The organism is Pseudomonas graminis (assembly GCF_900111735.1).
Taxonomy (GTDB): domain Bacteria; phylum Pseudomonadota; class Gammaproteobacteria; order Pseudomonadales; family Pseudomonadaceae; genus Aquipseudomonas; species Aquipseudomonas graminis.
Genome location: NZ_FOHW01000013.1, coordinates 57120 through 114790 on the forward strand (window position 1 = coordinate 57120; position 57671 = coordinate 114790).

Genomic DNA, 57671 nt, shown 5'->3' on the forward strand with positions numbered 1-57671 from the left:
AGGCCGCAAAGGCCCTCGACTGGTTCAGTACCTCAACAATGAAACCCTGGCGGACTACGAAAGCGGATGCGTCGAGGTGCGCTACGAAGTGGTGCGGCGCGCCAGGCTCGTCGGCATCTCGGAAACGCTGACCGTCAACTTGCCCCGCCTGAGGAAGCGACGCGGCAAGGGCTCGCCACCGGGACGTCCACCGCGACGGCGCCGGATGCAGCCGAAACCGTAAACGCACGTAAAAAGCCCCGACTGCATCGCTGCAGCCGGGGCCTTGGAACCGCCTTCAATCACCTGACGAGAATGTCAGAAAGCAAGGCGTAAACCCACGTTCGCACCCCAAGGCTGCTCAACATGCTCACCCTTCATGTAATCGAAATCAGCGTGTACCTGGAGTCGCTCGGACAGCGACACCGAAACACCTGCGCCCAATTCTGCACGGGACCCGAACAGGTCGTTGTCAAAACGCTGACCGTTCACGCTGACGTCATTACTGCGGGACAACTCATGGGCCAACGCCACCCGTGCGTACGGCTTAACCACGCCGCCGTCCTTCAGGGCGAAGCTGCGTCCCAGCGTACTGCCGACCTTGCCCAGCATCGACTGAGTCTGGTTGGTCCTGGCCTGCATGCCGTTGTCCAGCGTGTAGCTGCTGCCATCGATCCAGACGCTGGACACCTGCGCAAACGGCTCGACGAAATACTCATCGCCCAGCTTTATATGCTTGCCGACTTCCAGCGACCCCCCCAGTGCCTTGCTGCTGTAGTTTCCTTTGGCCTTGGTACCATCGCTCATCGCTACCTTGGACTCGTTATGGAACTGGTTGAGTTTCACCACGCCGTCCAGGTAATAGCCACCCTCGGACAACCACGTGCCATACGCGCCGACGTAGTAGCTGTCGACCTGGCCCGATGTGCCTCGGCCGATATCCAGATCCGACTTGCTGTAACCGCCCATCAATCCGAGCAACAACTGACCGCTGCCCACCGGCACAGGCGCGTCCGCACCGAACGACAGGCCCTGCTGCTTCTGGCTGTAATCAACGCCGGACTCCAGCGCCGCATTGAAACGACTGCCATACGTACGCATCCAGCCGCCGCCCTGCTCCTGGCCGCGCACTTCACCCATGCGACTGCGCAACGTCGTCAACTCGCTGTTCCACACCGTCGGTGCCGTGTTGAACAACGCCAGCGCACTTTTCGTGGAAGGACTGATCTCCTTGCCGGACCCGACGATAAACCAGTCATTGCCCTGGCGTTCGAGCTCGTAGGAATACACCCCAAGATCCGCACGACCGCCCACCAGCCCGAACTCCGCGTCCCCGCCTTCGGTGTGAACCACCCGAAGCGGGTCAAACTCGGCGGGGACGGCTTCGGTGCCGGTGTTCTGGATACGCAGACGATGCCTGCCCGACGCCTCACCGTTCACACTGAGCAAATCGCCGGTGCCGTTGTCGAGGTTGATGCGCATGTCGAAACGACCCGAGCCGGACAGCGTGCCCAGCGAAAGCGAATGGAAGCCGTCTCCGGTGAAGCCAACGGTGCCGGCATCCAAAGACATAAAACCGATTTCGGTGGGACTGCTCATGAACCATTTCGAATCGGAACCAATGGTCATTGAATTTATGCCAAATACGTTGCCTGTAAGGCTCGCCCCATTGGTGAGCCCGACGTCCAACACGCTACCCGGATCAGAATGTAAGTCACCCAGCAGTTCACTCTCGTCGACTGTGAAAGACACGTGGCCGCCCTTGACGACCTCTAAAATGTTACCGTTACCTGCGGTTATGCTGGCACCATTTTTTACATGTATGTCTGTGAAGGCATCATTACCCAAAACATTCTCAACTTTGATGGCTGCTCCCTCAATTGATGTTAATGCTGAATGGTCAATGACTAGGCTGCCGGTATTAAAGGTTGCAGTTTGTCCAGCGACTCTTCCAGACGAAAGATATGCGCCGTTCTGGAGCCCCACGACATTGCTTCCTCCTCCGATATTGAGCTTGCCTCCGAATACGCCTACCCCCCATCCGTATCCAGAAGCGTCGGATTGCAATGCGGTGACTGATGAATTCGATATATTTACAGTGCTGAGAGCCACTGAACTAACGGCAAGGCCGCCACCCTTTATCCAGCTGTCGAGGATATTACCAGCCCCCCCCTCCTGGACCACGACCGCGACGTTTGAACCACCTTGAACAACTGAACCTACAATATCCAGCCATTTGCCGGCAACTATACCCTGCCTTACCAAGCCGCCATCATGGATGATAATAGTTCCCCCGTATGCCATGACTCTGTCAACCGTTCCACCAGATACATCCAGCTTTCCGAATGCACCAAGTGTATAAGAGTCTGGCTGATCATCAGGTCCGAGATAAATGGAGTTGTTGCCGATATCAATCCGCTCAAACTCTGACGCTCCTGCCTGCAGACAAACGAGAACACCTGCAATACTTAAACCGAAAGACGTCACCACGCGACGTTTAAAAAACTGTTTCAATGCAACTGCTCCTCTAATGAGCGGCGATCATAGGAGCCCTAGGAATTATCAGGAAAAATTGGTGATACACATGAGATAGTCCTCTTCCTATCGCAACGAGTTTTTTTCTTACAGACCAATCCCCGTTCGCTTGTAGGAATATTCGCAAAAAATTAGATTGGTTGATTTAAATAACAATACCCCTTGACAACGCACCATAAAATCTATTGCTTCAATAGGACTGAAGGGAAGTTAATATCTTTCAGACACGAGAGCCTGACCCTGAAAAAATTTGGACAAGGTTCCATTTGCAATCCGAGAAACGAATAACGGTGACTAAAATGTGCAAGACCGGAACACACTCTACAGCAAAAAGCCCTTATAAAATGCGAAAAGCTGAACTGGAATTACCGATCCCTCGGGTTCCTTTGGCTGATCCCATCGATGGACTTATTAAAACTGACGACCTTCTTGACGATGTGATTGTTGAGATCACTATTTGGAAAGGAGCCAAGACGAATGATTCTCTGCACCTGACCCTCAACGGCTTTACAGTCGGACAGGAATACACTCTTGATAACCCAATTGAGGGCGCAATTATCGAGCTCGCTATACCTGTGGATGCCGAATTGACAACAGATGGCGTCTACAGACTCAGGTATGTGACCAGCTCATTTCCTGGTGGTAACACGGCGGAATCGCCTGTGGTAGACATTAAAGTCGACAGAACCGCACCTGGGGCACACCAGCTCGGGTATATGGATTTTCCAGAAGAGGCGAAGGACGGTCTCACCGCGGCAGAACTCGCGGCAATGGGCGACACGCTGACAGGTCGCATCTACGGATACACCGGCTTGAGCGGGGGCGACACCATTTTCACTTACTGGGGAAGTATCCCGGGCCCCGAAATCGTTCTGACCGGCAACGAAAATGGCGATACCCCTATCGAGGTACCTTTTGACAAGGATTTTTTGTTGTCACTGGGAAACAATCCCGGAGCAACGTATTACAGGATCAAAGACCGAGCTGGTAACCTCTCGGCCTCGTCTAAAGAAGTAACTATCACGTTGTTTCTGACAGAGGTCATCACTGATCTTTCGCCTCCAGTCGTTGAGAATTACGACGGTTTGATTGACTACGGCGACGCACTTTCCAATGTGAAGGTGGATATTCCATCCACCGCTATTCTGCAAGACGGGGATGAGGTACTTTTGCGATGGGGCCCGATTCCAATTGGCCCATACCCGGTAGACTTAGACGATTTGAGCCAAGAATTTGTTTTAATATTTGATATTGCGTACGCGACCATTGCGCAGGCCGGTGATGGCGTACGTCAATTGCGTTACGACGTGCTGCGCGACGGACACCTGATAGGAGTTTCGAAAACAATTGATGTAAATGTCAAAATTGAATTGCCTGTACCAGGCACTCTAGAAAAACCTACCATCAAGGGTGGCAGTAGTACTCCGAGCGCTGAGGACAACGTCATTGATGAAAATGACTTCGAACTTGATGCTACCGTCATCCTCAGCTGGAACGACAACTTCAACGCCGGCGAGAGCATTCAAATCTACTGGAGTGGACAAGAGGTTTTAATCCCTCCATACACCATTACCAACTCCGACACTGCTGCAGGACGACCGCTGCTACTAGTCATCCCAAACTCTGCATTTAAACCTATTGGGACCGGAACTGACATTCGCGTCTACTACTCGGTTTCGCAACCGGGCAATCCTAACCAGTCATTCTCTGAAGAGCGGGGAGTCATTGTGCGATCCAAGGATGAGCTCCCGGGTGGATCAGATGGTTTGGATGCTCCTCAATTTGAGCAACTCAATTCTAACGGAGCGATCAACAGAGAAAATTCCGTGAATGGTGCCCCGATATATATCAAGCCATTCCTGAACATTAGCGTAGGGCAAACAATCGTTTTCACATATGAAGCGTACAGCGATCTGGTATCCGATGAGCTCAGTTTCGTATGGACACATACGTCCGCACCGCTTACTTCTGAGCAGGTCATCGACGGGTACAGATTCTCCGTCCCTCGTAGTGAATTAATGCGCCACTGCTACGGCCATGCGGAGACAACGTACCAAGTGATCAGTGATAACGGCACTGGCAATTCGAAAAGAGCGAGCGCTTACGTCGACCTTCGTGTTGCGGGTGTTTGCACCGTTTAATACATCGGCGGGCCACTGGCCCGCCATCTTTTAGAAGGAATATCGTACATGCAAACCAATAAGAGCTTCACATTACCAAACCCGACAATTTTGAGCTTCGACGATGCCGGAATCGGTGACGTCGATGTAGCCGACCCCGCGAAACCCTTGGAGGTACTGGTAGGCCCTTTAAAGCTTAACCCCAAGGACAAGATCGAGTTGTACTGGGGAGCAAACGAAGAACCCGTATCTTCTTATACCCATACATCAGATTCAGCCATTAGTGACGGGATTTTTACGCTGGTCGTAGACACCCACTGGATAAAGCCGGGACTGACTAACGTCAAGTACATCTACACGCCGTTCCCTTCGGCGATCCCTGAGCAGTCCAGTGTCATTCAAGTATTGGTCAAGCTTGATATTCCGGGAGGAAAGGATCCAAACCCGGCTACGCCCTACGAAAACGAAACTTTGGGCACGCCTACGATTTCCCCACCCGGCATCATCACCTCCCCTGAAGGCGTCTCCGTAGAAATCGCTCCATACGTAAACATGGCCGTAGGTGATGACGTCAAGTTGTCATGGCATGGACAATTCGTTCGGATGGTGATCATGAGTGAGGCTGAAGTCGGAAAGCCAATCATCATTCAGGTGCCTAAAGGCGCCATCGAATTCGCGGGCAGTTCGGACATGATCGAAGTCCGGTATGAAATTCGCGACGTCGTGAATAACTGGTCGCGCTGGTCACTGCCGACCTATGCGCAGGTTGAAATTGGACGGGATACCTTACCTGCACCGGTCGCACCGCAGGCGCCTGACATGGAGCTCGATCTTGAAAAATTGGCGGGCTCGCCCGTCCAGACTCTGGTGCTGTCTAACCCGCAGATCGCTAAAAATGATGAGGTCATGTTGTCTGTAGAACGTGAGACCGGCTCGGGTATGCCTCTGCCTACGTATCGAACGACAAAAGTAGTTCAGAATCCCTTCGGATTTTTGGACTTTTCGCTCCCAAATGATCTTTTCCAACCGATCAGCCAAGGTCGCGTTCGCATCAGGTATCGGGTAATGAAAACGACCGGCCAGGCATTGGTATCAAAAAATCTACCTTTGAAAATCATCGGGAAGATGATGGAACTGGATCCGCCGAGAATTCCGTTGGCAGAGCAGAACGAAGGTGTACTGGATCCCACTGCTCATAACGTATTGGTTGAGGTGCCTCCTTACTACTTCATGCTTCCTGGCCAAGATGTCAATCTTGTGTGGATGGGCAAAACGGCCGGCGGCGCAAACGTCATGCACGAAGAGCGTAAGAATCTTAGTCATGGTGACATAGGCAATACCTTGCAGTACGCGATTCCCGACATGAAGGTCAACGCACTGGCTGGCGGCTCTTTGGAGGTTTACTACACCGTTACTTCATTCGAGCGGGAGTTTTTCAAGTCGCCCGTACTTAACGTGCTGGTTGGCGATGACACTGGAGCTTACTTTCCAGCGCCCTCAATCGATGAACTGGACAGCAGTGGCGTACTGGACCCCGCGAACATTTCCCTGGAAGCTACGGTACGCATCGCACGGTATCCGGGCATTGCAGTGAATGATCAGGTCACACTGTATTGGGACGGCCAAGGATCCAGCGGTAGTTACACTGATTTCACCGTGATTAACAGCGGTACCGTCAGTAGAGAAGTGATTTTCAGGGTCAACAAGCGTGTCGTAGAGGCCAATACGAACAGCGACGTGACCGCTTGGTACGAAGTCGACCGGGGCACTCAAAAGTTCGTCTCCACACAACTGCGATTCCGTGTCGGTAGCATGGTCTACGCGCCGTTGCCCAATCCCACTGTCAAAGAAGCCAAAGGCGACACGCTCGATCCTGCTGATGCACCCAGCGGCGCGACCGTCTTGATTGCTTCCGATGCGAATCTGGGGGCTGGCGATATCGTTGAAACTCGCTGGAGCGGTCCAAAAGGCAGCGGGACAAAGACCAACGTCATCAAGGTCGAGGAGGCATCTCGCGAGCTAGCGGTCGTGTTTGCTAGCCAATTGGTGACTGCAAATGATGGTCAAACAGTCAACGTCTCCTACACCGTGGAACGCGCTGGTGCCTTGCAACAGTCCGAGGTCGTGAGGCTGCAAATCATGAGCTCAGTGCTCGAGCTGCCAGCACCTGCCGTCGACTCAGTCGGCGCTGACGGAATTTTGCGTCCCACATTGATCCCAGAATCAGGCGCAACTGTTCGCGTCAGTTACCGCAACATGGCGTCTGAGGATCGTGTCACCGCTCGCTGGTCTAGCGTCTCGACATTTGATACAGCCACGCAAACAGTTGGAGACCAGCACGCTCTCGTCTTCAATGTGCCTAAAGCACAGATATCTGCAGCTGAAGGCAGTACGGCAACAGTGAGCTATGAAGTCATTCGAAACGGAGTACCTCGCCGCTCTGAAGGACTGTCACTCAATGTTCTCAAAGGTCTGGAATTCGACACATCTCCAGCCACCTTGGGCGGAAAGATTTATCTGCTTCCGGGACATCCCGAACTGCTTCCGGTCTTCCCGACCGGAACTACGATCAAGCGGGTAGCAGCCGGCGGTAAACCACCTTATACCTACTCATCGAGCATGCCGAATGTGGCTCATGTTGACTCAACAGGCCTGGTTTCGGTACGCAGCAGAGGCGGTTCAATCATTACGGCGACCGACGCTGCGGGCGAGAGCAAAAGCTTCACCGTCTCCGTCACCGGCGTCATCGAATGCCACGGCGTGGGCTCCGGCAATTACACCCAGATGTCCAACGCGGCGAGCCGCATCGGCGGGCGTATCCCGAGCATCCACGAGTTGATCGAGATCCATAACGCCTACGGCAATCGCTGGCCGATGGGCAATGCCAACTACTGGGCCTCCACCGTCGCCAAGAACGTATTCGGGGCGAAGTGGTACTACGTGAAGAACCTCAACACCGGCAAGGACTACAAGCTGCTCCACATCAATTCCAGCCTGGGCGTCGCGATTCGTTGATCCGCCACTCTCGTTAGCGATGCAAGCCTCTTACGTGTAAGCAGCACCCCCTTTCAAAGACGTCGTCTCCACCAGACGGCGTCTTATATAGGTGCAGAGCGCCCACACCGCCCCGAAAACCCATTCAGGGAACCTCAGAACAATGCCCGCACAACCTCCGCTCCAACGCCCACAAGCGCCGGCGGCCCTTGGCACGTTCAGCGCCAACGTCAATGGCCACCCGTTCATCACCCACAGCCTGAGCGCCATGGCGTGCCTGCGCCCGGGCCGGTCGGATCCGCTCACGTGCCGGATCTGGAAGATCCTCGCCACCGGCACGGTTCGCCGGCACCGCACCATGATCGGCCTGTTCATCGACGAAACCGTGCCACCTGGCAGCTACAACCTGCTGCGCAACGACCGGATCACCGTCATCTATCACCTCACGCCCACGCGAATGGCGAAGATCTATCACTCACGCGATCTGCAGCAAGGCAACCTGACGCTGCTGGGCTGCGATGCAGCCGCCGGAGCGCTGCACGGCAACTTCGAGTTTGCGGTCCCGACCAAGGACTTCCACGTGACCGACGGCCTGTTCGACCTGGTCTGTGACCTGAACGCCGAGGAACATCCGGCTATCCGATCAGCCGACGTGCCATAAGCCCGGCGATTTCCTGCATGCACGCCTCGACACTGAGGCCCGACGATTTCAACGGTTTCAGGTCGTGGTTGGCCGTCGGCACCCAATGCACATCAATGGCCTTCGACAACTCGTACCCTTCAACCGCCTGCCGATTGCCCAGCGCATCCCGCTCGCCCTGAACGATCAGCGTCGGCGTCCGCAGTTCTGCCAAGTGAGCGACCCGCGGCTTTTCGGGTTTCCCCGCCGCATAGAACGGATAGCCCAGACAGAACAACCCATCGACTTTGACTTCGTCAGCAATGACGCTGGCCATGCGTCCGCCCATGGATTTGCCACCGATCGCCACGCGCCCGCTCACACCCCCACGCACTGCGGCGTACACCTCATGCCAGCACTCCAGCAACTTTGGCTGGGGATTGGGCGGTCGTCTGCGCCCGTCGATTCGGCGCTGGGCCATGTAGGGGAATTCAAAACGCAGCACGCCAATACCCAAGGCCGCCAGACGCGCGGCGATGTCGTTCATGAAGTCGCTGTCCATCGGGGCGCCCGCGCCGTGGGCGAGAATCAGTGTCGATGGCGCGTCCGCCGCCGGGCCGGTGGGTGCATTCCAGATCCAGCCATGTTCTTGCGCCAGCAGGGCGCAGTGATCGGCCGTTCGCTTCGCCGCGTGTTGTTTGCTCATGCAGGTCTCTTTTACCAAAACATCGACTACCCGCCGACTAAGGCGGGCACCACGGCCAGCATTATGCAGCAACGTCGAGACCCATGACCCTGCCTGCCGATTGCCTGGTCCCGACAGCAAGGGTTCAGCTCCCAAGCGTTAGTCTGGCGCGGCACTTCGGCAACGAGCACCGAATCCTGAGCGCCCCAACCTGCACACAACCGGGCGGTTTCATCGACGGAATATGCTTTTTGTCCGCTCCGGCCGATCACCCGTGACGATCGCCGGCCTTTCTGCCAGCTCGGGCCGAATATTTTTGGGCAGAGAAAAGTGCCACTGTCAGCGGCTTTTTGTATACAACTTAGTTGTAGAAACGCTCTCTCGATGCGCAGGAACAGCAGGCAGAGAACCGTTTCAGCTGTCTCCGGAAATGGTTGATCGCCGCGTCCTGCCAGGGACGCGGCAACTTCATACCCAGCGCGGCCAAGTGTCGCAGGCGCTGCGCCAAAGCCTTCCCTCCGCGATCATTCGCGTCTAAGCTGTGTCCGCACAGTGGACCGGCGACAGCTGACCACAGGCCCAGCAACAAGATTGTGCCCGGCAACGCAACCCTCTTGCAGACAAGCAGCCCCAGCGCTGTTTTCACCCGCAGGGTTGTATCCAATCCCTCCCACTCACGCGCGCGATCCTGCTCGACCTGTCTTCCTTTCCCCCGGCCACTCAGCCAGAAATTTCCCACGCTTCGGCGACCGGGCGTCTGCGTGCACCGCATCTATCGTCCACGTCGATCCCACGCCACGCCACTGCGTGACGGGTGACGCGCGATCGAAGGTGCGGCTGTGACCACACTGATAAATACACACCGTGGAACCTGACATGAGCACTGCACCCAGCCCGACTGCTTATAACTACAAGGTCGTCCGCCAGTTCGCCATCATGACGGTGGTCTGGGGCATCATCGGCATGGGCCTGGGCGTCTTCATCGCCTGCCAGCTCGTGTGGCCTGACCTGAATTTCGGTTTGCCGTGGACGACATTCGGTCGCTTGCGCCCCCTGCACACCAATCTGGTGATTTTCGCGTTCGGCGGCTGTGCGCTGTTCGGCACCTCCTATTACGTCGTCCAGCGGACCTGTCAGACGCGGCTGATTTCCGACGGCCTGGCGGCCTTTCATTTTTGGGGCTGGCAGGCGGTGATCATCGGCGCCATCGTCAGCCTGCCGATGGGCTACACCACCACCAAGGAATATGCCGAGCTCGAATGGCCGATTGCGATCCTGCTGACGATTGTCTGGATCGCCTACGGCGCGGTGTTCTTCGGCACCATCGTCAAACGCAAGACCAGACACATTTACGTCGCCAACTGGTTCTACGGTGCATTCATCGTGGTGACGGCGATGCTGCACATCGTCAATCACATCTCGCTGCCGGTGAGCCTGTTCAAGTCGTACTCGGCGTATGCCGGCGCCACGGACGCGATGATCCAGTGGTGGTACGGACACAACGCCGTCGGCTTTTTCCTGACCACCGGCTTTCTCGGGATGATGTATTACTTCGTGCCGAAACAGGCCGAACGCCCGATCTATTCCTATCGTCTGTCCATCGTGCATTTCTGGGCGCTCATCACCCTGTACATCTGGGCCGGCCCGCACCATTTGCACTACACCGCCCTGCCCGACTGGGCGCAATCACTGGGAATGGTGATGTCGATCATCCTGCTGGTGCCGAGCTGGGGCGGCATGATCAACGGCATGATGACCCTCTCGGGCGCGTGGCATAAGTTGCGCACCGACCCGATTCTGCGCTTCCTCGTGCTGTCGCTGGCGTTCTACGGGATGTCGACGTTCGAGGGGCCGATGATGGCGATCAAGACCGTCAATGCGCTTTCTCACTACACCGACTGGACCATCGGCCACGTTCACGCCGGCGCGCTGGGCTGGGTGGCGATGATTACCATCGGCGCCGTCTATCACATGATCCCGAAACTCTACGGCCGCCGGCAGATGCACAGCGTCGCGCTGATCAACACGCACTTCTGGCTCGCCACTGTCGGCACCGTCCTCTACATCGCCGCGATGTGGGTCAATGGCATTACCCAAGGGTTGATGTGGCGGGCGATCAACGACGACGGCACCCTCACCTACTCGTTTGTCGAGGCCCTGCAGGCCAGCCATCCGGGGTACATCGTCCGCGCGCTGGGCGGCGCGATTTTCGCCAGCGGCATGCTGTTCATGGCCTACAACGTGTTCCGCACCATTCGCGCAGCGAACACGGAAGAAGCCGAAGCCGCCGCGCAGATTGCCGTCATGGGGGCCCACTGATGATCAAGCACGAAGTGCTGGAAAAGAACATCGGCCTGCTGTCGATCTTCATGGTCATTGCGGTGGCGATCGGCGGGCTGACCCAGATCGTTCCGCTGTTTTTTCAGGACGTCACCACCCAGCCCGTCGAAGGCATGAAGCCGCGCCCGGCGCTGGAGCTCGAAGGCCGCGACGTGTATATCGCCAATGGCTGCGTGGGTTGCCATTCGCAGATGATCCGTCCGTTTCGCGCCGAGACCGAACGCTACGGGCATTACTCGGTGGCCGGCGAAAGCGTCTGGGATCATCCGTTTCTGTGGGGTTCCAAACGCACCGGACCGGACCTGGCCCGGGTCGGCGGTCGCTACCCGGATGACTGGCACCGCGCCCATTTAAACAACCCGCGCGACCTGGTGCCGGAGTCGATCATGCCGGCCTACCCCTTCCTCGCGGACACCAAAATCGACGGCCAACTGACCGGCAAGAAGATGGAAGTGCTGCGCAGCCTTGGCGTGCCATACACCGATGCCGACATCGCAGGTGCAGCCGAGGCGGTGAAGGGCAAGACCGAAATGGATGCGCTGGTGGCCTACCTTCAGGGCCTGGGCACCCTCATCAAGAGCAAGCGGTGATCGCCATGGACATGGGAACGATTCGAGGCCTGGGCACCGTTGTCGTAATGGTGGCCTTCATCGGTCTGGCGTTGTGGGTGTACAGCCCGCGGCGCAAGGCGGAATTCGACGATGCGACGCTGCTGCCGTTTGCCGATGATCCCGAGGCGATCGCACAGGTCAGGCAGGCGCAGGACCAGAGCAAAGCGCACGCACACTCGAAAGCCGAAACGAGCCCGAAACCATGAGCACCTTCTGGAGCATCTACGTCGCGGTACTGACGCTGGGCACGATCTTCGCGATGGGCTGGCTGCTGATCGCCACCCGCAAAGGCCAACGCGCCGACACCACCGATGAAACCGTCGGCCACGCCTTCGACGGCATCGAGGAGTACGACAACCCGCTGCCCAAGTGGTGGTTCTGGTTGTTCATCGGCACGATCATTTTTGCGCTGGGTTATCTGGTGCTTTACCCGGGCCTGGGCAACTGGAAGGGCTTGTTGCCGGGTTATGACTACGCCGACAACGACAAGAAAACCCGGTTTTCCGACGGCACCACGGGCTGGACTGGCGTGCATGAATGGGAGAAGGAGATGGCGCAGTCCGAAGCGCGCTTCGGACCAATCTTCGCCAAATTCGCAGCGATGCCCATTGAAGAGGTAGCCAAAGATCCGCAAGCGCTGAAGATGGGCGGTCGATTGTTCGCTTCCAATTGCTCGGTCTGCCACGGCTCCGACGCCAAGGGCGCTTACGGTTTCCCCAACCTGGCCGACGCCGACTGGCGCTGGGGCGGCGATGCGCAGAGCATCAAAACCTCCATCATGAACGGCCGTCATGCGGTCATGCCGGCATGGGGTGCGGTGATCGGCGATCAGGGTGTGCGCGACGTGTCGGCTTACGTGCTGACGCAAATGAACGGGCGCACACTGCCGGCTGATGCGAATGCCGATCCGGCGGCGGGCCAGAAACTCTACGCCACCACCTGCGTCGCCTGCCACGGCCCGGAAGGCAAAGGCGTTGCCGCACTGGGTGCGCCAGACCTGACCCACCCCGGCGCGTTCATCTACGGCGCCAGTTTTGCCCAGCTGCAACAGACCATCCAGTACGGCCGCCAGGGGCAGATGCCGGCCCAGGCGTTGCTGCAAGGTAACGACCGGGTGCACCTGTTGGCCGCTTACGTGTATAGCCTGTCCCATGGGGAAGAACCGGCGCAAAAGCAGGAGTAAAAGGGCAGCACCGTTAAAGGGGTATACGGTCGCGCTCTACTGTAGGAGCGTGGCTCGTCCCGCGATCTGGCGCGAAGCGGCAGCCCATAAGGCGCCCGAGGTATATGGGATAGCTAACGGCCTCAGGTTGACGACTGCTTCGCAGCCGATCGCGGGACAAGCCACGCTCCTACACGTGATGCAGCCAGTTCCTGGCACCGTATTAGAAAATTTTATTGCTCCACTGTGGTAGGACGCGTTCATGAGCAACCAGATTCCGATGCACAACGTCACGCCGCCGACTGACAAGGACAGCGACACTGTTGACCTGTATGCCTCGCGGGAGAACATCTACACGCGCGCGTTTACTGGCATGTTCCGTAATCTGCGCATGGGTGGCGGCGCTGTGCTGTTCCTGCTGTATTTCGGCACGGTCTGGCTCAATTGGGGCGCGCATCAGGCGGTGTGGTGGAACCTGCCGGAGCGCAAGTTCTACATCTTCGGCGCGACGTTCTGGCCGCAGGACTTCATTCTGCTGTCGGGCATCCTCATCGTCAGCGCGTTCGGGCTGTTCTTCATGACCGTATTCGCCGGGCGCGTCTGGTGCGGTTATACCTGCCCCCAGAGTGTCTGGACGTGGGTGTTCATGTGGTGCGAAAAGGTCACCGAAGGCGATCGCCATCAGCGCATCAAACTCGACAAGGCGCCCATGCACGCCAACAAATTCGCGCGCAAGTTCGCCAAGCACAGCCTCTGGCTGCTGATCGGCCTGGTCACCGGCCTGACCTTCGTCGGATATTTCTCGCCCATCCGCCAACTGCTGGTGGATTTCTTCACCGGCCAGGCCGATGGCTGGTCGTATTTCTGGGTCGGCTTCTTCACCCTCGCCACCTACGTCAACGCCGGCTGGCTGCGCGAACAGGTGTGCATTCATATGTGCCCCTACGCGCGCTTTCAGAGCGTGATGTTCGACAAGGACACGCTGATCGTTTCCTACGACCCACGCCGCGGCGAGCCACGGGGTGCGCGCAAGAAGGAAACGGATTACAAGGCTGACGGCCTCGGCGATTGCATCGATTGCACGATGTGCGTGCAGGTCTGCCCCACCGGCATCGACATCCGCAACGGCCTGCAGATCGAATGCATCGGTTGCGCAGCCTGCATCGACGCCTGCGACTCGATCATGGACAAGATGGACTACCCGCGCGGCTTGATTAGCTACACCACCGAACACAACCTTTCCGGGCAGGTGACCCATACACTGCGGCCGCGGTTGATCGGCTATGGCGTGGTGTTGCTGGTGATGATCGGCGGGCTCACCGGCGCGTTTCTCACGCGCTCGCTGGTGGGTTTTGATGTGAGCAAGGACCGCATGCTGTACCGGGAAAACGCCGAGGGCCGGATCGAAAACGTCTACAGCCTGAAGGTCATGAACAAGGACCAGGTCGACCACACCTATATGCTCGACGCCACAGGATTGCCGGACCTGAAGCTGCAAGGCCGGCGCGAAATCAAGGTACCGGCGGGCGAGATCATCAGCCTGCCGGTGGAGCTGTCGGTGGCGCCCGAGCAACTGCCCTCGAGCAGCAACGACGTCAGTTTCATCCTCACGGAAATCAAGAACAGCGACATTGAGCACAGCGACACTGAAGTCCACGCCAAGAGCCGTTTCATCGGCCCGCCCATTCGCTGAGAGATGTCGGAAATGACCCCAGTCACTGCAGCAAGTCCCTGGCACCGGCACCTATGGCCGTGGATCATCATCGCCATTCTGACCGGCTCAGTGGCATTGACCCTGGCCATGGTCACCATCGCCGTCACCCACCCGGACAACCTGGTCACCGACAACTATTACGAGGCTGGCAAAGGCATCAATCGCTCCCTCGATCGCGAGTTGCTGGGCCAGTCCCTCAACCTGCAAGCGCGCGTGGGCCTCGACGAGGTGACCGGCGAAGTGGACGTGCAACTGAGCGGCGCCAGCCAGCCGGAAACCCTGGTGCTGAACCTGATCTCCCCGACCCAGCCGGACAAGGACCGCAAAGTGGTGCTGGCGCGCACGCCTTCGCAGCCAGGGCGTTACGTCGGGCAGTTGAGCGACAGGGTCGAAGGCCGGCGCTTCGTCGAATTGCTGGGGGTGGAAAACACCCAGACCTGGCGCCTGTTCGAGGAAGAACGGATCGTTTCAGGGCAGCCACTGACCCTGGGCGACGAGCCGATTCAGGGCGCGGACAGGCATTGACGTGAAAGCCACTCAACTGACAGCCACCGCGATAACAACCCTGCGATCTTGCTACCACTGCTCGCTGCCGGTCCCGCCGGGCGGACGTTTCGTGTCTTCGGTGCTGGGTGAAGAGCGTGAGTTCTGCTGCCCGGGTTGTCAGGCCGTGGCCCACGCCATCGTCGCCGGCGGCCTGGAAAGCTACTACCTGCACCGCAGCGAAGCCTCGGTCAATCCTCAGGCGTTGCCGACGCCCCTGGCCGATGAACAAGCCCTCTTTGATCGTCCCGACGTGCAGGCGCCGTTTGTTCACCATGACACCCCCGCTGGCGATGTCGCCAGCGCTGTGGCTGAAACGACGCTGATGATCGAGGGCATTAGCTGCGCGGCCTGCGGCTGGCTGATCGAGCGTCATCTGCGCACCTTGCCCGCCGTGGTCGAAGCGCGGCTGAACCTGTCCAGTCATCGCCTGCACCTGCGCTGGCATGACGTGGGGTTGCCCTTGAGCGAGGTGCTGTCGGAGCTGCGCAGCATCGGTTACGCCGCCCACCCCTATCAGGCGGATAAAGCGACCGAGCATCTGGCCCGGGAAAACCGCCGCAGCCTGAGACAACTGGGCGTCGCCGGGCTGCTGTGGTTTCAGGCGATGATGGCGACCATGGCGACCTGGCCGGAATTCAACATCGACCTCAGCCCCGAGATGCACACGATCCTGCGCTGGGTGGCGATGTTTCTGACGACGCCCATCGTGTTTTACAGCTGTGCGCCGTTTTTCAAAGGGGCGTTGCGTGATCTGCGCGCGCGCCATCTGACCATGGACATTTCGGTGTCCCTGGCAATTGGCGCGGCGTACCTGGCCGGCATCTGGACGGCGGTCACCGGCGTTGGCGAATTGTATTTCGACGCGGTCGGCATGTTCGCGCTGTTCCTGCTCACCGGCCGCTACCTCGAACGCCGGGCCCGGGAACGCACCCGCTTAGCGACCGAGCAACTGGTCAATCTGCTGCCTGCGTCGTGCCTGCGGTTGAACGCGGACGGTCAGACCGAGCGCGTATTGACCGATCAACTGCGTTTGCACGATCAGGTGCTGGTACACCCCGGCGCGATGTTGCCGGCGGACGGCCGAATCATCGCGGGTCGGTCGAGCATCGATGAATCGCTGCTCACCGGCGAGTACCTGCCGCAGCCCCGTCAGGTGGGCGACGCCGTCATCGCCGGCACCGCCAATATCGAAAGCGTGCTGACCGTGGAAGTCCTCGCTCTGGGCGCTGACACGCGCCTCTCTGCCGTCGTCCGACTGCTGGAACGCGCACAATCGGAGAAGCCGCCCTTGGCGCAACTGGCGGATCGCGCCGCGCAGTGGTTTCTGCTGATTTCGCTGGTGCTGGCGGCGTGTGTCGGCGTGGTCTGGTGGCAGCTCGATGCCGGTCGCGCGTTCTGGATTGTGCTGGCGATGCTGGTCGCCACCTGCCCGTGCGCCTTGTCGCTGGCGACCCCGACCGCGCTGACCGCCGCCACCGGCACGCTGCACAGATTCGGGCTGCTGCTGACCCGTGGCCATGTGCTGGAGGGGCTGAACCGGATCGACACGGTGATCTTCGACAAGACCGGCACGCTGACCGAAGGGCGGCTGACGTTGAGGGCGATTCGCAGCCTCGGCGCGCTGAGCAGTGACGACTGTTTGAGCCTGGCGGCGGCGCTGGAAAGTCGGTCCGAACACCCGATCGCCCGGGCGTTCGGCAAGACGCCGCTCACCGCTGATGGAGTTGTCGCTACGCCGGGACTGGGGCTGGAAGGGGTGGTTAACGGGCGGCAGTTGCGCATTGGTCAGTCCGGGTTTGTTTGCGCTTTGAGTGGCGTCGCTGTGCCATCCATGCCGGATGAGCCCGGTCAGTGGTTGTTGCTGGGGGATGACACCCAGGCACTCGCCTGGCTGGTGCTGGATGATCGGTTGCGGGACGACGCTGCAGGGTTGGTCGAGGCGTGCAAACAACGCGGCTGGCAGACATTGTTGTTGTCCGGCGACAGTTCGCCCATGGTGTCCAGCGTCGCGACTCAGCTGCAGATCGATGACGCCCGGGGTAGCCTGCGGCCGGATGACAAGCTCGCCATTCTTCAGCGGCTGCGGGACGAGGGTCGGACGATTCTGGTGATTGGCGACGGGGTCAATGATGTGCCGGTGCTAGCGGCCGCCGACATCAGCATCGCCATGGGTTCGGCGACCGATCTGGCCAAGACCAGCGCCGATGCGGTGCTGCTGTCGAATCGTCTGTACGTGTTGGTGGAGGCATTTGGCCTCGCTCGGCGCACGCGGCGGATCATTCTGGAAAACCTGGCCTGGGCCGGGTTGTATAACGGGCTGGTGCTGCCCTTCGCGGCGCTGGGCTGGGTGACACCATTGTGGGCCGCGGCGGGAATGTCGGTGAGCTCGCTGGTGGTGGTGTTGAACGCGTTGCGTCTGACGCGGATGAAGCCGCTTTCTGCAGAATCCATGGCTGCCCATCAGACGGTGACCCCATGAACACACGACCCGATCCGGAGGCCCGATGCCTGCGCTCTACATCATGATTCCGGTGGCGCTGCTGATTGTGGCGGTCGCGATTTACGTGTTTTTCTGGGCGGTGGACAGCGGTCAGTACGACGACCTGGACGGCCCGGCCCATAGCATTCTGTTCGAAGACCAGGATCCGGGGCACAAGGCCGGGGTTGATGAAGCGTCGGGGAAAAAGGATCGGGCATCGGCAAGGACGGGATCAGGTGAGTAATTCCGATTCCATGTTGCGGTCAGCGACGCCATCGCGAGCAAGCTCACTCCTACATTGGAATGCGATCCCCTGTAGGCGTGAGCTTGCTCGCGATGGCGTACTAACACTCACCGGAACGCTTTCGGATAACGCCCATGCATGACCTCCTCCCCCAACTCCTCTCCGCCCTCGTGCTGGGCCTGCTCGGCGGCGGCCATTGTCTGGGCATGTGCGGCGGGCTGATGGGCGCGCTCACTTTTGCCATCCCCCCGGAGCAACGCGGACGACGCCTGCGTCTGTTAATGGCCTACAACATCGGACGTGTTTTGAGCTACGCCTGCGCGGGGTTGCTGACGGGCATGCTCGGCTGGGCGGTCGCCAACAGCCCGGGGGCGATACTCTTACGGGTGATCGCGGGGTTGCTGATGATCACTATGGGCCTGTACCTGGCCGGATGGTGGAGCGGCCTAACCCGCATCGAAGCGCTGGGCGGCGGGGTCTGGCGTTACCTGCAACCGCTCACCCGCCGCTTGATGCCGGTGTCGAAGACGCCCCGGGCTTTACTGCTGGGCGCCGTGTGGGGCTGGCTGCCGTGCGGGCTGGTTTACAGCACGCTGTTGTGGTCGGCGAGCCAAGGCAATGCGTTGCACGGCGCGTTGTTGATGCTCGCGTTCGGCATCGGCACCTGGCCGGTACTGCTCGCCACGGGCCTGGCCGCCGAGCGCATCACCGCTCTGCTCCGTCGGCGCAGCGTGCGCGTGGCCGGCGGGTTGCTGGTGATTCTTTTCGGCCTGTGGACACTCCCCGGCCCGCATCAACAGTGGCTGATGGGGCACACACCTCACACGATGAATCACTCGATGAATCACGGGATGAATCCGGCCATGGATCATGCAGGCATGGCACACGAGTAATCGCACCCCCCATCCGTTGACCCAGATCAATGCCCTCACCTGCGGCTTCCCTACACTTCCCGCACCGCCAGCCTTATCGGGAACGCCCCCATGCTCGACGACCTTCGTTGGGATTCTGAACTCATCCGCCGCTACGATCTGGCAGGGCCGCGTTACACGTCCTACCCCACCGCCGTGCAATTTCATACGCAGGTTGGCGCCTTCGAACTGCTGCACGGGCTGCGTGACAGCCGCAAGGCGTCGCGGCCGTTGTCGCTCTACGTGCACATCCCGTTCTGCGCCAACATTTGCTACTACTGCGCCTGCAACAAAGTCATCACCAAGGACCGCGGTCGCGCCCAGGCCTATTTACAGCGCCTCGAACGCGAGATCAGCCTGATCGCCGCCCATGTCGATGATCGTCAGGTGGTCGAGCAATTGCACTTCGGCGGCGGCACACCGACCTTTCTCAGTCACGTTGAACTGCGCCAGCTGATGGCTCATTTGCGCCAGCACTTCACCCTGCTGGATGACCACTCCGGCGACTACGGCATCGAGATCGACCCGCGTGAGGCGGACTGGTCGACCATGGGCCTGTTGCGCGAGCTGGGCTTCAACCGCGTCAGCCTCGGCGTGCAGGACCTCGATCCGCTGGTGCAGCGCGCGATTAACCGTTTGCAGAGCCTGGATGAGACCCGCGCCATCGTCGAAGCCGCGCGCACCCTGCAGTTTCGCTCGGTGAACATCGACCTTATCTACGGCCTGCCGCTGCAGACGGCCGAAGGTTTTGCCCGCACCGTTGACCAAGTGATCGCCCTGCAGCCCGACCGGCTTTCGGTGTTCAATTACGCCCACCTGCCCGAGCGTTTCATGCCCCAGCGGCGCATCGACGCGGCGCAGTTGCCCACCCCTGAGCAAAAGCTTGAGATGCTCCAGCGCACCATCGAGCAACTGACCGGCGCGGGCTATCGCTACATCGGCATGGACCATTTTGCCCTGCCCGATGACGACCTCGCCATCGCCCAGGAAGAAGGCACGCTGCAGCGCAATTTTCAGGGCTACACCACCCATGGGCATTGCGATCTGATCGGTCTTGGCGTCTCGGCCATCAGCCAGATCGGCGAGCTCTATGCGCAGAACACCAGCGATCTGACCGAGTACCAGACCCTGCTGGCCAGCGACCAGCTGGCAACCAAACGCGGTCTGCGTTGCGACGAGGACGATCAGCTACGGCGCACCATCATCAGCCAACTGATCTGCCACCTCCGCCTGGATTTCGCCCCGATCGAGAACGAATTTTCCATCCACTTCCGCGAATATTTCAGCGAGCAGTGGCCGCAATTGCTGACCATGGCCACGGACGGGCTGATTCATATCGACCCGACAGGCATCACCGTCACCCCGGCCGGACGTTTGCTGGTGCGCTCGATCTGCATGGTGTTCGACGCCTATCTGGGCGCGCAGAACCGTCAGCGGTTTTCCCGGGTCATATAGGCCCAGGTGATATAGGCCCGCGTGAATTAGGCCCAGGTGATATAGGAAGTTTCAGCTCGATGCGGAGGAATGATTTCGGGCCAAGGAAGGCGCGTGGTAGTCGCACGGCTGACCCCTGAGTTACCCTTACGACTTATGTGTGTTTCTTCACAAGGAATTAACCCGATGTCTGAGCCAGTCAAACAGCGCGCTCACACCCAGGCTCACTGCAAGGATTGCAGCCTGGCCCCGTTGTGCCTTCCGCTTTCATTGAACATGGAAGACATGGATGCACTGGACGAAATCGTCAAGCGCGGCCGCCCCTTGAAGAAAGGTGATTTACTGTTTCGCCAGGGCGACACCTTCGCTTCCGTCTACGCCGTGCGCTCCGGCGCGCTGAAAACCTTCAGCCTCAGCGACAGCGGCGAAGAACAACTCACCGGCTTTCACCTGCCCAGCGAACTGGTCGGGCTGTCCGGGATGGACGCCGAGGCGTATCCCGTCACGGCGCAGGCCCTGGAGACTACGTCAGTGTGCGAAATCCCCTTCGACCGGCTGGACGAATTGTCGGTGCAACTGCCGCAATTGCGTCGCCAGTTAATGCGGGTGATGAGCCGGGAAATCCGCGATGACCAACAGATGATGCTGCTGCTCTCAAAAAAGACCGCCGACGAGCGCATCGCCACCTTTCTGGTCAACCTCTCCGCCCGCTTCCGCGCCCGGGGTTTCTCCGCCAACCAGTTCCGCCTGAGCATGTCGCGCAACGAGATCGGCAACTACCTGGGCCTGGCGGTGGAAACCGTGTCCCGGGTGTTCACGCGCTTTCAGCAGAACGAGTTGATCGCCGCCGAGGGCAAGGAAATCCACATCCTCGACCCGATTCAGCTCTGCGCGCTGGCCGGGGGATCGCTGGAAAGCTGATGCATGATGGTCCGGGCGGGCTTAGACTGGCGTCTTTTGAGTCATGTCCTGCCCGAGATCCTTATGATTTTCGACGAAGTCAGCATCAAATCCCTCATCCGCCCTGTGGTGGACTTTCCAAAACCCGGTGTGATTTTCCGTGACATCACCCCGCTGTTCCAGTCACCCAAGGCCCTGCGCCTGGTCATCGACAGCTTCATCCAGCGTTACATCGACGCCGAGTTCACCCACGTCGGCGCCATGGACGCGCGTGGTTTTCTGATCGGCTCGATCGTCGCCTACGAACTGAACAAGCCGCTGGTGCTGTTTCGCAAGCAAGGGAAATTGCCGGCCGACGTGCTGGCCGAGGCCTATCAGACCGAATACGGCGAAGCGCTGCTGGAAGTTCACGCCGACAGCCTGTGCGACGGGGATTCAGTGGTGATGTTCGATGACCTGATCGCCACCGGCGGCACCCTGGTTGCCGCCGCCAACCTGATCCGCCGCATGGGCGCCAAGGTTCACGAAGCCGCTGCGATCATCGACCTGCCTGAACTGGGCGGCTCACAACGCCTGCGCGACATGCAAATCCCGACGTTCTGCCTGACCGAGTTCGCATTGACGGATAAGTAAAGCCTGCCCCGATAGCCGCCATCAGTCTCTTTGAACACTGATTGATCGTGCCCACGCTCTGCGTGGGTATGCATCCCGTGATGCTCCGCGTCATCTTGTGCAGGGATTGAAACGTCGGGCGTCTGCCCCGGCGCATTCCCGGCTAAAGCCGGTCCCACTCAGTGCGCGGGAAGTCAGTAGGACCGGCTTCAGCCGGGAATAGGCCGGTGTGCACACCCTGGATTTGAAGTGTGCCACCTGCCCCCTTCCCGGCTAAAGCCGGTCCCACATCCGAGCTCACTCCGATAGGTACCCAGTGTCTTGAAGAGCGGGATTTTGCCTACAACTGAATCGGCTTGCGCCCTGCGAACGAGTGCGCCAGGGTGCCGCCGTCGACCAGTTCCAGCTCGCCACCCAGCGGCACGCCGTGGGCAATGCGCGAGGTGACCAGACCTTTATTGGTAAGAATCTGAGCGATGTAGTGCGCCGTCGCTTCGCCTTCGACCGTCGGGTTGGTGGCGAGGATGACTTCGGTGAACGAGCCCTGCTCTTCTATCCGCGCGACCAACTGCGGGATGCCGATGGCCTCAGGCCCCAGACCGTCCAGCGGCGACAAATGGCCCTTAAGCACGAAGTAGCGCCCTCGGTAACCGGTCTGCTCCACCGCATACACATCCATCGGGCCCTCAACCACGCACAGCAGCGTGTCGTCGCGCCGGACGTCCGAGCATTGCGGGCAGAGTTCTTCCTCGGTGAGGGTGCGGCATTGTTTGCAGTGACCGACGCCTTCCATCGCCTGACTTAGCGCCTGGGACAGACGCGAGCCACCACTGCGATCGCGCTCCAGCAGCTGCAACGCCATGCGCTGGGCGGTTTTCTGACCGACGCCGGGCAGGATGCGCAGGGAGTCGATCAACTGGCGAATCAGGGGGCTGAAGCTCATTGGAGAAACGTCCGACAAAAACACGAGACGCGGTTTATACCCGCGCCTCCGATTACCGTCAAATCAGGGTCATGAGACCTTGACCACCAGCTTGCCGAAGTTCTTGCCGTCGAGCAGGCCAATGAACGCGTCCGGCGCGTTCTCCAGGCCTTCAACGACGTCTTCGCGGAATTTCACCTTGCCGTCCTTCACCAGCGGAATCATGGCCTGCATGAATTCGTCCAGGCGGTGGTAATACTCTTCGTAGACGATGAAGCCCTGAATCTTCGCGCGCTTGGTCAGCAGCGTACGCATCAACAGCGGGAGCTTATTCTGCCCTTCTGGCTCGCTCTGCGCGTTGTAATGGGCGATCAGGCCGCACAACGGCACTCGCGCACGCTCATTGAGCAGCGGTATGACCGCTTCCAGCACCTTGCCGCCGACCAGCTCGAAATAGATGTCGATACCGTTCGGAACGGCCGCTTTCAACTGCTCGGCGAAGTCATCACTGCGGTGATCGATGCAGGCGTCAAAACCGAGCTCGTCGACCACATAGCGGCATTTGTCTTCGCCACCGGCAACGCCTACCACGCGCAGGCCGTTGAGCTTCGCCACCTGACCGACCACTGAGCCGACCGCCCCGGAAGCTGCCGCGACGACCAGCGTCTCGCCGGCCTTGGGATTGCCGATGTCCATCAAGCCCATGTAACCGGTGATCCCCGGCATACCGAGCACACCGACCGCCATTGACGGGCTCGGCAGGTCCTTCGGCGCCATCAACAGATTGCTGCCATCAGAAATGCTGTGGGTCTGCCAGCCGGTCTGACCGACCACCAGATCGCCTTCCTTGAATTTCGGGTTGCGCGACTGCTCGACCACGCTGACCGCGCCGCCTTCCATCACCGCGTCGATTTGCACCGGTGCCGCGTAGGACGGCGCGTCGCTCATACGACCGCGCATATACGGGTCGAGGGACAGATAGAGCGTGCGCAATTGCACTTGGCCGTCTTGCAGCTCAGGCAGCGCCTCGCGCTCGAGTCGGAAGTTTTCCGGGGTCGGTGCGCCCTGGGGACGGGACGCCAGGACGACACGCTGGTTGAGGATCAATTCTTGGGTCATCGGAATGGGCTCCATGTTGAAAGGTTGCGGGGGTATAGAAAGCAGACCTTCGGCAGCCGGCCGGGTTCGGTCGGATGTGGGGTTCCATATGACGCGGGCAATCCGGGGCGGACTTGGCGCCATCTCCATACAAAAATGCCAGGCACGAGGGCCTGGCATTCGGGTGTCGCAAAAGCCGTCCGATCAGAACGGCATTTTCATGCCCGGCGGCAGCTGCATGCCAGCGGTCATGCTGGCAGTCTTTTCCTGGCTGGCCGCTTCGATCTTGCGCACAGCGTCGTTGACGGCCGCGGCGATCAAGTCTTCGAGAATGTCCTTCTCTTCCTGCATCAGGCTGTCGTCCAGGCTGACGCGCTTGACGTCGTGACGCCCGGTCATGACCACGCTGACCAGACCTGCGCCGGATTGGCCCGTCACTTCGGCGTTGGCCAGCTCTTCCTGCATCTTGGCCATTTTTTCCTGCATTTGCTGAGCCTGCTTCATCAGGCCTGCCATGCCACCTTTCATCATGGGAGTTACTCCTCGGAAGTCATTGGTTAGAACGTCGTTGAACAATAAGGGCGCCCTGTCAGCTTAGCGCCCCCGGGAATCATTGGGCGTGTACTTACGCCTGCGTCGGCGCATCCACCGGAACAATGGTGTCATCACGAATCGAGGCACCGAACTGCTGCATCATCTGCTGGATGAACGGATCGCTATGGATCGCCGCCTCAGCCTGCTTCTGCCGATCGGCACGCCGACGCGCCGCTGCCTGAGCCGGGGTTTCCTGCTCGGGCTTGATCAGTTCGATACTCAGGTTGAGGGTGCGTTCATGGTATTGGTTCAGCGCGTCGTTCAGACGGCGCTGCTGCGTCGAATTGAACAGCGCGCTGTGGGCCGGGTCCAGGTGCAGCAGCCAGTTGTCGCCCTCCACCGAAATCAGCGTGCAGTTGGCGGCGATGCTGCCGGTCATGCCGGAGATCGGCAATTTCGGGAACAGTTCAAGCCAGTCCGCCGCCAGCCCGGTGGCAGGTTTGGCGGCCGGCAGCAGCTCGGGTTCCTTCTCCACCGCTTCGACGGCTTCGTGGGCGAGGTCATCGAGATAGGCGAACGAGGCCGGATCGATGTCGATGTCCGGCTCGTTGTAGTCGTCATCGGGCGGCGGCTCATCGTCGCGTTCCATGGGCGCCGGCACATAAGGCGTTGCGTCGGGCACATGCTCGATCATCTGCGGCGTCACGGCGTCGGCGGCGGCCTGCCGTTGCTCTGACGACTCGACTTCGGGCGCTTCAGGAACAGGGCTCGCGGGGACCGGCGCCGGCATTGGCGTCAGATCAGGCTGCTCGGCCACGGTGTCGAGGACGGCCTCGGGAATCTCGGCGACGGACGCGGACTGTGGGGACGGCTCGTCCTCGGCTTCAGGCTCTGATTCGGTCTCGGGCTCGGGCTCGGCGGCAGTGGCTGGCGCCACGACTTTTGGCGCGTTCCAAGGCAGGTCGATGTCTTCCTCAGTTTTTGCCGCTGCAGGCTCGGGCACTGCGACAGGCGCCGGCGTGTCGATGACAGGTGCCGGGGCGGTCTGTGGTCGGGATGCTGCGGATGCTGAACTCGCCACCGCTGTTTGGGAATCAACCGTGGCCGGGTTGATCCCCACTGACTTTAACGGCTGCGTCGGCGCGTTGTCGGCGTCTGCGGGCCGGAACGCCAGCATGCGCAGCAGCACCATCTCGAAACCGCCACGGGGGTCCGGCGCCAGCGGCAGATCGCGGCGACCGATCAGGCCCATCTGGTAATAGAACTGCACGTCTTCGGCGGGCAACGCCTGGGCCAGCGCCAGCACGCGATCACGATCGCCGTGGCCGTTATCGACACCTTCAGGCAGCGCCTGGGCGATGGCGACCCGGTGCAACACGTTGAGGATCTCCGACAGCACGCCGCTCCAGTCAGGCCCCTGCTCGGCCAGATGACGCACAGCTTCTAGCAACGAACGGGCATCGCCCTCGATCAACGCCGCCAGCACGTCGAACACCTGACCATGATCCAGCGTACCGAGCATGGCGCGCACATCGGACGCCAGCACCTTGCCTTCGCCGAAGGCAATCGCCTGATCGGTGAGGCTCATGGCGTCACGCATCGAGCCATCGGCCGCGCGACCCAGCAGCCACAGCGCGTCGTCTTCGAACGGAACGTTTTCGACGCCAAGGACGTGGGTCAAGTGTTCGACCACACGCTCAGGCGTCATGTTTTTCAGGGAGAACTGCAGGCAGCGCGACAGAATGGTCGCCGGCAGCTTCTGCGGGTCGGTGGTGGCGAGGATGAACTTGACGTAGGGCGGCGGCTCTTCCAGCGTCTTGAGCAAGGCGTTGAACGAGTGGCTGGAGAGCATGTGTACTTCGTCGATCAGGTAGACCTTGAAGCGGCCGCGGCTGGGCGCGTATTGCACGTTGTCGAGCAGCTCGCGGGTGTCTTCGACCTTGGTGCGGCTGGCGGCGTCGATCTCGATCAGGTCGACAAAACGGCCCTCGTCGATCTCGCGGCAGACCGAGCATTCGCCACACGGCGTTGAGGTGATGCCGGTTTCACAGTTCAGGCACTTGGCGATGATCCGCGCGATGGTGGTCTTGCCGACCCCGCGGGTACCAGTGAATAAATAGGCGTGGTGCAGGCGCTGGCTGTCCAGCGCGTTGATCAAGGCCTTGAGCACATGGGTCTGGCCGACCATTTCGCGGAACGAGCGCGGACGCCATTTACGTGCAAGAACCTGATAACTCATTGAAAACCGTCGCGACTGGGTTGCGGAAGACCGCCAATGCTAGCGGAGCAGGGGCAAAATTGCATCTGGTGTCCGACGCTTATCGCTTTATTATGGCTGGCCTGGCTCCGCAAGACGGCTCCGCGAGACGGTTCCCTCACAAGGTCCCACACCTGGATTGCGAAGACACAGCAGGCAGGAAGCGTCGCACTGTTACTTCGAGGGATCCGAATGCGAGTGTGGGTAATGAGTGCCGTGGGGCTGTTGAGCGCGACTGCGGCTGCAGAAGGCCCGCCGCTGCGCTTTGCCGTGGCCGACAGTTGGTCGATGCCGCTGATGCAGGTGGGCCCCAACGGGCCCGAGGCCGGCATTCTTTTCGACATCATGGAAAGCCTGGCCCGACAGATCGGCCAGACCGCTCAGTACCGCGTTTATCCACGGATGCGCATACAGGCGGCGACTGAGCGCGGTGAAGTCGATGTGCGCTGCTACGCCGCGCAGTCCTGGTTGCCGGATATGTCAGGCGACTACACCTGGAGCCTGCCGCTGCTGACCCAACGCAACGTGCTCGTCGGCAGTGCCTACGACACCGCGCCCTTTCAGTTGAGCGCGATTCTCGGCGATCGCATCGGCACGGTGCTGGGCTATGCCTATCCCGTGCTGGACCCGCTGTTCGCTACGCGTGATCTGATCCGCGAAGACGCGAGGTTGCAGGAGCAGGTGCTGCCCAAGCTGTCCGCCCACCGCTACCGTTATGCCGTGGACACGCAGTGGTCGCTGGACTGGTACAACCGCGAGCAGACAACCGACGAGAAGCTCAGAGCCGTGTGGGTCATCGATGAACAGCCGGTGGGCTGCGTCGCCCGCAACGACCCGAGCGTGCCGGCGCAACGCATCATGCGCACGCTGCTGAGGATGAAGATGTCCGGGGAGATCGAACGGATTGTCCAGCACTATCAGGTGCATTCGGGGAATGCGGCGGATCCGTATTGAGCCTGTGCCGTTTTCCTGTTGTGGGGCGGGCTTTAGCCGGGAAGGCGTCATGTGACGCACCGCAAGACTGATGGCGTTCCCACTGCCCTCTTCCCGGCTAAAGCCAGTCCCACTGAAGGCGTGGATCTCACTGTAGCAATCCCGTCATATTCCCTCGCTAGGCTCCGGCGACACATGTTGTAACAACTCGACCTGCGAGCGCCCGCCATGAGCAAGAAACCGGAAGATCCAGCACAGGCTTCAGCCCCCCACGCGCCAGTAGATGGCAGCCGCCGACGCTTCCTCGGTGGCGTTGCGGTGCTGGGCGCAGGCGCGACCCTCAGCGGCGTGGTGGGCGCTGCCGAAGCGGGCGTCGCAGGCAAGGCGGCAGCGGACACCCTGCTGACCGGCCCGGCGCTGGACAAAGCGCTGCAGGACAACGTCAAAACCATCGTGGTCATCTACGGCGAAAACCGCAGCTTCAATAACCTGTTCGCCAACTTTCCCGGCGTCGAGCAACCGCTTTCCGCCGTGAAAGCCGATCAATACCGCCAGCGCGACCGTGACGGCAAGGTCCTCGACACGCTGCCGCAGTGCTGGGGTGGCGTCTGCCAGATCGGCCCGCAAAGCGTTGACGGCGTGACCTACGCGACGGGCTTGCAGTACCAGGAAAACCTGCCCAACGCGCCCTTCCCTCTTAAAGGCCCGAGCGGCGAGGACCTGCCACTCAGCGTCGTCACCCGCGACCTGTGGCACGTGTTCTACCAAAACCAGATGCAGATCAACGGCGGCAAGAACGATGCGTTCGTGGCGTGGGCGGACTCCGGCGGCCTGACCATGGGCTACTACGCCCAGACGCAATATTCCCTGCGTTTGTGGGACGTCGCCAAAGAGTTCGTGCTCTGTGACAACTTCTTCCAGGGCGCTTTCGGTGGCTCTTTCCTCAATCACCAGTACCTGATCTCGGCCCGCGCGCCCTTCTACCCGGACGCCGCGAACTCCCCGGCCAAGTCGCAGATCGCCGTGCTGGAAAGCAGCGATCCTCTGGACTATCGGCTCAAACCCCTTGAGAAATCACCGGCCAGCGCCATGACCGGTCCGCCGCAATTCGGCCCGAGCGCACTGACGCCCGACGGCTACGGCGTCAACACCATGGCCCCGCCCTACTGGCCGACGTGGCTGCGCGACAAGGAAAATCGGGACTATTCGCAGCCGGGGCTGGCCAACGTGCTGGTACCGCAGACCCATGACCACATCGGCGACAAGCTGTCGAAGAAGAACGTCGACTGGGCGTGGTACGCCGGCGCATGGCAGGTGACGCTGGACGAGTACAAGGACTCGACCGGCATCCCGAAGATCCCGAACTTCCAGTACCACCACCAGCCCTTCAACTACTTCAAGCAACAAGGCCCGGAGAACCCGGCCGAGCGCCATAAACGCCTGCGCGACGGCGGCCTGGGCGACGAGTCTTCCACCAATAAATTCCTCGCCGACGCCGAGGCTGGCAAGCTGCCCGCGGTGACCTTCTACAAACCCCAGGGCAACCTCAACATGCACGCCGGTTACGCCGACGTGGCGGCCGGCGACCGACACATCGATCGCACGATCAAGGTGCTGCGCAACAGCCCGCAGTGGAAGAACATGGTGATCGTCATCACGGTCGATGAGAACGGCGGCTGGTGGGACCACGTTGCGCCGCCGAAGGGCGACCGCTGGGGACCGGGGACGCGGGTGCCGGCAATCGTCATCTCACCCTTCGCGCGCAAAGGCACAGTCGACCACACGGTGTACGACACCGCCTCGATCCTGCGTCTGATTACGCGGGTGCATGGACTGGAAAAACTGGAAGGATTGACCGAGCGCGACAACGCCATGGCCGCCCGCGGACAGGCGCCTATGGGTGATCTGAGCAATGCGCTGCAGTTTCCGGGGTAGCGCGGGACGAATCCGCTGTCGGCACACTGTCGATGACGGTACACAACACCCTGTAGGAGCGCGCTTGCCCGCGAATGCGGTGGTTCAGGCGCATGGATGTCGCGGGCTGATAGTTTTCGCGGGCAAGCGCGCTCCTACAGTTGATCTCAGCAACATCTGCAATGTTCGGCGTACGCACCGGCTTGCTGGCGAATGCGGTGGTTCAGACACGCAGGCATCGGCAGACACAGTGCTTTCGCCAGCAAGTCGGCTCCTGGGGTGGAGTTACGTCGAGCACGCAAGTGGCGTCGGGCCTGGAACCTGTAGGAGCGCGCTTGCCCGCGAATGCGGTGGTTCAGACACGCACGTATCACCAGACAGATTGCTTTCGCCAGCAAGCCGGCTCCTGCGGTGGATTTACGTCAAACACGCATGTGGCGTCGGGCCTGGAACCTGTAGGAGCGCGCTTGCCCGCGAATGCGGTGGTTCAGACACGCCCGTATCGCCAGACAGATTGCTTTCGCCAGCAAGCCGGCTCCTGCGGACTCGTGGCGTGTTGACTGGCCCACGTAGGCAATGTCGAAACCCAAGCTGGGGCGCATGTCCGGCACCGGTTGAGCGAAGAGGTAGATACCGAAGCGGTAAGTAGCGGCCACCAGGTCCGTAAATAACAGCACTATCAGCGCATTGACACGCATCATCGGCATCCTTGCTGAAGTCCGTCGCCGGCGCGGCGGCAGGGGGCGGGCCGGATAATCAGTGCTGGATCAACCAACAGGCTAGCGTAAAACGTGAGGGTTACTGGCAGGGAAAAGCGTTTTTCAACGCCGCGACCACCAACACGGATTCATTCAGATGCAAGCTCTCGGGATGCGCTTGCAGGGACTGCGCAATGATGCGCATGGACTGAATCATCGGAATGCCGCCTTCGGGCACGCACACCAACTGCGGCAACCCGCCTGCCTCATGGAACAGATCCAGGGTGTCCATCGTCGCTTGCAGCACCCCGACGCAATGGCCGACACCCACGCCATTCTGCGCCACGCCGCCGCTCATGCTGTTGATGCCGTCCTGGCATTCGAGCAGCAACTTGTTGCCGTCCGCCAGAGCGCCAGCGCTGACGCACAGCGCGAATAACGCCGACGCGCCCGCGATCGATTTGCCCATCAGCGTAGCCACAATTCCTTCACCGAATGATCCGACGCCTTACGCACCACAAGGCTGGCGCGCTCACGGGTCGGGAGGATGTTTTCCAGCAGATTGGGCCGGTTGATGTCGTGCCAGATCTTGCGCGCCGCATCCGGGGATTTCTCCGGCGGCAGGTCGGCCAGTTCACGAAAATAGGCACCTCGCGCGCGAAACGCGGTGCGTTGCAGCATCAGAAAACGCTCGACGTACCAGCGCTCGATGTCGCCCTCTTCGGCGTCCAGATAAATCGAAAAATCGAAGAAATCCGAGACGATGCTGCCCGGTTTCTGGCCGTCGTTGCCCTCGGTCTGCAACACGTTCAGCCCTTCGAAAATCAGGATGTCGGGCTGGCTGACCTTGAAGAACTGGTCAGGGACGATGTCGTAGCTAATGTGGGAATAGACCGGGGCGGTGATTTCCGGCGTGCCGGCCTTGAGGTCAGAGAGAAACTTGACCATGCGCTTGCGATCGTAGCTTTCCGGAAAGCCCTTGCGGTGCATGATGCCGTCGGCGACAAGCCGTGCGTTGGGGTGCAGAAAGCCGTCGGTGGTGATCAGGTCGACCCGGGGATGATCCGGCCAGCGCGCCATCAGCGCCTGCAGCACTCGGGCAAAAGTGCTCTTGCCGACCGCAACGCTGCCTGCCACCGCGACCACGTAGGTCTGGCGTTTTGCGGGGCGCCCCAGAAAGGTGTCCTTGATGCTGTCGAGATTGCGCGCGGCGCTGACGTGCAGATTGATCAGGCGCGACAACGGCAGGTAGATATTGGCGACATCCTCCAGCGAGATGTCCTCGTTCACGCCACGCAATGCGGCGAGGTCTTCTTCGGACAACGTCAATGGCGTACTGGCGCGCAGCCCCGCCCACTCCGCGCTGCTCATTACCAGATAGTCATCAGGGGCCATCAATCGCGTTCCAGTCAGGTGTCCGTATCAACAATGGTGCGAAGACTATCGTATTGGTCCAAATGGAGGGCAGATTTATTTGAATCTGCCAGGGCGATTGGCTGACTTCGTTGCCGTCATTTCCGCCAGATCCGCCGCCAGGGTTTCCAGCGTAGGCCGCATGATCAGAGGCGCCGGCGCGCCTTCGGGCGCTGGCAGCCCGAGGCGGTTATGCCAGATCGTCGGCAGCCCCACCTTCGCCGTGCCGAACAGATCGTAGGCCGAACCCGCGACAAACACGGCATGGCTGGCATCGACACCCAAAGTGTCCAGCGCCAGACGATAAGGCGCGGGGTCCGGCTTATAAAAACCGGCTTTCTCCGATGTAACGACCACATCGAACGGGATACCCAACACGTCCGCCGCGAGTTGGCCCAGGCGCTCCGAACAGTTGGTGACGATACCGAGCTTGTAATGAGGCTTCAGGGATTCGAGGACCGCCCTGGCTTCCGGCCAGGGCTGCAACTCCCCGAAGCGCCGATCGAGTTCTGCGGCTGCATGCTTGCCAAGGCCGACTTCCAGAGCCGCCTCCTCGACCAGCGTGTCGTAAGGGCGATAGCGCCCGCAGCCATAGGTCGCCTTCAGGTAGGCCATGCGCCAGGTCCGGCCCAGCTCTTCGGATCCGGCGACTGAATTCCACAGGGTCCAGGAGTCCAGCAAGGCGGTGAGCAGGTCGAAAAGTACGAGTTGGATGGGGGCTGTTGGGTGGAGGGGTGATGGGGTGTCGGTTGTCATTGTTGTTTTCCTGAGCCGAGGGGTGGCGTGCGATGGATGCCCGGCCAGTCGCCTTGACTGGGCGTCGGATACGTATCAGCGAGCGCCCCATTCTAAGCTGCGTATAAGGCGATGAACCGCACGTGGCTTAACTCTATGGTTCAGCGTTGCTTAAGGATCATTCGCTCAAGCTCGGGTTCCGACGAGCCACGCGATGAGAAAATAACAACGTTAAGACACGCAGCCAGTTGCCAACAAGACAGGGATGAGAAATTTGAGAGAGTTGAAGTGATCGAGACCGCCAGGAGTGCGGATGATCAATACTCGTCATGGCGACGAGGGTTCGTTATGGAGGCAACCCCACCAGCCACACCCCGGCACACAATGTTCCCGCTGTGGCTGCTGCCTTCCGGCTCTGACCATGTCGCATGCAAGCATGCTCGGGTATCGTTGCGGGCCTTATGGGTTAAGGGTTTCAGGCTAGTGAGGTTGATCATTATCTACCGTGTGGACACACAGCGCGGACAGTCATTTTTTGAGGTGTGATCAGCATTGTTCCACTCTGCTGTACCACTTTGGTGTTCCACTCATGGCCTATATCGTCCAGCGTCAGTCGGTTTACTACCTCAACCTTCGCCTGCCCAAACACCTGTTCCCGAATCGTCACACACTGCGCATGTGCCTGAATGTCCGTGAGCGTCAGGCTGCATTATTCCTCGCTGCATCTCTTGCTCAACAAGTGCACAACCACTTGAACGAAAATCCGCTGGTAGACCTCCAGACGTTACGTGGGCTGTGCTCAAACTGGCGAGACGCTGCCCCTCAGCCAATGATCCAGACTGCTCCAAGGAAGTCACCAGCGGCTATCGTCAACCGGAACAGTGATGGCCCTACCCTCGCTAGTTTGTCCAAACTCTATATAGAAGAAGGTAAACGCGGTGGTACGTGGCGAGAGGTCAGCACGCACGAGATTGAGCGCTCCATACGAGATTTGTTCGAACTGATGGGTGACATGCCCGCCAAAGCTTTCGACGTCCAACAAGCGCGGTTGTTGAAGGATCGCCTGTCCCATTGCCCGCAATACTTTGCACTGCTGCCAGAGTTCAAGGGCAAGACGCTGATGCAGGTGATTGAATCTAGCAGCACGTACAAAACCATCACCGCTGTAACAGTGAACAACCGTCTTCGCAAACTCTCGGCGTTCATGAACTGGTGTAAGGCCAATGGTTACGTCACGGACAATCCACTGGTAGGACTGAAAGTGATGACGGGCTCGGCAAAGGAAGCACGGTTGTCGTTTGAACAACATGACCTGACAGCCCTTCTCAATCTGGACGCACTCAAGACCGAAGCCAGTAAACATCCTTGGCGATACTGGTTGCCGCTCCTTGGCAGGTTCACGGGCGCCCGGCTGGAAGAGCTTTGCCAGTTGCACGTAGCTGACTTCATTACGTTGCAAGGAATCCGGTGCATTCGTATTGATGACTGTAATCAATCACAGAGCCTCAAGAACAGCAGCAGCCGTCGTATATTGCCGATGCATCCTGCACTCACCGAATTGGGCCTGCTCGACCATGTCGAGGTGATGCGAAAGTCAGGCTCAGAACAGCTATTCCCAGACCTTAGACCTGTCAGAGGCAAGCTGGGCCATGCACCATCAAAGTGGTTCGGACGGTACAAGACCAAGCAGGGCATTACTGATCCGAAGAAAACGTTTCACAGCTTCAGACATACCATGATTGATGACCTGAGAGACGCTGGCGTACAGGACTCCTTGATAAAACGTATCGCGGGCCATGAAGACTCAGCGGTAACTTTTGGCATTTATGGAAGCCGTCCACCCTTGAACGCGATGATCAACGCGATCATGCAAATCCCAGCAATTGGAGTCGGGTCCGAAGCGGGAAGAGCGGAAAGTGGAAACAGATGACATGATCGGCCTACCAAGTTGATCTACTGACAACTACCGTTGTTTTCAGCGACGACCCCCGGATATGTAAACGGGCCGGGGATTACATGCGAAAGTAACGAGAGAAAGTTCTTGACTTTTGCAAATATAACTTGACAAAAAGCACTTTGTCGTGGTAAGATGTACTGAGAATCTAGCTTTAGATTTCAATATTTTCTTGACCTCTGCAACATTCTCTAATGTGTCTCCGAATCATACTTCCGAACCGCCCTCCTTCTCCTCCGAGTAGTTGCGTTTAGGCGTGATAGGTCAAGGCAATTACGGTGCCTTCAGCAACCTCTAGCAGTAGGTTGGGCCGCTACTGTCAGAACAGCCCTTCACTGTTCGTAGCCTGACCCGTGCTAAAAGCCTCGATCCTCTAGGCAGGGTATAAATCCTTGGTGTGTTGGCCTCGACACTCCATTCAGCCGAACTTTCGGGTTCGGTTTTTTTATGCCTTTCATTCTTAACCTTGCAACAAACAATCACTCAGCCACCAACCCAAAAGGAGGTAATCCCTTGCCTGCGAAACGAAGTATCATCAAATACAGACCTTGTGCCGTCTGTGGAAAATCAGTCGCTACACAGAGGACAACGTCAACTCCAACCTGTGGATTGAGGTGCTACACGATCTTGTACCGACAGCGCACCAAACAACAAGCCCAAATCGAGGAGGAACCACCATTATGTTGAAAACACCCTATCTACGTTGCGCCATCTGCTTTAACAGCTTTCCATCAAACGGCGAGCATAAGACATGCTCTCTTGACTGCCACCAAATTTGGTTCAGGCAGCAACGAACAACCAACCCACCAATTAAAGGACTGATACATGATTCAGAAGCCACAGCCAACCTTTGAACCGAATATCGAAGAGCAATTACGGGATATGCTCCAAGCACTGGACATGGTCTGTTCAACACCATGGGACGGGATTACGCCACAAATGATTACTCCCGTCATAGGCGACGCCAAGGATAAGGCTATTGACGACATACTCGAAAAGCTTCGAGCGCACTACTCAGATGCCGAGCGTAACATCCGCTAACTAAAACGCACCGCAATAAACCTTAACCCATAAAGGAGGAATTTATGGAGAAACATTATGAGCAATTACTTTATCGTAAACCGTCCCAGCAACCTTGTTGTCGGAGTCATCGCAACAAGCTACACACCAACTGACACACAGCTAAAGATGTTCGTCCTTGCCAACGAGCAATCCCTTGCGTTCTATGATAAGCATTTAAGTAGAGACCACGAAACCCTGTTAGACATCGGTGAACTGATGAAGAAGTCGGCCCACGTCACCGATCAAGTGTCTGAAGGGAAGACAGGGAGCGCCAAACCCGTGTCTCAACGCACAAGGGCGGAGCAATCAGTCTCGGTGCAAGATCGAGAGGAATACATTCTCACTTGGATTCGTAACCACCCTGATGCTGACGAATACGACTTACATGACGCCATCGGCATGGGCATTGTCGCAGCTCGTGCGTATCTAAAGCTGTACGCGCTTTAACGGCCCTACAGGGCGTTCAAACATGCAAGTAAGGGCGTAGTGCCAATTGCAACTTTTGCACGCCTACAGGCCATGTAGAACAAGCACCGAAACATCAAATATCACGCTATCTCTGCCTCATATCAGGCAATTAACAATACTCAGGAGAAATACAATGGAAAACCAAAACACAATTATGCAAAACGTCTTCAGTCAAACAACCTTTGATCATATGTGCGATCAAGCGAGAATTTTCTACGAAGCAACAATCGAGAAACCACAACACTTGAACGCCAAGGGCGCCATTGTCGAATTCATGATTGAAGGTTGCCAACCGGCAGCACACAAGTACCACGAGCTGTTGTCCGCAGGTTACACGCCGCTCCCAGTAGAATCACCACTCGAAAGCTTCCACCTTGTGGGCACTGCTGGCGGAGTTGTGTTGATTCAGATTCATGTCGTTAAACCAGCGGACCAGCGAGCGGCTGAATTAAACGATATATTCACAGGTATGAAAGTGCAGTACCTCAAAGACCTTGAGGTCGCTCAGGCGCAAGAGATTGAACGACAAGTCGAGATTACCCTTGCCGCTGCTGCTCGAAAAGAAGAAGCGAAACAACTCGCGGCGCAAAAAGCTCTTGCGGATAAGGTGAGAGCAGAAATGCAGGAAAGCAGGGATAAGCTGCGTGCTTCCTTGATTGCGAAAGGCAAACTTAACGAAGACGGTGAAGCGGCATGATGTCGGGAACAGAACTAATTCTACGCCAACGCTACGCCCCCGAAACTCTACCAGTTGAAACGCCGGTAGAGAAATCACGAACTACATGGACAGTTGTAATGAAGGCGGCTGACCATGGTGCAAGTTATGTATTTGACGCGTGCAACGAACACAACAAAGCTAATGGCCGTCTACCATTCCAGTCGTTCATTCTTCCAGCAGACGTGCCGGGCATTGGGCATGCGGGCGATTGGGTAGTCAAGCAGGAGTCTGATCAATGAACTACCAACAAATCATTCAACAAATCATTCAACAAACGGACTACGAGTCCGCTGCCCGTACTTACGTCGTGGAGAAGTTCGGAACACCCGTGGCTCAAACATTCCCTATCCTTGCCAGCATCGTGCTCCGTGGCATCTTCGCTGGTAAGCCTGAGTCAATGGTTTTAGCTGAAGTTCTCGCTGGATTCTCCTTGAAGCCACTTTGACACGTTCTTCCAGACACGGCAGGAAGTATCAGCGCGTTAACTTTCGCCTGCAATGAGTGCTTGACTTGAAAGGCATTTAGGCGTATGTTCGCCACCTCAATACGAACACCCAGACGTCACATCCGCCACCGCCAAGGTGATGTCGGAGTGTGATTATCTGACGCCTGCGTTTTGACACTTTTACAACTGGCATAACCGAGAGGAACTGCCCATGAATTGAACTTGAATAGGAGAATGAATAATGGCAAAGAGTAAAGTCACTGAAGAAGCTCGTGCACGTGCGACCCAAATGCGCTCGGTGGGCACCTCATACCGTGATATCGCTGCTGAACTGGGTTCCCAAGGTGTCACAGAGAACTGGTGCAAACGGAATCTCAACACGGTGATCGTGTTCGATAACCACTACTTCCTGATGGAAGAACTCATTCCTTTGGCTGTGCGGCCCGAAGGTATCCCACGACTACAGTTCAGAGCGAAGATAAAAGCGGCGTACGGCCTGCCATCGGGCGTGACGATTCCGGAGGCTATTGAGCGGAGAACCAAACGTGCGCTACCGTATGATGCATTCATCCGCCCGGATTGGATGGAGCCAGAGTTCGCACGAGCAAGTCATCTGGAGTTAGTCCACGACGCAACTATATTGGTTGATCGTCTGGAAGAAATGGTCGCGGAATTCTGCGTCAGGTATCCAACTGCGTCCATTTGGCACGTAAGGCAAGAAATTATCGGCCATATTTTAGGGTCGCACCCTGCATCGCCTCTGGTGCACGGAAAGAGGATGGTGGATGCGGTGGACACTATAGAAGGCCGCGTTCCGCAGATTCCGCCAGTGGAACCAGCGTTTATCGACGATGAAGAGTTCGACCATCACTGCATCTGAAATTTCAGTCCGTATAGATTATTGATAGGTTCACATGTTCATTGCAGACGCGTAATCTGGAAGTGAACTTTTTGTCTCTATAATATATACACAAGTTCAGTTGTTCACTTGAGACGTCAACGTCTCAGGTTGCACCGTGTGACTTTGCACCAATGAAGACCTCAGCAAAGAATCACGATTCAGTATAATGAGTCTACACAAACCCCTCTTGCTCTAGCCTTTGATCTGAGTCGTATGCCGGGCATACAGGTTATAACCTTCTCCGTGGTAACGAGTGCTGTCGCATTTCGTGATTATGCACGAAACACAAGATCACAAGCGAAGAGCAGGATTTTTGTTGATCTCATTTATTGGTTAGTGTTCGACCGAAGGTCATGTGTCGATTCGTCCACCGTGAGGTGGGGATTACTCAATGGCGAATAACCTAACAGCGCCGCTGTGATGATCGTTTCCGTTGACCTTGCATCAGCTCTTGGCTGATCCGTGCACAGAGACTGACATTATCCCATAGCGGCGCTGTGGGCTTATCTGCTCCTTCCGGCGAAGTCTTTCAACCAACTAGTCCGTTATTTCAGGTACGAGAGAATACGTGTGCACTTCTCGCCGGTGACTTTCCACCGCCGTGGGTCCGCTGTAGGCCGTACCATTTGGGTAATGCAGAATTCCTTATGACCATCGGCGTAAATGATCACTGCCGTGGTGGTAGAAGAACCATCTTCGTTCAGGTAGCCAGTGACATTCTCACTTTTCTCGGGGCGCTTATCAGGGCCACCGTAGGGATCAGGGATAGGAGTGGCGTCAGCCGCATATGTTGCTTGGGCGAGCAATAGGAGTGTGAATGTGCAGATGTATTTCATGATGGGTCCGTCCTTAGATTGGTGGGGTCAGTGAAGCAGTTTGATTTTACAGCGCCGCTGTGATGCTACCTGCCTTGACCTTGCATCAGCCTTTGGTTGGTCTATGCAAAGAGGCTGACGCCATGCCATAGCGGAGCTATGAGGTTATTGGCCCCTTGTGGCGAAAGCCTCGGACAATCCAAGCGAGGATGAGGCCCAACAGGTAGAGGGCTGCGCACACCAGTAGCCATCCGACAATTATTCCCCCGCCGCTCTGAAGCTGAAGTGTAAGGACGTGAGCGCGCCGATACTCGTACGACGCCGTGTCTTCCGCGAACACCTTTCGTACGTCTGCGGGGTCGCTCCTCTGGCATATAGAGATGGGCGCCACGATTCCAGCACGTGCGTTAGCGGCCTCGTTCTCCAAGCATGCAAGGTTGTTATCGTGCATGTACCTACTGAATGCGTAAGAGCTTTCAATCCGCTCAGCGGTAGGGAAATTCCGGCTGGCCGCTAATGAGACCATTCCTACTAACATCACTACGCACACCACTACCCATAACCGCTGCCATCCGTTCAAACTAACCCTTTTCATGCCACTCCCGTTCCACTATGAGCTGCTGCCGTTTCCATGAGTTGGTTAAACCTACGCTCCGCCTCGCCCTGATTCCGTCTCAGCTTTTCGAGGCTGACCTCAACCGCAGTAAGCCTCTCCTTACATTCCTTCTCGCTGTAGCGGTCACGATTCGTATGTGCATGCTCAGCAAAGGCGGATGCGTCCGCAATACACTGGCGGAAGAACTCCCGCCTATCTTGCAGAAAGTTGGACGTGATCTCTCGAAGCTCAGGATTCAAGTCGTTGTTGAGGGAGAGACGGTGAGCCAGCGAATCAGTTTCCCGATCCAGCTTGTACCACTCTGAACGTGCAGCCTCGGCCTTGAGTAAAAGGTTTTGCCTTCGCAGGTAGAGTTCGTTTGCCCTCGACCTGTTTTGCACACGCTCTGTACGCAATAACGCGAACAAGGAGACGGCCAGTGCCAGCAATGATGCAATCGGAATTGATGCAAGGTCCACAGTGCTCTCCATCCGTGTGGTGACTTCGCAGTATGTGGCGCTTCACGTCCTGGGACAACGTGTGCAGATAATTCGATTTTATCCCCCGAATTCCCCATGAAATAGGGTCAAAACCCCGTTTACGGCAGACATGTTCGCAGGCTGTCAGAGTTGTAGCACGCCTGTAGCCCAGTAACGGCGTGGGTTGTGCTTATCTCAGGTCAAACCGGGCGCGTTGAAAGATAGTTTCCGGACGTTTCGAAACGGGAAAAGCGCTCCAACTAGGCCAGACTCAAGGTTTTCAGCATGAGGAACGCCTGATGGAACTGCTATCTGTCGAAATCAAGCTTCTGCTCGCCATCCATGCAGGTCAGCCTGTAGTAAAGGGCGAAGACGTGCACACGCTCCGACAATTGATCGCGAAAGGATACGCCGTAGGTGTAGACGCTTCTGACGGTGACGGAGACGAGTACATAGAAGTGCGTCTGACGCCATCAGGTCGGGAAATCGCAAGCGACCTTTACACAGACGAGTGATGGGCAACCAGAGCTATCGTTTAGGTCTACCTAAAGAGTAGTAAGATAACCGCCCGTCACCCACTATCAGATAACATTTGCGAGTAGCTATATGATCGAATTATCATTTGCCTATCAAAACGCAGCCTAAAGGATAGCCAGTCATGAATGCCCATCTGTACCTGAGAGCATCGACCAAGGATCAGCACGCTGACCGCGCTCAGGTCTCGCTTGAAGCGTTCGCTGCTGAAAAGGGACTGACCATCGTCGGCGTCTATAGCGAGAACATCAGCGGCACCAAGTTGAATCGGCCTGAGTTGCTGCGTCTGCTCGAAGTAGCTCAGCCGGGGGACGTGCTACTGGTGGAATCTGTAGACAGGCTGTCCCGCCTTTCCCAAGCCGATTGGCGAGTGCTGCGTTCTACCATCGACACCAAGGGTCTCCGCCTTGTTGTGCATGACCTGCCCACCAGTCATATGATGGTCGAAGACAAGGGCATCACAGGTCAGATCATGAAAGTGATCAACGATATGTTGATTGACCTCATGGCTACCATGGCAAGGCTGGATCAAGAAAAGCGTGTAGAGCGTATCAACCAAGGCTTGGCAAGAAAGCGAACTCAGGAAGATTGGACACCTCCCGGTAAGGCCAAGAACACAGCTATGTGGGACACGATCACTAAACTTATGAGAGAGCACACAACCATGAGCGCTGACCATGTAGCTAAGCTCGCTGGATGCGGTGTTGCCACTGTGTACCGTGTCAAACGTGAACTGAAAGCCTAACCGTCATATGTGTCCCCAAAGCCCGCTTATGCGGGCTTTGTCGTCTCTGCTTCTGGGACAATGAGTCAGCAACCCTCAGCAATCACCACGCCCCCAGCAAGCCCAGCAGAGCCGTCAGGACTTATTTTCGTTTTACGGCGAAAGCCATCTGCCCCCTACGCGCTGTGTTAAGAGGGTAGGATGAAAATCTGTCACCAGCGTTGGTGCATGCCCCGGTACTTATTCTCGCCAGCCATGCAGAGAACGACCCCCATCCCTTGCAAAGTCGATGTCGGTGGGCAGGGTTTTGGCTAAACCAAGCTGACTAAGTGACCGCTGCCGATCGCTAGTTTTTACTGGCCGATTAGTGTATTTGTGACCTTTTCGACAAGGACGATTTGAAATGAGTTTTGATGAACAGATTCAGTCAGTGATGTGGGAAGACTTAGATTCAGAAGATGATTTTCCAGCCCAGCGTCCCTTGCTTGCTCACTACACTTCGGTAGGAGTGCTTGATGCAATGATGGGTAATAACGAAATATGGTTTTCTAATCCGCTATACATGAATGATTTGGAGGAACTTCGTTTTGGCATGGTAGAGGGGGCCAATGCATTTCGTAACAATCAAGAACTGAGAGCAGCGATTCACAACGATCATGCATTCGAAACCATGATGGGGCATTTCAACAACCTGTTTGAAGCGTTCGAAACAAAGCACGCTTTTGACACCTACATCATGTGCTTAGCTAAACATGCACCGGAAAATAACGACGGTCTTTTATCGATGTGGCGCGGGTATGGTGCAGGTGGTAGCGGTGTAGCCATCGTGTTCGATACGAAGAAGATTGCCGTTTCGGAGTCTTCCCCTTTTATTATTGGCGCCGTGAAATACGGTACACGTGAAGACCGTCTGAACTGGATAACAACCAAGATAAATGGATTGGCTAAAATATTATCCGAACAAACATTAAATGACGAAGAGCTGTTCAGTGTTGCATATCAATGGATCGAGCGTCTGAAGATTTTTGCAGTCTTCACAAAACACAATGGCTTTCACGAAGAGCAAGAGTGGCGTATTGTATACATGAGTGAGCGGGATAGGCATGATAAACTTAAGAGCATGCTCGGGTACACGATCACGCCACTCGGAGCCGTCGAGCCCAAGCTGAAATTTCAGGTGGAACCTCTGGATGGGTTATTTGGTGAGCACCTTTCACTAGAGAGTATTATAGATAGGATTATTCTCGGGCCAACTACCTCGACGGCGCTAGCCGAGACTGCAGTAAAAAGAATGTTGAGTCACCGGGGAAAAGATGCACTGACTGAGAAGATCGTAGCTTCATCCATTCCATTCCGATCTTAACTGCCAGCAGACACGGGGGATAGCGTGATGCCTGAAATTCCTACATGGACAAACTGCTTAGCTGATGTTTATACATATCGATATGGGCCGATTGCCCAAGAATTCTTAACTCTAGTTATCAATCCTTCATTGGACGCTCTTGATGTTCAGGTAAAGCATTGGGAAGAGTCAGACGACCCTGTATCTCACTTTATACTATCTGACTTGAGCGAGCTGATTTACAAGACACGAATGGCATTCTGTTTGGCTATCCAGTCTCTATGGGAGCAGCAGATACGAACATACCTTGCAGGTTGTCTACAGCAATTGAGCATAAATCCATTTCCTGTTTCTAATCGCAGGGGTGCCCACTCTGTTCAGACTGTATTTTGGGGTGATGAACTAAATACTGTATTTGAGAGATTGCGAGGTATCCCTTTACCTTCATTCGCTTCATTTGAATCGCTTGACCTACTAATGTTGGTAGGTAATGTGTGTCGCCATGGTGATGGTTGCTCTAGTGTTCGATTGTGGAGTATCCGCCGCGATCTCTGGCCCGCTTACCACAATGCTGATAACGAGTTTCTACGATCAACACTGACAGGTGAAGCACCTCCAGTGCAATCAATGCAAATCCCTAGAGAGATGCTGGAAGATTTCGTGGACAAGATTTGCCTCTTCTGGGAAGACACTAATTACATCTACGAAGAAAGCATTGAGCCAAAACATCCATCCCTAGAGGCAAGATTAGCTATAAGGCGAACTGAACGCGCTGAGGGAGTTCGCTACAACGGGTTTACCACAGCTACTACGCGAGGAATATAAGATGGATATGATGCTTCCGCTGTACCTTCAGTATGACTCTGGCTTTGGTGCTGTTGCTGATTCTTTCAAATCCTCAGCGGATGCACTTGAATCAAATCCTTCCGCTGGCGGTCTACAGTCCCACCTCCCAATAAGTTTCCTATACCGTCATTCAATCGAGCTATATCTTAAGTCGTGCATAGTAATCTTTCATCGTAGATTTAATATTGCTTATCAGCAGACTGATAGCGGTGAGGCCGCGATTCTTGTAGGCACCAAACCTAAGCTCTTAAAGGACATTCATGCATTAATGCCACTTTACACGCACCTAAAGTCGCTCATAGATATAAACATCGACTTCTTGATTACACTCGAAAAAACGGATTGGATATTGAGCCCTGAACTGAACGCCCGCGTAAAGCTGATTGATGGCACGGACTCATCAAGCACTTTTTTCAGATACCCAGTCACTAAGGACAAACCAAAAGACAAGCAAAAATCGACTGTCCAGCCTGCGGATTGGGAGAACATGGTGGCAAACATGAACAACGGCCCAAAACCAGTAAAAGCGTTTGTTTTTGTGAACGCTGATGACAATATAGTTCAAGCGTTCAGTCATGATGATGAAAAAGTTAAAACACTCATTAACGCATTGCGGGAGACCGCTGAGGATTTTTGTGGTCTTCACATGATGACGGCGTGGAAACTCGTGGAGCAGCGTTAATATTTTTTTTCAGCACAAAGCTAATCTACGCGCCGCTATAATCAAAGATTCCGAGGGTGGCATTCTTGATCGCGATATTCAGGCAGGAACAGAAAAAAACATGACACGAAGATGGGATTTGGCAGTGCTGGAGGAATACATTCGCACCCTCAACTCGAATAAGCACTGGATATTGAGCACGGTGGACTCCGTCAGCCACTCCCTCCTTATCTACCAGTACCACAAGAGTCTGGCTCGTGACGCATTTGCCGTCTACAAAGTTGAGCACGACCCTGACGGAATCAAAATGTTCACTGGGGCAATGATGATGGGCACCGATGACGAGTTCGAGAATGCTAAACTCGCCAGCGAAGCTAACCTGATTGCTGCAATAAATATGACGCGTAATACATTCGATATGTTTGCTCAGCTTGTAAATGCCCTAGCCGTCCCCCAACCCTTGTGCATAGAGCATTGCACCATCAGCAAGGTAAGGGATGGCCTTCCTGAAGGCGCCTTAAAAGCAGAGATTACACGAGTCACTCGACTTCCTTGGTTTCGGTATCTTTCAGGCTTCAGTAACACCATCAAACATCGACAACTCGTATCACATGAACCATCGTCGAAGCACCACGAATGCACTGGTGAGTACCTAGGAGGCGGAGCGCAGGTCGCGGCCTTCGAGCATCAAGGAAGGAAATTCAAAAGCTACTGGGTACAAGAGGTACTCGAAGGGACGGTCGAAATTCACAACGAAATTGTCACCCTTGGCATCACTCTCAACGAATGGTGCCTGCATTCAGCTCATGCCATGGGCAGTAAACGATGATAGCTTGCGAAAAATGAACGATGTAAGATCGCCACCACAGTGCACCACTTAGGTGTACCTAAGCGCTGTCACACTTCGAGATTTTTCAACTGACAACTCATTGATTTACAACGAGTTTTTAGATAGGAGGCAACCCCACCAGCCACACCCCGGCACACAATGTTCCCGCTGTGGCTGCTGCCTTCCGGCTCTGACCAGGTTCACGGGTAATCGTTGCGGGGGGACCGATGGGGTCACCATAACGACGCTCGCCAGTGGCGAGCCGCGCCATTGTACCGGTCTCGCGCGAAGTTACAACCTCTTGTTTCAGATTAAGATTTTGAGCGTCGTCAGCCCCTCGCCGCCTGCGCGATGCAGCGGCTGAGTAGCCAAATGCGGCACAATGGCGCCTGAATTTTCACCGCCCTTCAGCAAGTGGCTCGCCCCCTGCCCGGCCCAGCTGGAGCGCAACCCGCAGGTAATCACAGATGCATTTCGCGCTCACCCGCCATGAATCCCTCTCCCCCACCCAACAGCGCCAACTGCTGGAGATCGAGCTGCTCCCGGAGCAGATCCGCCACGTGGGCGACATTCATGGCGGTCTGCACACGCTGACCGCACGTCCCGTTGCCGACAGGCAGGGCTTTGTGTTGCTGATAGACGACATCCCGCGGGGCTTTTTTGTGCTCAAGCGCGGCTCGCTGCTGCCGGATTGGGCACGCGAACGCGAGCACGTGACGACCACGCTGCACGCGCTGATGATCGATCGTCGGTTTCAGGGTCAGGGGTTGGGCAAGCAGTGCCTGCGCGCGCTGCCGGCGGTGGCGCGGGATTTATGGCCAGACACTGCCCAGTTGATGCTGGCGGTAGAGGCTGGTAATCACCCGGCGCGCCAGTTGTACCTGGCGCTGGGTTGGCAGGCGTTGCCCGAACGCGATGCGGATCAGCCCGGCTTTGAGCGGTTGATGCGTCTCACACTGTAACGCTCACTGCGCCAGTGATTGCAACTGCCGGATCCTGCTGCTGCGATCGACGCTCATCCAGTGTTCCAGAGCGCTGACGTTCATGGGCCGCGCTACGAGGAAGCCTTGCACTTCGTGGCAACCCAGCTCGCAGAGGATTTCGTAGACGCCTTCGGTTTCGGCGCCTTCCGCGACGACGCGGTAGCCAAGGCGCTTGGCCAGAACGACGATGGCTTCCACCAGGTCGCGATCCTTGTCGTTGCTGTCGATGTTTTCCACCAGTGACTTGTCGAGCTTGACCGAGGTGGCCGGCAATTGCCGCAGGTAGGTCCAGTTGCTGTAACCGGTGCCGAAGTCATCAATGGCGATGTCGATGTTCAATCCGCGCAAGCGCTCCAGCTGCAACCGGGTCACTTCAGGGTTGTCGCACAAGGCGCTTTCGGTGAATTCAAGCTCGAAGCCACTCGGGTCGAGACCGCTGACCTTCAGTTGCTCGAACAGCGCGTCGCTGAACGATGAGTTGGCGAGATCGATTGCCGACACGTTCATCGCCACTTTGAAGGCATAGCCCTGCGCCTGCCAGATGGCTGCCTGGGCAACAGCCTTTTTCAACACCCAGAGGCTGAGCGAGCGAATCAACGCGGTCTTTTCCGCGAGCGGAATGAATTCCGCAGGACTGATCGGTCCCAGCACCGGATGCTGCCAGCGCAGCAGCGCCTCGACGGTCACGATACGGCCCGTCGCCACTTCCAGCCTCGGCTGATACACCAGCGACAGCTGATCCGGGCTGCGCACCGCCTCGGCCAGCGCGGCCAGTAGCAGAAAGGCCCGTTGTTGGGCGAAGTCCAGGTGGGGCTCGTACCAGCGCCAGCCCGTCGATTTGCCGCGGGCTTCATCCGCCGCGCTGACCACCAGCCGAATCCAGTCGTGCTCTTCGCAGCGGTCCAGGCCCAACGGCAGCACGCCGATGCCGACGTCCATCTGAATGGGGATGTTGCGGCAGATCAGCGGCCGCCGGAAATGCTCCAGCAACTGCCGAAACAGCAGCTCGGCCTCCTCCGGGCGGGCGTTGCGGGTGATCAGCGCGATGCGCGTGGGGCTGACCTTGTACAGCGCGGTGTCGGCGGGCAACTGGCTGCGGCAGTTTTCGATCATGCAGCGCACCAGCTCCTGGGCGAAGCTGTAACCCAGCGCTTTGACGATGCTGTCGAGAAACGCCGGCGCCACCATGTCCAGCGCGATCAGCGCATATTTGCGCCGGTCCGCCAGGGCGGCGAGGTCTTCTTCCAGGCGCAGGCGGTTGAACAAACCGGTGGGCTGATCGACATAGCTGGCGTGGCGCAGGTTGTTGAGTCGTTGCATCACCAACTGGCCGTACATTTCCAGCATGAGCCGATCACGCGCATCCAGGGGCGTCCGGGATTTGTTGTCGATGATGCACAGCGTACCCAGGGCCAGGCCATCGGCGGTCACCAGTGGCACCCCTGCATAGAAGCGAATGTGCGGCTCACCGGTCACCAGCGGGTTATCGCTGAAGCGCGGGTCAAGCATCGCGTCAGGGACCTGAAACATTTTGTTGCTGAGGATGGTGTAGGCGCAGAAGGCAACCTCGCGGGGCGTCTCCCGCTCTTCCATGCCTGCCCGTGCGCGAAACCACTGGCGATGCTCGCTGACGATGGAAACGAGGGCGATGGGGACCTCAAAGTAATGGGTCACCATCGTAATGACATGGTCGAGCACATCGTCCGCCGTCGCATCGATAAGCCCCATGTGGGTGATGCGCGACAGCCGGGAACGCTCGTTTTTGGGAAGTGGAGCACCAGTGGCCATGACTGAAATCCCTTTTAGACCGCTTCGCCAATCGCTTTGCCGGTAGTGTCAAAACGATATGTACAGGAAAAATAGCACTGCTTTCTCCGCGGTGCAGGCGTCGCGGACAAGCGGCGACATCCGTTCACCGCTTCGTACCAATGGCTTTTCAGCATTCAATCACATGAGTGAATCACTGCACCTGCAGCACTTCATCAGCCTTGCCGCCCGCGCCTTGTATGACCAGATGGATGAAGTGCAGCTTGGTGATGACCGCCGGGGGCAGCACAAACGGATAGAAATCCGCCTGGCCCATGGCGCGGGACAGCTCGTTAAGCATGCCGGCCAGTTCGATCCACGCGTTGACGAACGAGAGGAACGCCGGACCGCCCGGATGCTGAGGGTCGTAGAGGGTTTCCAGGGGGAACGGCTGGTAGTCGAGGTCCATGTCCCGGGCGCTCATGCCCAGGCTCAGCGCGGTGTCGACGGCGTCCATCATGTGCAGGTAATGCGCCCAGGTTTCGGCCCAGTCTTCCCACGGATGCATGGTCGCGTAGGCGCTGACGAAACTCTGCTGCCAGTCGGCCGGCGCGCCGTTCTGGTAGTGATGATCCAAGGCGTCGGCGTAGCTGGCGCGGTCGTCGCCGAACAGGTTACGGAAACCGTCCTGCCAGTAGGTGTCGGCGATCAGGCGGTCCCAGTAGTAATGCCCCACTTCATGACGGAAATGCCCGAGCAGCGTGCGATAGGGTTCGTGCATCTGCACGCGAACCTTCTCACGAATCGCGTCGTCAGCTTCTTCGACATTGAGGGTGATGAGGCCATTGGCATGGCCGGTGGTTGGCAGGTTGCCTTCCAGGTCGACGCCCAGGAATTCGAAGGCGAGCCCGCGCTCTTCATCAACGCTTTTGGGGATGACCTGAAGGCCGAGGGTGATCAACTGCGCCACCAGCCGGCGTTTGGCGGTCTCGATCTTGCCCCAGCGCTCGGGATTCTCCGGCACGGACAGGTCGGGGATGGTCTTGTTGAGGCTACAGGCGACGCAGAATTCTCCGGCGTTCAGCGCCGGAAATACCCAATTGCACGCCGCCGCGGTGTCGAGGTTGGCGCAACGGCGGTATAGCCCGGCCTGGGGCTCGTCGGTGAGGCGCCAGGTCTGTGCCTCGGGACCCGGTTTCAGGGCGGCAATTTTGCTCTGCTCCGGGAGATAGCCCAGCGCTGCCGAGCAGGCCAGGCACTGGCTGTTGCGGAAAAACACCGACTGCCCGCAATGGCATTGCCAGACCTTGCTGTTGCGCTTGGTCTCTCCGGCGAACGGCGCCGCAATCCGTGTGCTGAGTTGCTCGAAGAACTGGAACATGGCGATATCCTGATGGGGCTGCAAGCACTAGATCGTCAAGGGGGTCGGGGGTTCCGTTTTTTACGCAGTCTTCCCTCCCGCCTAACGGCGGGACATTTCGCCTTCGGCGACTTACTTTTGAAAAGCACCAAAAGTAAGCAAAAGTGCCTGCTCCTGGTTTGGCCCTTCCTTCGTCAGGGTTCCCTCACTCCGACGACGCTCCGTGTGCCCGCGCCGAACGGACATCCATGTCCTAGCGGCGCTCTCGCGGCATCCATGCCGCTCGGCCCACTGCGCGTCGTCTGCGTTCGGCCTGCACCCAAGTCGCGATTGACGGTGTCTGGACCTTCGATGTAAGAAGATCAAAAAGCAGATCAGAAGCAGATCGAGGGCTTCCCGGCTAAAGCCGGTCCCACGGGGTGCGCGTTGTTTCAGCTGATCGCTGATCGTTCCCACGCTCTGCGTGATAACGCCGCCTCGGACGCTCCGCGTCCCTGGATGACGCGGAGCGTCTTGGGGATGCGTGCCCACGCGGAGCGTGGGTACGATCAACTGGTGAACTGCGAAATTGATGGTGGCTGAACCGGCCCCTTCCCGGCTGAAGCCGGTCCCACTAATAGCAGCGCGTGCATTCAGTGAGAGCCGCGGTCACCTCGACTGTAGGACCGGCTTTAGCCGGGAAGCTTTTGATCTTGATCTTCCTACGCAGGAAGTCCAAACGACACCAATCGCGACTTGGGTGCAGGCTGAACGCAGGTCTCGCGCAGTGGGCCGAGCCGCAGGGATGCGGCGAGAGCGCCGTCAGGACATGGATGTCCGTTCGGCGCGGGCCCACGGAGCGAGACCGGAGTGAAGGGACCCCGAGGAACGAGGGGCCCAACCAGGAGCAAGCACCCTTGGTTACTTGGGGTGCTTTTTCCAAGTAACTCGCCGCAGGCGAAACAGTCTGCCCCCAAGCAGACGCACTTGATCTTGATCTAGCCGACCTCAACCCCTTGTTGCTTCAGAAACGCCACAAACGCTTCTTCGTCGAGCACCTTCAAGCCCAGCTCGTTGGCCTTGGTCAACTTCGACCCAGCCCCCGGCCCGGCCACCACCGTGTGGGTCTTCGCCGAGACCGAACCGGACACCTTCGCCCCTAGCCCTTCCAGCTTCTCCTTCGCCACATCCCGACTCATCAACTCCAGCGAACCGGTCAAGACCCACGTCTGCCCTGCCAGCGGCAGCCCCTCGACCACCTTCTTCTCGCTCTGCCAGTGCATGCCGAAATCCTTGAGCTGCTGCTCGATCGCCATAGCCCGCTGCGCATGCTCAGGGACATCGAAAAACGCCCGCACCGCCTGCGCCTGCTTCTCCGGCAGCGTCTGCCGCATATCCAGCCAGTCCGCCTTCACGACTGCTTCAAGGGTGCCGAACTTGTCCGCCAGCTTCTGCGCCGCACCCGGCCCCACCGACGGAATGTTCAACTTATCCAGCATGCCGCCCAAGGTCGCACTGGCTGCGAACTCCGCGCCCAGATCGCCCGTGTCCTGCAGCTGCATCTGGCATTCGCCGAGCAAGGCACCGATCACGTTCTGGTTGTGCTCGTCCTCGAAGAAACTGTGAATCTCATGGGCGACCTCAAGGCCAACATCCGGCAGATACGTCAGCACCTCCGGCAGCGCGACAACCACCCGATCCAGCGAACCCAACGAGCGCGCCAGCACCTTGGCCGTCTCCTCACCCACGTCCGGAATGCCCAGCGCATAGATGAAGCGCGCCAGCGTCGGCTTCTTGCTGTCATCGATGGCCTTGAGCAGCTTCTTGCTGGAGATCTCGGCAAAACCTTCCAGATCGATGATCTGCTCGTACTTCAGCTTGTACAGATCGGCAGGCGAACCGATGAGCTTTTCGTCCACCAGTTGCTCGATGGTTTTGTCGCCCAGCCCCTCGATGTCCATCGCCCGGCGCGAGACGTAATGGATGATCGCCTGCTTGAGCTGCGCACCGCAGGCCAGACGGCCGACGCAGCGGTAGACCGCGCCTTCGCTGATGGTTTCCTTGCCCTTGCTGCGCTTGATCAATTGCGTGCGCTCGACCTGCGAGCCACACACCGGGCAGCTTTGCGGGATCTCGACGGCGCGGGCGTCTGTCGGGCGGCGCTCCTGGACCACTTGCACCACTTGCGGAATCACGTCGCCGGCGCGGCGGATGATCACCGTGTCGCCGATCATCAGGCCCAGGCGCGCCACTTCATCCATGTTGTGCAGCGTCGCGTTGGCGACGGTGACACCGGCGACTTTTACCGGTTTCAAACGGGCCACCGGCGTGACGGCGCCCGTGCGGCCGACCTGGAATTCCACGTCGAGCAGCTCGGTGAGTTCTTCCATGGCCGGGAATTTGTGGGCGATCGCCCAGCGCGGTTCGCGGGCGCGGAAACCCAGCTCGCGCTGGGACGCAATGCTGTTGACCTTGAACACCACGCCGTCGATTTCGTACGGGAGCGTGAGACGTTTCTCGCCGATGTCGTGGTAGTACGTCAGGCAGTCTTCGATGCCGTGGGCGATTTTCATCTCGCGGCTGATCGGCATGCCCCACTCTTTCAGCTGCTGGAGGTTGCCGGTGTGGGTGTCGGCGATGTCGTGGGACACCTGGCCGATGCCGTAGCAGCAGAATTCCAGCGGGCGGTTGGCGGTGATTTTCGAATCCAGCTGGCGCAGGCTGCCGGCCGCCGCGTTGCGCGGATTGGCGAAGGTCTTGCCGCCGACTTCCAGCTGGCTGGCATTCAGACGCTCGAAGCCGGCCTTGGACATGAACACTTCGCCGCGCACTTCGAGGGTCTCTGGCCAGCCCTTGCCGTGCAGCTTCAGCGGGATGTTGCGCACGGTGCGCACGTTGACGCTGATGTCTTCGCCGGTGGTGCCGTCGCCGCGAGTAGCGCCCCGCACCAACGCGCCGTTCTGATACAGCAGGCTGACCGCCAGGCCGTCGAGTTTCGGCTCGCAGCTGTATTCCACCTTCTTCGAAGCCGCTGGCAGGTCCAGCCCTTCGTTGACCCGACGATCGAACTCGAGCATGTCGTTTTCTTCGAAGGCGTTGCCCAGGCTCAGCATGGGGACTTCGTGACGCACCTGAGTAAACGCCGACAGCGCCGCGCTGCCCACCCGCTGAGTCGGCGAGTCAGGCGTCACCAGATGCGGGTTCTCCGCCTCCAGCGCCTTCAGCTCGTGGAACAGCCGGTCGTACTCGACGTCCGGAATGCTCGGCTCGTCGAGGACGTGATAGCGGTAGTTGTGCTGATCCAGCTCAGCGCGCAGTTCAAGGATGCGGGTTTCGGCGGCTTTCATAAGTGTGTTCTCGAAATGCAAAAGAGCAGCCGAAGCTGCTCAATCGTGGTACGTGCATAACCTGTGGGAGCGTGGCTTGTCCCGCGATCGGCTGCGCAGCAGTCGCAGCTCATCCAACGCGGTGTAGCTGAAATACCTCATCCGTCAGATCTACTGCCGCTTCGCGCCAGATCGCGGGACAAGCCACGCTCCTACAGGATTGCATAGTCCAATAAACGTGCAGCGACTCAACGACGCTGGGTCAGGGCGCGGCGTTCGAACTCGACGATACGCTGACGGTAATGCTCGATGGTCTGCGCAGTCATGACGCTGCGCTGATCGTCTTTCAATTCACCGTTCAGCTCGTGGGCCAGCTTGCGAGCGGCGGCAACCATGACATCAAACGCCTGCTTCGGATGACGCGGCCCTGGCAGACCCAGGAAGAAGCTCACAGCGCGAGTGCTGAAGTGGTCGATGTCGTCCAGATCGAACACGCCCGGCTTGACCGCATTGGCCATCGAGAACAGCACTTCGCCGTTGCCGGCCATGCTTTCGTGACGGTGGAAGATATCCATCTCGCCAAAGCGCAGACCGCTCTCCAGAATGTTCTGCAACAGCGCCGGACCTTTGAAGCCACTTTCGTCACGGGAGATCACGCTGATCACCAGCACTTCTTCCACCGGTGGCAGGTCCTTGTCTTCGGTGATGCGCTGGTTCGGCTTGTCGTCCGGGAAATCGTCGTCGCGGGCACTGAACAGGTCAGGGCCGGCGCTCAGGTTCAGATCGCCTTGATGCGGTTCGTCCTTGCGCTTGCCGCGTCGCGGTTCACGTTCGGCGCGCTCGCGGGGTGCAGCACTCATCGTCGGCAGGTCATGCTCGTCGAGTTTGGGTTCTTTATGGGTGTCCAGGACGCGCGCAGGGCCCAACACTTCGGCGGACGTCGGTTCGTCGTCGTCCGCCGCGTTGGAGAAGCTGCGGTCCAGCCTGAATTTCAATTTGCCCTTGCCGCCGCGCATACGGCGCCAGCCGTCAAACAGAATACCGGCAATGACAATAATGCCGATGACGATCAGCCACTCTCGCAGACCGATTTCCATGTAGTCCCGTGCCTCTAATGAAATTCTGAAAATTAAGGGCGCAAACCCCTTTAAAACGTGGAGCCAACTCTATGTTCTGAATGGCCTTTTACCCACGCGAAATGGAAAAGTGGACATTAAGCTAGCACGACCAAAGGCAACTTTACACCGTCTGTTACATCTGGCAGGTCACAAGCATCTGTCACGCCGCGACGATGGTTCCTGTACTGGACGTCCGTGCGCCACTTTTCCCTGCAAATCTGCATGATCGCCACGCGATCAACTGCGCATCCCGCTACGACTCCACCAGCGCCATCGCCTCCTCTACGTCCACCGCCACCAGCCGTGAACAACCCGGTTCGTGCATGGTGACCCCCATCAACTGATCAGCCATTTCCATGGCGATCTTGTTGTGGGTGATGTAGATGAACTGCACCGTCTGCGACATCTCTTTGACCAACCGGGCGTAGCGCCCCACGTTGGCGTCGTCCAGCGGTGCATCGACCTCGTCGAGCATGCAGAACGGCGCCGGGTTGAGTTTGAAGATGGCAAAAACCAGCGCCAGCGCGGTCAGGGCTTTCTCACCCCCGGACAGCAAATGGATCGTGCTGTTTTTCTTGCCGGGAGGGCGCGCCATGATTGTCACCCCTGTATCGAGTAAATCTTCGCCCGTCAGTTCCAAGTAAGCGCTGCCGCCACCGAAAACTTTTGGAAAAAGTGCCTGAATTCCGCCGTTTATCTGATCAAAGGTCTCCTTGAAACGGTTGCGGGTTTCCTTGTCGATTTTGCGGATCACGTTTTCCAGGGTGTCCAGCGCTTCGACCAGATCGGCGTCCTGGGCGTCCAGATAGCGTTTGCGCTCGGACTGCTGCTGATACTCGTCGATGGCCGCGAGGTTGATGGCGCCCAGACGCTGGATCCGCGCGGCGATGCGCTCGAGTTCTTCTTCGGCGGCCTTCTCGTTGGCGTCGGCGGTCAGGGTCGCCAACACGCCGTCCAGGTCGTAGCCGTCTTCGTGCAATTGCTCCTGAAGCGCCTTGCGTCGCACGGTCAGCGATTGCCATTCCAAGCGCTGTTGTTCCAGTTGCCCACGCAGCAACTGCGATTGCTGCTCGGCCTGGGTACGACGTTTCTCCGCTTCGCGCAGTTCGCGGTCAGCGTCTTCCAGGGCGTTCTTGGCGGTGCGCATCTCTTCGTCGACGACCATGCGCTTTTCCAGCAGCTCTTCGAGCTTCATGCGCAATTCTTCCAGCGGCGCGGCGCCCTCCTCCAGATTCAGGCTCAGTTGCTCGCGCTTCTCGGTCAGGCGCTCGGACTGCATCTCCAGCCGCTCCAGGGCCTGACGCGTGGAATCATGCTGCGCGCGCAGCGATCCCAGGCGTACGGCCAGCTGGTTGGCGTGATCCTTATGCTGGCGGGCTTCCTGACGCACCCGGTCCAGACGCTCGCGCAGGCTGTCGCGCTGGGCGAGCAGCAACTCGCGCTGTTCGGTGTCCAGCGCCATGCTGTCGAGGGCGTCCTGCAATTGCAGGCGGGATTCGCCGAGGGTTTCCTGCTCCATGGCCCGCTGTTCGGCGAGCTCGGTCAATTCTTCGTCAAGCCGCGTGCGGCGCAGGGTCAGCTGCTCGACCTTGGCTTTGGCGGCGGACAGCTGCGCCTTGAGCTCGCTTTGCTGGCGGGCTTCGTCCTGCAAGCGGCGGCGCAATTGCTCACGGTTGTCTTCCTGAGTGCGTTGCTGTTCGCGCTGAGTTAACAGTTGCTCGTCCAGCGCGGCCAGGGTCGCTTCTCGCTCTTCGCGCTCGGCTTCCAGACGCTGCAATTCCTGCCCCCGCGCCAGCACGCCGCTTTCGGCTTCGCTGGCGCGGCGCACACGGAGAAAATCCCGACCGACCCAATAGCCGTCGCGACTGATCAAGCTTTCACCGGCGCCCAGTTGCCCGCGCAGCGCCAGGGCATCGTCGAGGGTTTCGACGGGTTTGACCTGGCCCAGCCAGTGGGTCAGATCGACCTGCGTATCGACCTTGTCCAGCAGGCTGCCAGGGATGCGCGTGACATCAGCGCCGGGACTCACCAGGCGCAGGTCGCCCTGACTGAAGCCCACCAGATCCAGCCCGGCAAAATCATCCACCAGCACCGCATTCAGGTCGGCGCCCAGCACGGTCTCCACGGCCATTTCCCAGCCCGCCTCGACCCGCAACCCTTCGGCCAGACGCGGACGCTCGCTCAACTGATGATCACGCAGCCATTCGGCAGTGCCGGTGCCCGGATCAAGTGCCGCCTGTTGCAGCGCCTCCAGCGACGCGAGGCGACCGTTCAAGCGTTGCAGATCGCCCTGGGCCTGCTGTTGCGCCTGGGTGGCCTGTTGCAGATCGACGCGCAATTGCTCAAGGCGCTCGATCAGCTGTTCTTCTTCGGCGGTCAGTTCTTCAAAGGCCATTTCCCGCGCCGCGAGGTCCTCGCTGAGTTCGAGAATCGCCGCGTCTTCGGGGTCCGCCGCGAGCAATTGACGCTCTTCACCCAGACGCCGCTGACGCTCGGCCAGACGCTCCAGGCTGGTTTCCAGCTGCTGAATGCGCGACTGCTGCACTTCTGCCTGCCGCCGGGGTTCGGCGGACGTGAGGTTGAAGGCGTCCCACTGCTCCTGCCAGCCGTGCATGGCGGTTTCGGCGTCTTCCAGCGCGGCGGCGGATTCTTCGGCGGCCGCGAGGGTGATTTCCTGCTCCGGCTCGAGCATTTCCAGCTCTTCGCCAAGGGTCGCCAGCAGCGTGCGGTCGTGGCCCAGATGGGATTCGGTTTCCAGGCGCGCACGCTCGGCTTCGCGCAGATCGTCCTGCAACTGGCGCAGACGTTGCTGGCCGTGCTGAATGCTCTGCTCGACCCGGGCGATGTCGCCGCCCACGGAATAGAAACGCCCCTGCACCAGATTGAATCGTTCGGACAGCTCGTGATGACCGTCGCGCAGGCGCTCGATGGCCGCATCGGCGCTGCGCTGGTCGGCGACCAGCGACTCGAACCCGACCTCCTGATTGCCGATCACCGACTCGCGCTGGGCCACTTGCTCATTCAGCGCCTGCCAGCGCAACGCCGACAGTTGCGCCTTGAGCTGACGTTCCTCGGCCTTGTATTCCTGATACTTCTCGGCCGCCTGGGCCTGACGCTGCAATCGCTCCAGTTGCCGACCCAGCTCGTCGCGCAAATCGGTCAGGCGCGCGAGGTTCTCGTGGGTACGACGAATGCGGTTTTCGGTGTCGCGGCGGCGCTCCTTGTATTTGGAGATGCCGGCGGCTTCTTCGATGAAGTTGCGCAGGTCTTCGGGCTTGGCTTCGATCAGCTTGGAGATCATGCCCTGTTCGATGATCGAGTAGCTGCGCGGACCCAGGCCGGTGCCGAGGAAGATGTCGGTAATGTCGCGGCGGCGGCATTTGGTGCCGTTGAGGTAATAGCTGTTCTGGCTGTCGCGGGTGACTTTGCGGCGAATGGATATTTCCGCGTAGCTGGCGTATTCGCCGACCAGGGTGCCGTCGGAGTTATCGAAGACCAGCTCGATGCTCGCCTGGCTCACGGGTTTGCGGCTGGTGGAGCCGTTGAAGATGACGTCGGTCATCGACTCGCCGCGCAGGTTCTTGGCCGAGCTTTCGCCCATGACCCAGCGCACCGCGTCGATGATGTTGGATTTGCCGCATCCATTGGGGCCGACCACGGCCGCCATGTTGCTGGGGAAGTTCACCGTCGTCGGGTCGACGAACGATTTGAACCCGGCCAGCCTGATGCATTTGAGGCGCATGAATCAGCTGGCCGCCAGGGCAGACAAAACCGATTGGCAGCTGCGCTCGGCGTAGCAGGTCAGCACGTCGCGGATGCGCGCCAGATCCCGCGCCACCACCGCTTCGAGCAACTGGCCGAACAGGGTCAGGTATTCGCTCATTTCCGCCTGGCGTTGATCCAGGGCGAGGAAGTAGAAGCGGCTCATGGAGGGCTGCAGGTTCTCGACGGTCTCTTCCAGGTACGGATTATTGGCAAATGGATAAGCCGCGCGCATGACGTTGAAGCTCTCTTCGACGAAGCCCTTGACGTCCTGGCGCTCGCAATTGGCCATGAGCCGGTGCTGAATCTGCTGGAACGGCGCCAGGTCGACGGGCTCCTTCCAGCTGCGCGCCACCGCCAGACCGAGGAGGATGTACATCTCACTCATCAAGGCGCAGAGGCTGGTGATGTTGTGCGGGGTCAGGACCGACACCTGCGCGCCGCGACGGGGCAGGATCACGATCAGATGGCGGCGCTCAAGAATCAGCAACGCCTCGCGCACCGAGCCCCGGCTCACGTTCAGCGCGGCCGTGACCTTCTGCTCCTGAATCCGCTCCCCTGGCTTGAGCTCGCCGCGGATGATGCGCTCGGCAAGGTGATGAGCGATCTGCTCGGCGAGGCTGTCAGGTGCCTTG

Annotated in this window: 49 protein-coding genes and 1 other RNA gene (2 of these 50 cut by a window edge); 31 read left to right on the plus strand and 19 right to left on the minus strand. The window is 58.4% G+C overall.

Going from position 1 to position 57671, the window contains the following annotated elements:
• Positions 1-223: the end of a hypothetical protein gene (locus tag BMY98_RS11985; protein WP_074889182.1), read on the plus strand. The gene continues 443 nt to the left of window position 1, outside the view; 223 of the gene's 666 nt are visible here — the last part of the coding sequence; its start codon lies off the left edge, out of view; it ends in the stop codon at positions 221-223.
• Between the two features lie 74 nt (positions 224-297).
• Here BMY98_RS11985 and BMY98_RS11990 read toward each other — a convergent pair whose 3' ends face one another.
• Positions 298-2283 (minus strand): autotransporter outer membrane beta-barrel domain-containing protein, encoded by a 1986-nt coding sequence (locus BMY98_RS11990; protein WP_083398771.1) that lies wholly within the window; start codon positions 2281-2283, stop codon positions 298-300.
• A 530-nt stretch (positions 2284-2813) separates the two neighbouring features.
• Between BMY98_RS11990 and BMY98_RS11995 the strand changes: the two genes are divergently transcribed.
• From BMY98_RS11995 to BMY98_RS12005, 3 genes are all read left to right on the plus strand, one after another.
• Complete coding sequence (locus BMY98_RS11995; protein WP_245760052.1) at positions 2814-4655, plus strand: hypothetical protein; 1842 nt, start codon at positions 2814-2816, stop codon at positions 4653-4655.
• Between the two features lie 48 nt (positions 4656-4703).
• Positions 4704-7649 carry a hypothetical protein gene (locus BMY98_RS12000; RefSeq protein WP_074889187.1) on the plus strand — a complete coding sequence of 982 codons (2946 nt, stop codon included), beginning with the start codon at positions 4704-4706 and terminating at the stop codon, positions 7647-7649.
• A 142-nt stretch (positions 7650-7791) separates the two neighbouring features.
• The gene (locus BMY98_RS12005) at positions 7792-8289 is read left to right on the plus strand and encodes a hypothetical protein (protein WP_074889190.1); all 498 of its coding nucleotides are present in this window, start codon (positions 7792-7794) and stop codon (positions 8287-8289) included.
• Here the strand turns inward: BMY98_RS12005 and BMY98_RS12010 are convergent.
• Positions 8264-8953 carry an alpha/beta family hydrolase gene (locus BMY98_RS12010; protein WP_074889193.1) on the minus strand — a complete coding sequence of 230 codons (690 nt, stop codon included), beginning with the start codon at positions 8951-8953 and terminating at the stop codon, positions 8264-8266. The genes BMY98_RS12005 and BMY98_RS12010 overlap by 26 nt on opposite strands.
• An 855-nt stretch (positions 8954-9808) precedes the next feature.
• Here BMY98_RS12010 and ccoN point away from each other — a divergent pair.
• From ccoN to BMY98_RS12075, 12 genes are all read left to right on the plus strand, one after another.
• Complete coding sequence (ccoN, locus tag BMY98_RS12020) at positions 9809-11251, plus strand: cytochrome-c oxidase, cbb3-type subunit I (RefSeq protein WP_074889198.1); 1443 nt, start codon at positions 9809-9811, stop codon at positions 11249-11251.
• Positions 11251-11862, plus strand: a complete 612-nt coding sequence (ccoO, locus tag BMY98_RS12025; protein WP_175514161.1) for a cytochrome-c oxidase, cbb3-type subunit II — start codon at positions 11251-11253, stop codon at positions 11860-11862. The genes ccoN and ccoO overlap by 1 nt, the downstream gene beginning before the upstream one ends.
• A 5-nt stretch (positions 11863-11867) precedes the next feature.
• The gene (locus BMY98_RS12030; RefSeq protein ID WP_074889385.1) at positions 11868-12089 is read left to right on the plus strand and encodes a CcoQ/FixQ family Cbb3-type cytochrome c oxidase assembly chaperone; all 222 of its coding nucleotides are present in this window, start codon (positions 11868-11870) and stop codon (positions 12087-12089) included.
• Positions 12086-13066, plus strand: coding sequence for a cytochrome-c oxidase, cbb3-type subunit III (ccoP, locus tag BMY98_RS12035; protein ID WP_074889200.1), 981 nt, complete (start codon positions 12086-12088; stop codon positions 13064-13066). Before BMY98_RS12030 ends, ccoP begins: the two co-directional genes overlap by 4 nt.
• Before the next feature lie 241 nt (positions 13067-13307).
• Positions 13308-14738 (plus strand): cytochrome c oxidase accessory protein CcoG, encoded by a 1431-nt coding sequence (gene ccoG / locus BMY98_RS12040; protein WP_074889203.1) that lies wholly within the window; start codon positions 13308-13310, stop codon positions 14736-14738.
• A 12-nt stretch (positions 14739-14750) separates the two neighbouring features.
• A complete protein-coding gene (locus tag BMY98_RS12045) occupies positions 14751-15284 on the plus strand; it encodes a FixH family protein (protein WP_074889388.1) in 534 nt (177 codons plus the stop codon).
• A gap of 31 nt (positions 15285-15315) precedes the next feature.
• On the plus strand, positions 15316-17784 hold the full coding sequence (locus BMY98_RS12050; protein WP_074889390.1) for a heavy metal translocating P-type ATPase: 2469 nt from the start codon (positions 15316-15318) through the stop codon (positions 17782-17784).
• 25 nt (positions 17785-17809) lie between these two features.
• Positions 17810-18028 carry a cbb3-type cytochrome oxidase assembly protein CcoS gene (gene ccoS / locus BMY98_RS12055; protein ID WP_074889206.1) on the plus strand — a complete coding sequence of 73 codons (219 nt, stop codon included), beginning with the start codon at positions 17810-17812 and terminating at the stop codon, positions 18026-18028.
• Between the two features lie 134 nt (positions 18029-18162).
• Entirely contained in the window at positions 18163-18921 is a 759-nt protein-coding gene (locus BMY98_RS12060) for a sulfite exporter TauE/SafE family protein (RefSeq protein WP_074889209.1), read from the plus strand.
• Between the two features lie 90 nt (positions 18922-19011).
• Positions 19012-20394 carry an oxygen-independent coproporphyrinogen III oxidase gene (gene hemN / locus BMY98_RS12065; protein WP_074889214.1) on the plus strand — a complete coding sequence of 461 codons (1383 nt, stop codon included), beginning with the start codon at positions 19012-19014 and terminating at the stop codon, positions 20392-20394.
• Between the two features lie 165 nt (positions 20395-20559).
• Positions 20560-21294 (plus strand): fumarate/nitrate reduction transcriptional regulator Fnr, encoded by a 735-nt coding sequence (fnr, locus tag BMY98_RS12070; protein WP_074889216.1) that lies wholly within the window; start codon positions 20560-20562, stop codon positions 21292-21294.
• 63 nt (positions 21295-21357) lie between these two features.
• A complete protein-coding gene (locus BMY98_RS12075; protein ID WP_074889219.1) occupies positions 21358-21906 on the plus strand; it encodes an adenine phosphoribosyltransferase in 549 nt (182 codons plus the stop codon).
• Positions 21907-22225: 319 nt separating this feature from the next.
• Here BMY98_RS12075 and recR read toward each other — a convergent pair whose 3' ends face one another.
• The 4 genes from recR to dnaX all read right to left on the minus strand — a co-directional run bounded on the left by recR (position 22226) and on the right by dnaX (position 26678).
• Positions 22226-22828: a recombination mediator RecR gene (gene recR, locus BMY98_RS12080; protein ID WP_074889224.1), complete on the minus strand. Its 603-nt coding sequence runs from the start codon at positions 22826-22828 to the stop codon at positions 22226-22228.
• Positions 22829-22897: 69 nt separating this feature from the next.
• Entirely contained in the window at positions 22898-23926 is a 1029-nt protein-coding gene (locus BMY98_RS12085; protein ID WP_074889227.1) for an NADP-dependent oxidoreductase, read from the minus strand.
• Positions 23927-24109: 183 nt separating this feature from the next.
• On the minus strand, positions 24110-24436 hold the full coding sequence (locus tag BMY98_RS12090) for a YbaB/EbfC family nucleoid-associated protein (RefSeq protein WP_074889230.1): 327 nt from the start codon (positions 24434-24436) through the stop codon (positions 24110-24112).
• A gap of 94 nt (positions 24437-24530) precedes the next feature.
• Positions 24531-26678, minus strand: a complete 2148-nt coding sequence (gene dnaX, locus BMY98_RS12095; protein ID WP_074889231.1) for a DNA polymerase III subunit gamma/tau — start codon at positions 26676-26678, stop codon at positions 24531-24533.
• A gap of 210 nt (positions 26679-26888) precedes the next feature.
• On the opposite strand from dnaX, the gene BMY98_RS12100 reads away from it, so the two are divergent.
• Entirely contained in the window at positions 26889-27650 is a 762-nt protein-coding gene (locus BMY98_RS12100) for a substrate-binding periplasmic protein (RefSeq protein ID WP_074889234.1), read from the plus strand.
• A gap of 207 nt (positions 27651-27857) precedes the next feature.
• Positions 27858-29564, plus strand: a complete 1707-nt coding sequence (locus tag BMY98_RS12105; RefSeq protein WP_074889237.1) for an acid phosphatase — start codon at positions 27858-27860, stop codon at positions 29562-29564.
• Between the two features lie 401 nt (positions 29565-29965).
• Here the strand turns inward: BMY98_RS12105 and BMY98_RS12110 are convergent, their stop codons facing one another.
• From BMY98_RS12110 to BMY98_RS12125, 4 genes are all read right to left on the minus strand, one after another.
• Entirely contained in the window at positions 29966-30244 is a 279-nt protein-coding gene (locus BMY98_RS12110; protein ID WP_139214481.1) for a hypothetical protein, read from the minus strand.
• A gap of 97 nt (positions 30245-30341) precedes the next feature.
• Entirely contained in the window at positions 30342-30710 is a 369-nt protein-coding gene (locus tag BMY98_RS12115) for a Rap1a/Tai family immunity protein (protein WP_074889244.1), read from the minus strand.
• Positions 30710-31636: a type I pantothenate kinase gene (coaA, locus tag BMY98_RS12120; RefSeq protein WP_074889248.1), complete on the minus strand. Its 927-nt coding sequence runs from the start codon at positions 31634-31636 to the stop codon at positions 30710-30712. The genes BMY98_RS12115 and coaA overlap by 1 nt, the downstream gene beginning before the upstream one ends.
• Positions 31637-31711: 75 nt before the next feature.
• Positions 31712-32410 carry an HAD-IA family hydrolase gene (locus BMY98_RS12125; protein ID WP_074889250.1) on the minus strand — a complete coding sequence of 233 codons (699 nt, stop codon included), beginning with the start codon at positions 32408-32410 and terminating at the stop codon, positions 31712-31714.
• Between the two features lie 568 nt (positions 32411-32978).
• Here BMY98_RS12125 and BMY98_RS12130 point away from each other — a divergent pair.
• From BMY98_RS12130 to BMY98_RS12155, 6 genes are all read left to right on the plus strand, one after another.
• Positions 32979-34319 carry a site-specific integrase gene (locus tag BMY98_RS12130; RefSeq protein WP_074889253.1) on the plus strand — a complete coding sequence of 447 codons (1341 nt, stop codon included), beginning with the start codon at positions 32979-32981 and terminating at the stop codon, positions 34317-34319.
• A gap of 849 nt (positions 34320-35168) precedes the next feature.
• Complete coding sequence (locus BMY98_RS12135; protein WP_074889256.1) at positions 35169-35384, plus strand: hypothetical protein; 216 nt, start codon at positions 35169-35171, stop codon at positions 35382-35384.
• A gap of 57 nt (positions 35385-35441) precedes the next feature.
• Positions 35442-35852, plus strand: a complete 411-nt coding sequence (locus tag BMY98_RS12140) for a hypothetical protein (RefSeq protein ID WP_074889260.1) — start codon at positions 35442-35444, stop codon at positions 35850-35852.
• 154 nt (positions 35853-36006) lie between these two features.
• On the plus strand, positions 36007-36570 hold the full coding sequence (locus BMY98_RS12145) for a hypothetical protein (RefSeq protein WP_074889263.1): 564 nt from the start codon (positions 36007-36009) through the stop codon (positions 36568-36570).
• A gap of 256 nt (positions 36571-36826) precedes the next feature.
• The gene (locus tag BMY98_RS12150) at positions 36827-37036 is read left to right on the plus strand and encodes a hypothetical protein (protein WP_074889266.1); all 210 of its coding nucleotides are present in this window, start codon (positions 36827-36829) and stop codon (positions 37034-37036) included.
• A gap of 241 nt (positions 37037-37277) precedes the next feature.
• Entirely contained in the window at positions 37278-37916 is a 639-nt protein-coding gene (locus tag BMY98_RS12155) for a hypothetical protein (protein WP_074889269.1), read from the plus strand.
• 566 nt (positions 37917-38482) lie between these two features.
• Here the strand turns inward: BMY98_RS12155 and BMY98_RS12160 are convergent.
• Both BMY98_RS12160 and BMY98_RS12170 read right to left on the minus strand, forming a co-directional pair.
• Entirely contained in the window at positions 38483-38773 is a 291-nt protein-coding gene (locus tag BMY98_RS12160) for a hypothetical protein (protein WP_074889271.1), read from the minus strand.
• A 570-nt stretch (positions 38774-39343) separates the two neighbouring features.
• Positions 39344-39826: a hypothetical protein gene (locus BMY98_RS12170; protein ID WP_139214482.1), complete on the minus strand. Its 483-nt coding sequence runs from the start codon at positions 39824-39826 to the stop codon at positions 39344-39346.
• 299 nt (positions 39827-40125) lie between these two features.
• Between BMY98_RS12170 and BMY98_RS12175 the strand changes: the two genes are divergently transcribed.
• The 6 genes from BMY98_RS12175 to BMY98_RS12195 all read left to right on the plus strand — a co-directional run bounded on the left by BMY98_RS12175 (position 40126) and on the right by BMY98_RS12195 (position 44762).
• Positions 40126-40341, plus strand: a complete 216-nt coding sequence (locus BMY98_RS12175; protein ID WP_074889280.1) for a hypothetical protein — start codon at positions 40126-40128, stop codon at positions 40339-40341.
• A gap of 143 nt (positions 40342-40484) precedes the next feature.
• A complete protein-coding gene (locus tag BMY98_RS12180) occupies positions 40485-41105 on the plus strand; it encodes a recombinase family protein (RefSeq protein WP_074889283.1) in 621 nt (206 codons plus the stop codon).
• Between the two features lie 382 nt (positions 41106-41487).
• Entirely contained in the window at positions 41488-42447 is a 960-nt protein-coding gene (locus BMY98_RS12185) for a DUF2971 domain-containing protein (protein ID WP_074889286.1), read from the plus strand.
• 27 nt (positions 42448-42474) lie between these two features.
• Positions 42475-43251 carry a hypothetical protein gene (locus BMY98_RS26770; RefSeq protein ID WP_074889289.1) on the plus strand — a complete coding sequence of 259 codons (777 nt, stop codon included), beginning with the start codon at positions 42475-42477 and terminating at the stop codon, positions 43249-43251.
• 1 nt (position 43252) lies between these two features.
• Entirely contained in the window at positions 43253-43954 is a 702-nt protein-coding gene (locus BMY98_RS12190; protein ID WP_074889292.1) for a hypothetical protein, read from the plus strand.
• A 100-nt stretch (positions 43955-44054) separates the two neighbouring features.
• Positions 44055-44762 carry a hypothetical protein gene (locus BMY98_RS12195; RefSeq protein WP_074889294.1) on the plus strand — a complete coding sequence of 236 codons (708 nt, stop codon included), beginning with the start codon at positions 44055-44057 and terminating at the stop codon, positions 44760-44762.
• A 133-nt stretch (positions 44763-44895) separates the two neighbouring features.
• Here the strand turns inward: BMY98_RS12195 and ffs are convergent.
• Positions 44896-44992: signal recognition particle sRNA small type (gene ffs, locus BMY98_RS12200), an RNA gene on the minus strand.
• A gap of 237 nt (positions 44993-45229) precedes the next feature.
• Between ffs and BMY98_RS12205 the strand changes: the two genes are divergently transcribed.
• Entirely contained in the window at positions 45230-45724 is a 495-nt protein-coding gene (locus tag BMY98_RS12205) for a GNAT family N-acetyltransferase (protein WP_074889297.1), read from the plus strand.
• 3 nt (positions 45725-45727) lie between these two features.
• On the opposite strand, the gene BMY98_RS12210 is transcribed toward BMY98_RS12205, so the two are convergent.
• From BMY98_RS12210 to BMY98_RS12235, 6 genes are all read right to left on the minus strand, one after another.
• Positions 45728-47533 carry a sensor domain-containing phosphodiesterase gene (locus tag BMY98_RS12210; RefSeq protein WP_074889300.1) on the minus strand — a complete coding sequence of 602 codons (1806 nt, stop codon included), beginning with the start codon at positions 47531-47533 and terminating at the stop codon, positions 45728-45730.
• Positions 47534-47705: 172 nt separating this feature from the next.
• Positions 47706-48872, minus strand: a complete 1167-nt coding sequence (locus tag BMY98_RS12215) for a zinc-binding metallopeptidase family protein (RefSeq protein WP_074889302.1) — start codon at positions 48870-48872, stop codon at positions 47706-47708.
• A 956-nt stretch (positions 48873-49828) separates the two neighbouring features.
• Positions 49829-52177 (minus strand): NAD-dependent DNA ligase LigA, encoded by a 2349-nt coding sequence (gene ligA, locus BMY98_RS12220; RefSeq protein ID WP_074889305.1) that lies wholly within the window; start codon positions 52175-52177, stop codon positions 49829-49831.
• A gap of 227 nt (positions 52178-52404) precedes the next feature.
• Positions 52405-53253, minus strand: coding sequence for a cell division protein ZipA (gene zipA, locus BMY98_RS12225; RefSeq protein ID WP_074889308.1), 849 nt, complete (start codon positions 53251-53253; stop codon positions 52405-52407).
• 274 nt (positions 53254-53527) lie between these two features.
• Positions 53528-57016 (minus strand): chromosome segregation protein SMC, encoded by a 3489-nt coding sequence (smc, locus tag BMY98_RS12230; protein WP_074889310.1) that lies wholly within the window; start codon positions 57014-57016, stop codon positions 53528-53530.
• A 3-nt stretch (positions 57017-57019) separates the two neighbouring features.
• Positions 57020-57671: the 3' portion of a GntR family transcriptional regulator gene (locus BMY98_RS12235; protein ID WP_074889313.1), read on the minus strand. The gene runs 8 nt beyond the window's last position; the window shows 652 of its 660 coding nt (coding positions 9-660); its start codon lies off the right edge, out of view; the stop codon is at positions 57020-57022.

Excerpts from the sequence above, each read along its gene's own strand:
- BMY98_RS11990 (WP_083398771.1), bottom strand. The coding sequence starts at position 2,283 with ATGGCATACGGGGGAACTATTATCATCCATGATGGCGGCTTGGTAAGG.
- BMY98_RS11995 (WP_245760052.1), top strand. The coding sequence starts at position 2,814 with ATGTGCAAGACCGGAACACACTCTACAGCAAAAAGCCCTTATAAAATG.
- BMY98_RS12000 (WP_074889187.1), top strand. The coding sequence starts at position 4,704 with ATGCAAACCAATAAGAGCTTCACATTACCAAACCCGACAATTTTGAGC.
- BMY98_RS12005 (WP_074889190.1), top strand. The coding sequence starts at position 7,792 with ATGCCCGCACAACCTCCGCTCCAACGCCCACAAGCGCCGGCGGCCCTT.
- BMY98_RS12010 (WP_074889193.1), bottom strand. The coding sequence starts at position 8,953 with ATGAGCAAACAACACGCGGCGAAGCGAACGGCCGATCACTGCGCCCTG.
- ccoN (WP_074889198.1), top strand. The coding sequence starts at position 9,809 with ATGAGCACTGCACCCAGCCCGACTGCTTATAACTACAAGGTCGTCCGC.
- ccoO (WP_175514161.1), top strand. The coding sequence starts at position 11,251 with ATGATCAAGCACGAAGTGCTGGAAAAGAACATCGGCCTGCTGTCGATC.
- BMY98_RS12030 (WP_074889385.1), top strand. The coding sequence starts at position 11,868 with ATGGACATGGGAACGATTCGAGGCCTGGGCACCGTTGTCGTAATGGTG.
- ccoP (WP_074889200.1), top strand. The coding sequence starts at position 12,086 with ATGAGCACCTTCTGGAGCATCTACGTCGCGGTACTGACGCTGGGCACG.
- ccoG (WP_074889203.1), top strand. The coding sequence starts at position 13,308 with ATGAGCAACCAGATTCCGATGCACAACGTCACGCCGCCGACTGACAAG.
- BMY98_RS12045 (WP_074889388.1), top strand. The coding sequence starts at position 14,751 with ATGACCCCAGTCACTGCAGCAAGTCCCTGGCACCGGCACCTATGGCCG.
- ccoS (WP_074889206.1), top strand. The coding sequence starts at position 17,810 with ATGCCTGCGCTCTACATCATGATTCCGGTGGCGCTGCTGATTGTGGCG.
- BMY98_RS12060 (WP_074889209.1), top strand. The coding sequence starts at position 18,163 with ATGCATGACCTCCTCCCCCAACTCCTCTCCGCCCTCGTGCTGGGCCTG.
- hemN (WP_074889214.1), top strand. The coding sequence starts at position 19,012 with ATGCTCGACGACCTTCGTTGGGATTCTGAACTCATCCGCCGCTACGAT.
- fnr (WP_074889216.1), top strand. The coding sequence starts at position 20,560 with ATGTCTGAGCCAGTCAAACAGCGCGCTCACACCCAGGCTCACTGCAAG.
- BMY98_RS12075 (WP_074889219.1), top strand. The coding sequence starts at position 21,358 with ATGATTTTCGACGAAGTCAGCATCAAATCCCTCATCCGCCCTGTGGTG.
- recR (WP_074889224.1), bottom strand. The coding sequence starts at position 22,828 with ATGAGCTTCAGCCCCCTGATTCGCCAGTTGATCGACTCCCTGCGCATC.
- BMY98_RS12085 (WP_074889227.1), bottom strand. The coding sequence starts at position 23,926 with ATGACCCAAGAATTGATCCTCAACCAGCGTGTCGTCCTGGCGTCCCGT.
- BMY98_RS12090 (WP_074889230.1), bottom strand. The coding sequence starts at position 24,436 with ATGATGAAAGGTGGCATGGCAGGCCTGATGAAGCAGGCTCAGCAAATG.
- dnaX (WP_074889231.1), bottom strand. The coding sequence starts at position 26,678 with ATGAGTTATCAGGTTCTTGCACGTAAATGGCGTCCGCGCTCGTTCCGC.
- BMY98_RS12100 (WP_074889234.1), top strand. The coding sequence starts at position 26,889 with ATGCGAGTGTGGGTAATGAGTGCCGTGGGGCTGTTGAGCGCGACTGCG.
- BMY98_RS12105 (WP_074889237.1), top strand. The coding sequence starts at position 27,858 with ATGAGCAAGAAACCGGAAGATCCAGCACAGGCTTCAGCCCCCCACGCG.
- BMY98_RS12110 (WP_139214481.1), bottom strand. The coding sequence starts at position 30,244 with ATGATGCGTGTCAATGCGCTGATAGTGCTGTTATTTACGGACCTGGTG.
- BMY98_RS12115 (WP_074889244.1), bottom strand. The coding sequence starts at position 30,710 with ATGGGCAAATCGATCGCGGGCGCGTCGGCGTTATTCGCGCTGTGCGTC.
- coaA (WP_074889248.1), bottom strand. The coding sequence starts at position 31,636 with ATGGCCCCTGATGACTATCTGGTAATGAGCAGCGCGGAGTGGGCGGGG.
- BMY98_RS12125 (WP_074889250.1), bottom strand. The coding sequence starts at position 32,410 with ATGACAACCGACACCCCATCACCCCTCCACCCAACAGCCCCCATCCAA.
- BMY98_RS12130 (WP_074889253.1), top strand. The coding sequence starts at position 32,979 with ATGGCCTATATCGTCCAGCGTCAGTCGGTTTACTACCTCAACCTTCGC.
- BMY98_RS12135 (WP_074889256.1), top strand. The coding sequence starts at position 35,169 with ATGATTCAGAAGCCACAGCCAACCTTTGAACCGAATATCGAAGAGCAA.
- BMY98_RS12140 (WP_074889260.1), top strand. The coding sequence starts at position 35,442 with ATGAGCAATTACTTTATCGTAAACCGTCCCAGCAACCTTGTTGTCGGA.
- BMY98_RS12145 (WP_074889263.1), top strand. The coding sequence starts at position 36,007 with ATGGAAAACCAAAACACAATTATGCAAAACGTCTTCAGTCAAACAACC.
- BMY98_RS12150 (WP_074889266.1), top strand. The coding sequence starts at position 36,827 with ATGAACTACCAACAAATCATTCAACAAATCATTCAACAAACGGACTAC.
- BMY98_RS12155 (WP_074889269.1), top strand. The coding sequence starts at position 37,278 with ATGGCAAAGAGTAAAGTCACTGAAGAAGCTCGTGCACGTGCGACCCAA.
- BMY98_RS12160 (WP_074889271.1), bottom strand. The coding sequence starts at position 38,773 with ATGAAATACATCTGCACATTCACACTCCTATTGCTCGCCCAAGCAACA.
- BMY98_RS12175 (WP_074889280.1), top strand. The coding sequence starts at position 40,126 with ATGGAACTGCTATCTGTCGAAATCAAGCTTCTGCTCGCCATCCATGCA.
- BMY98_RS12180 (WP_074889283.1), top strand. The coding sequence starts at position 40,485 with ATGAATGCCCATCTGTACCTGAGAGCATCGACCAAGGATCAGCACGCT.
- BMY98_RS12185 (WP_074889286.1), top strand. The coding sequence starts at position 41,488 with ATGAGTTTTGATGAACAGATTCAGTCAGTGATGTGGGAAGACTTAGAT.
- BMY98_RS26770 (WP_074889289.1), top strand. The coding sequence starts at position 42,475 with ATGCCTGAAATTCCTACATGGACAAACTGCTTAGCTGATGTTTATACA.
- BMY98_RS12190 (WP_074889292.1), top strand. The coding sequence starts at position 43,253 with ATGGATATGATGCTTCCGCTGTACCTTCAGTATGACTCTGGCTTTGGT.
- BMY98_RS12195 (WP_074889294.1), top strand. The coding sequence starts at position 44,055 with ATGACACGAAGATGGGATTTGGCAGTGCTGGAGGAATACATTCGCACC.
- BMY98_RS12205 (WP_074889297.1), top strand. The coding sequence starts at position 45,230 with ATGCATTTCGCGCTCACCCGCCATGAATCCCTCTCCCCCACCCAACAG.
- BMY98_RS12210 (WP_074889300.1), bottom strand. The coding sequence starts at position 47,533 with ATGGCCACTGGTGCTCCACTTCCCAAAAACGAGCGTTCCCGGCTGTCG.
- BMY98_RS12215 (WP_074889302.1), bottom strand. The coding sequence starts at position 48,872 with ATGTTCCAGTTCTTCGAGCAACTCAGCACACGGATTGCGGCGCCGTTC.
- ligA (WP_074889305.1), bottom strand. The coding sequence starts at position 52,177 with ATGAAAGCCGCCGAAACCCGCATCCTTGAACTGCGCGCTGAGCTGGAT.
- zipA (WP_074889308.1), bottom strand. The coding sequence starts at position 53,253 with ATGGAAATCGGTCTGCGAGAGTGGCTGATCGTCATCGGCATTATTGTC.
- smc (WP_074889310.1), bottom strand. The coding sequence starts at position 57,016 with ATGCGCCTCAAATGCATCAGGCTGGCCGGGTTCAAATCGTTCGTCGAC.